Source organism: Streptomyces sp. NPDC097595, from assembly GCF_044761525.1.
GTDB lineage: Bacteria > Actinomycetota > Actinomycetes > Streptomycetales > Streptomycetaceae > Streptomyces > Streptomyces drozdowiczii_A.
In genome coordinates, this window is record NZ_JBIWCN010000002.1 from 112,785 (window position 1) to 167,990 (window position 55,206).

At 71.1% G+C, this 55,206-nt stretch carries 56 protein-coding genes (2 of these 56 running past the window's edge); 35 read left to right on the plus strand and 21 right to left on the minus strand.

All coding sequences use genetic code 11. From position 1 onward, the window contains the following. The 19 genes from rho to ACIQZN_RS03245 form a co-directional block, all read left to right on the plus strand. Positions 1 to 1,940 carry the 3' portion of a transcription termination factor Rho gene (rho, locus tag ACIQZN_RS03155; RefSeq protein ID WP_403987684.1) on the plus strand. It extends 94 nt beyond the left edge of the window, so the window shows 1,940 of its 2,034 coding nt (coding positions 95-2,034); its start codon lies beyond the left edge, outside the window; its stop codon occupies positions 1,938 to 1,940. 300 nt (positions 1,941 to 2,240) lie between these two features. Further along, on the plus strand, positions 2,241 to 3,341 hold the full coding sequence (locus tag ACIQZN_RS03160) for an LCP family protein (protein ID WP_403987687.1): 1,101 nt from the start codon (positions 2,241 to 2,243) through the stop codon (positions 3,339 to 3,341). 143 nt (positions 3,342 to 3,484) lie between these two features. Further along, complete coding sequence (gene rpmE / locus ACIQZN_RS03165) at positions 3,485 to 3,709, plus strand: 50S ribosomal protein L31 (protein ID WP_018102644.1); 225 nt, start codon at positions 3,485 to 3,487, stop codon at positions 3,707 to 3,709. A 149-nt stretch (positions 3,710 to 3,858) separates the two neighbouring features. Next, the gene (gene prfA, locus ACIQZN_RS03170) at positions 3,859 to 4,935 is read left to right on the plus strand and encodes a peptide chain release factor 1 (protein WP_403987691.1); all 1,077 of its coding nucleotides are present in this window, start codon (positions 3,859 to 3,861) and stop codon (positions 4,933 to 4,935) included. A 48-nt stretch (positions 4,936 to 4,983) separates the two neighbouring features. Beyond that, the gene (prmC, locus tag ACIQZN_RS03175; RefSeq protein ID WP_018102642.1) at positions 4,984 to 5,829 is read left to right on the plus strand and encodes a peptide chain release factor N(5)-glutamine methyltransferase; all 846 of its coding nucleotides are present in this window, start codon (positions 4,984 to 4,986) and stop codon (positions 5,827 to 5,829) included. 46 nt (positions 5,830 to 5,875) lie between these two features. Next, positions 5,876 to 6,523 carry an L-threonylcarbamoyladenylate synthase gene (locus ACIQZN_RS03180; RefSeq protein WP_403987695.1) on the plus strand — a complete coding sequence of 216 codons (648 nt, stop codon included), beginning with the start codon at positions 5,876 to 5,878 and terminating at the stop codon, positions 6,521 to 6,523. Then, a complete protein-coding gene (locus ACIQZN_RS03185; protein ID WP_403987698.1) occupies positions 6,520 to 7,161 on the plus strand; it encodes a protein-tyrosine-phosphatase in 642 nt (213 codons plus the stop codon). Before ACIQZN_RS03180 ends, ACIQZN_RS03185 begins: the two co-directional genes overlap by 4 nt. Before the next feature lie 79 nt (positions 7,162 to 7,240). Continuing rightward, positions 7,241 to 8,503: a serine hydroxymethyltransferase gene (glyA, locus tag ACIQZN_RS03190; RefSeq protein ID WP_403987701.1), complete on the plus strand. Its 1,263-nt coding sequence runs from the start codon at positions 7,241 to 7,243 to the stop codon at positions 8,501 to 8,503. A 137-nt stretch (positions 8,504 to 8,640) separates the two neighbouring features. Further along, complete coding sequence (locus ACIQZN_RS03195; protein ID WP_403987704.1) at positions 8,641 to 10,074, plus strand: MraY family glycosyltransferase; 1,434 nt, start codon at positions 8,641 to 8,643, stop codon at positions 10,072 to 10,074. Between the two features lie 260 nt (positions 10,075 to 10,334). Further along, complete coding sequence (locus tag ACIQZN_RS03200; RefSeq protein WP_403987707.1) at positions 10,335 to 10,772, plus strand: hypothetical protein; 438 nt, start codon at positions 10,335 to 10,337, stop codon at positions 10,770 to 10,772. A gap of 226 nt (positions 10,773 to 10,998) precedes the next feature. Continuing rightward, complete coding sequence (atpB, locus tag ACIQZN_RS03205) at positions 10,999 to 11,820, plus strand: F0F1 ATP synthase subunit A (RefSeq protein WP_403987710.1); 822 nt, start codon at positions 10,999 to 11,001, stop codon at positions 11,818 to 11,820. A gap of 68 nt (positions 11,821 to 11,888) precedes the next feature. Continuing rightward, positions 11,889 to 12,137, plus strand: coding sequence for an ATP synthase F0 subunit C (gene atpE, locus ACIQZN_RS03210; RefSeq protein WP_018102636.1), 249 nt, complete (start codon positions 11,889 to 11,891; stop codon positions 12,135 to 12,137). Between the two features lie 37 nt (positions 12,138 to 12,174). Next, positions 12,175 to 12,720 (plus strand): F0F1 ATP synthase subunit B, encoded by a 546-nt coding sequence (locus ACIQZN_RS03215; protein ID WP_018102635.1) that lies wholly within the window; start codon positions 12,175 to 12,177, stop codon positions 12,718 to 12,720. Continuing rightward, positions 12,717 to 13,532: a F0F1 ATP synthase subunit delta gene (locus tag ACIQZN_RS03220; RefSeq protein WP_403987715.1), complete on the plus strand. Its 816-nt coding sequence runs from the start codon at positions 12,717 to 12,719 to the stop codon at positions 13,530 to 13,532. Before ACIQZN_RS03215 ends, ACIQZN_RS03220 begins: the two co-directional genes overlap by 4 nt. 136 nt (positions 13,533 to 13,668) lie before the next feature. Continuing rightward, complete coding sequence (gene atpA / locus ACIQZN_RS03225; RefSeq protein WP_403987718.1) at positions 13,669 to 15,240, plus strand: F0F1 ATP synthase subunit alpha; 1,572 nt, start codon at positions 13,669 to 13,671, stop codon at positions 15,238 to 15,240. 3 nt (positions 15,241 to 15,243) lie between these two features. After that, positions 15,244 to 16,158: a F0F1 ATP synthase subunit gamma gene (locus tag ACIQZN_RS03230; RefSeq protein WP_018102632.1), complete on the plus strand. Its 915-nt coding sequence runs from the start codon at positions 15,244 to 15,246 to the stop codon at positions 16,156 to 16,158. Beyond that, positions 16,158 to 17,600: a F0F1 ATP synthase subunit beta gene (gene atpD / locus ACIQZN_RS03235; protein WP_329028984.1), complete on the plus strand. Its 1,443-nt coding sequence runs from the start codon at positions 16,158 to 16,160 to the stop codon at positions 17,598 to 17,600. The genes ACIQZN_RS03230 and atpD overlap by 1 nt, the downstream gene beginning before the upstream one ends. 108 nt (positions 17,601 to 17,708) lie before the next feature. Further along, positions 17,709 to 18,083 carry a F0F1 ATP synthase subunit epsilon gene (locus ACIQZN_RS03240; RefSeq protein WP_265541067.1) on the plus strand — a complete coding sequence of 125 codons (375 nt, stop codon included), beginning with the start codon at positions 17,709 to 17,711 and terminating at the stop codon, positions 18,081 to 18,083. 140 nt (positions 18,084 to 18,223) lie between these two features. Then, complete coding sequence (locus tag ACIQZN_RS03245) at positions 18,224 to 18,670, plus strand: DUF2550 domain-containing protein (RefSeq protein ID WP_403988435.1); 447 nt, start codon at positions 18,224 to 18,226, stop codon at positions 18,668 to 18,670. Between the two features lie 82 nt (positions 18,671 to 18,752). Here ACIQZN_RS03245 and ACIQZN_RS03250 read toward each other — a convergent pair whose 3' ends face one another. The 3 genes from ACIQZN_RS03250 to ACIQZN_RS03260 form a co-directional block, all read right to left on the minus strand. Next, positions 18,753 to 20,642: a glycosyl hydrolase family 18 protein gene (locus ACIQZN_RS03250; protein ID WP_403987723.1), complete on the minus strand. Its 1,890-nt coding sequence runs from the start codon at positions 20,640 to 20,642 to the stop codon at positions 18,753 to 18,755. 178 nt (positions 20,643 to 20,820) lie between these two features. Further along, the gene (locus ACIQZN_RS03255) at positions 20,821 to 21,471 is read right to left on the minus strand and encodes a response regulator (RefSeq protein WP_403987726.1); all 651 of its coding nucleotides are present in this window, start codon (positions 21,469 to 21,471) and stop codon (positions 20,821 to 20,823) included. Further along, entirely contained in the window at positions 21,468 to 22,655 is a 1,188-nt protein-coding gene (locus tag ACIQZN_RS03260; RefSeq protein WP_403987729.1) for a sensor histidine kinase, read from the minus strand. Before ACIQZN_RS03260 ends, ACIQZN_RS03255 begins: the two co-directional genes overlap by 4 nt. Positions 22,656 to 22,749: 94 nt before the next feature. Between ACIQZN_RS03260 and ACIQZN_RS03265 the strand changes: the two genes are divergently transcribed. Further along, positions 22,750 to 23,295, plus strand: coding sequence for a hypothetical protein (locus ACIQZN_RS03265; RefSeq protein WP_403987732.1), 546 nt, complete (start codon positions 22,750 to 22,752; stop codon positions 23,293 to 23,295). On the opposite strand, the gene ACIQZN_RS03270 is transcribed toward ACIQZN_RS03265, so the two are convergent. The 3 genes from ACIQZN_RS03270 to ACIQZN_RS03280 are packed head-to-tail and all read right to left on the minus strand — an operon-like array spanning position 23,292 to position 25,424. Next, a complete protein-coding gene (locus tag ACIQZN_RS03270) occupies positions 23,292 to 23,864 on the minus strand; it encodes a cob(I)yrinic acid a,c-diamide adenosyltransferase (RefSeq protein WP_403987735.1) in 573 nt (190 codons plus the stop codon). The two genes, ACIQZN_RS03265 and ACIQZN_RS03270, sit on opposite strands and share 4 nt — an antisense overlap. Before the next feature lie 13 nt (positions 23,865 to 23,877). Beyond that, positions 23,878 to 24,627, minus strand: coding sequence for an ABC transporter permease (locus ACIQZN_RS03275; RefSeq protein ID WP_403987738.1), 750 nt, complete (start codon positions 24,625 to 24,627; stop codon positions 23,878 to 23,880). Between the two features lie 17 nt (positions 24,628 to 24,644). After that, positions 24,645 to 25,424, minus strand: a complete 780-nt coding sequence (locus ACIQZN_RS03280) for an ABC transporter ATP-binding protein (protein WP_403987741.1) — start codon at positions 25,422 to 25,424, stop codon at positions 24,645 to 24,647. A gap of 80 nt (positions 25,425 to 25,504) precedes the next feature. On the opposite strand from ACIQZN_RS03280, the gene ACIQZN_RS03285 reads away from it, so the two are divergent. The 4 genes from ACIQZN_RS03285 (at position 25,505) to ACIQZN_RS03300 (ending at position 30,418) form a co-directional block, all read left to right on the plus strand. After that, the gene (locus ACIQZN_RS03285) at positions 25,505 to 26,146 is read left to right on the plus strand and encodes a TetR/AcrR family transcriptional regulator (RefSeq protein WP_403987744.1); all 642 of its coding nucleotides are present in this window, start codon (positions 25,505 to 25,507) and stop codon (positions 26,144 to 26,146) included. 132 nt (positions 26,147 to 26,278) lie between these two features. Next, on the plus strand, positions 26,279 to 27,127 hold the full coding sequence (locus ACIQZN_RS03290) for a 3-hydroxyacyl-CoA dehydrogenase family protein (RefSeq protein ID WP_403987747.1): 849 nt from the start codon (positions 26,279 to 26,281) through the stop codon (positions 27,125 to 27,127). Positions 27,128 to 27,363: 236 nt separating this feature from the next. Further along, the gene (locus ACIQZN_RS03295; RefSeq protein ID WP_403987750.1) at positions 27,364 to 27,687 is read left to right on the plus strand and encodes an STAS domain-containing protein; all 324 of its coding nucleotides are present in this window, start codon (positions 27,364 to 27,366) and stop codon (positions 27,685 to 27,687) included. Between the two features lie 256 nt (positions 27,688 to 27,943). Then, complete coding sequence (locus ACIQZN_RS03300) at positions 27,944 to 30,418, plus strand: ATP-binding protein (protein WP_403987753.1); 2,475 nt, start codon at positions 27,944 to 27,946, stop codon at positions 30,416 to 30,418. A 191-nt stretch (positions 30,419 to 30,609) separates the two neighbouring features. On the opposite strand, the gene nucS is transcribed toward ACIQZN_RS03300, so the two are convergent. Then, positions 30,610 to 31,281 (minus strand): endonuclease NucS, encoded by a 672-nt coding sequence (gene nucS / locus ACIQZN_RS03305; RefSeq protein WP_403987756.1) that lies wholly within the window; start codon positions 31,279 to 31,281, stop codon positions 30,610 to 30,612. Positions 31,282 to 31,547: 266 nt separating this feature from the next. Here nucS and ACIQZN_RS03310 point away from each other — a divergent pair, with 266 nt between their 5' ends. Then, a complete protein-coding gene (locus ACIQZN_RS03310) occupies positions 31,548 to 31,940 on the plus strand; it encodes an SCO5389 family protein (RefSeq protein WP_403987759.1) in 393 nt (130 codons plus the stop codon). 99 nt (positions 31,941 to 32,039) lie between these two features. Here the strand turns inward: ACIQZN_RS03310 and ACIQZN_RS03315 are convergent, their stop codons facing one another. Continuing rightward, a complete protein-coding gene (locus ACIQZN_RS03315) occupies positions 32,040 to 33,080 on the minus strand; it encodes an LLM class flavin-dependent oxidoreductase (protein WP_403987762.1) in 1,041 nt (346 codons plus the stop codon). 198 nt (positions 33,081 to 33,278) lie between these two features. Between ACIQZN_RS03315 and ACIQZN_RS03320 the strand changes: the two genes are divergently transcribed. Then, positions 33,279 to 33,608 (plus strand): ATP/GTP-binding protein, encoded by a 330-nt coding sequence (locus tag ACIQZN_RS03320; protein ID WP_073963897.1) that lies wholly within the window; start codon positions 33,279 to 33,281, stop codon positions 33,606 to 33,608. Between the two features lie 12 nt (positions 33,609 to 33,620). Here ACIQZN_RS03320 and ACIQZN_RS03325 read toward each other — a convergent pair whose 3' ends face one another. The 7 genes from ACIQZN_RS03325 to mce form a co-directional block, all read right to left on the minus strand. After that, entirely contained in the window at positions 33,621 to 34,490 is an 870-nt protein-coding gene (locus ACIQZN_RS03325; RefSeq protein WP_403987766.1) for an ABC transporter permease subunit, read from the minus strand. Further along, positions 34,487 to 35,671 carry an ABC transporter ATP-binding protein gene (locus ACIQZN_RS03330; RefSeq protein WP_403987769.1) on the minus strand — a complete coding sequence of 395 codons (1,185 nt, stop codon included), beginning with the start codon at positions 35,669 to 35,671 and terminating at the stop codon, positions 34,487 to 34,489. The genes ACIQZN_RS03325 and ACIQZN_RS03330 overlap by 4 nt, the downstream gene beginning before the upstream one ends. A 144-nt stretch (positions 35,672 to 35,815) precedes the next feature. Then, entirely contained in the window at positions 35,816 to 36,595 is a 780-nt protein-coding gene (locus ACIQZN_RS03335) for an ABC transporter permease subunit (protein ID WP_403987772.1), read from the minus strand. A 2-nt stretch (positions 36,596 to 36,597) separates the two neighbouring features. Beyond that, a complete protein-coding gene (locus ACIQZN_RS03340) occupies positions 36,598 to 37,590 on the minus strand; it encodes an ABC transporter ATP-binding protein (RefSeq protein WP_403987775.1) in 993 nt (330 codons plus the stop codon). Between the two features lie 76 nt (positions 37,591 to 37,666). Next, complete coding sequence (locus ACIQZN_RS03345) at positions 37,667 to 38,605, minus strand: cellulose-binding protein (protein WP_403987778.1); 939 nt, start codon at positions 38,603 to 38,605, stop codon at positions 37,667 to 37,669. Positions 38,606 to 38,790: 185 nt separating this feature from the next. Next, complete coding sequence (scy, locus tag ACIQZN_RS03350; RefSeq protein ID WP_403987781.1) at positions 38,791 to 42,585, minus strand: polarized growth protein Scy; 3,795 nt, start codon at positions 42,583 to 42,585, stop codon at positions 38,791 to 38,793. Between the two features lie 132 nt (positions 42,586 to 42,717). Further along, the gene (gene mce, locus ACIQZN_RS03355) at positions 42,718 to 43,146 is read right to left on the minus strand and encodes a methylmalonyl-CoA epimerase (RefSeq protein WP_018102605.1); all 429 of its coding nucleotides are present in this window, start codon (positions 43,144 to 43,146) and stop codon (positions 42,718 to 42,720) included. Between the two features lie 134 nt (positions 43,147 to 43,280). Here mce and ACIQZN_RS03360 point away from each other — a divergent pair, with 134 nt between their 5' ends. Further along, the gene (locus ACIQZN_RS03360) at positions 43,281 to 44,483 is read left to right on the plus strand and encodes an acetyl-CoA C-acetyltransferase (RefSeq protein ID WP_403987786.1); all 1,203 of its coding nucleotides are present in this window, start codon (positions 43,281 to 43,283) and stop codon (positions 44,481 to 44,483) included. A gap of 39 nt (positions 44,484 to 44,522) precedes the next feature. After that, positions 44,523 to 45,482: a methylmalonyl Co-A mutase-associated GTPase MeaB gene (gene meaB / locus ACIQZN_RS03365; protein ID WP_403987789.1), complete on the plus strand. Its 960-nt coding sequence runs from the start codon at positions 44,523 to 44,525 to the stop codon at positions 45,480 to 45,482. Between the two features lie 84 nt (positions 45,483 to 45,566). On the opposite strand, the gene ACIQZN_RS03370 is transcribed toward meaB, so the two are convergent. The 4 genes from ACIQZN_RS03370 to ACIQZN_RS03385 form a co-directional block, all read right to left on the minus strand. Then, entirely contained in the window at positions 45,567 to 46,034 is a 468-nt protein-coding gene (locus tag ACIQZN_RS03370; protein WP_403987792.1) for a MarR family winged helix-turn-helix transcriptional regulator, read from the minus strand. Positions 46,035 to 46,160: 126 nt separating this feature from the next. Then, entirely contained in the window at positions 46,161 to 46,886 is a 726-nt protein-coding gene (locus ACIQZN_RS03375; protein ID WP_403987795.1) for an AIM24 family protein, read from the minus strand. Beyond that, positions 46,883 to 47,533 (minus strand): AIM24 family protein, encoded by a 651-nt coding sequence (locus ACIQZN_RS03380; RefSeq protein ID WP_403987799.1) that lies wholly within the window; start codon positions 47,531 to 47,533, stop codon positions 46,883 to 46,885. The genes ACIQZN_RS03375 and ACIQZN_RS03380 overlap by 4 nt, the downstream gene beginning before the upstream one ends. Beyond that, complete coding sequence (locus tag ACIQZN_RS03385) at positions 47,533 to 48,165, minus strand: AIM24 family protein (RefSeq protein ID WP_403988437.1); 633 nt, start codon at positions 48,163 to 48,165, stop codon at positions 47,533 to 47,535. Before ACIQZN_RS03385 ends, ACIQZN_RS03380 begins: the two co-directional genes overlap by 1 nt. Positions 48,166 to 48,313: 148 nt before the next feature. On the opposite strand from ACIQZN_RS03385, the gene ACIQZN_RS03390 reads away from it, so the two are divergent. Together ACIQZN_RS03390 and ACIQZN_RS03395 are read left to right on the plus strand one after the other, a co-directional pair. Further along, positions 48,314 to 48,664, plus strand: coding sequence for a DUF3817 domain-containing protein (locus tag ACIQZN_RS03390; RefSeq protein WP_403987802.1), 351 nt, complete (start codon positions 48,314 to 48,316; stop codon positions 48,662 to 48,664). Next, a complete protein-coding gene (locus ACIQZN_RS03395; RefSeq protein ID WP_161212855.1) occupies positions 48,661 to 48,954 on the plus strand; it encodes an MTH1187 family thiamine-binding protein in 294 nt (97 codons plus the stop codon). Before ACIQZN_RS03390 ends, ACIQZN_RS03395 begins: the two co-directional genes overlap by 4 nt. Before the next feature lie 45 nt (positions 48,955 to 48,999). On the opposite strand, the gene ACIQZN_RS03400 is transcribed toward ACIQZN_RS03395, so the two are convergent. Further along, the gene (locus tag ACIQZN_RS03400) at positions 49,000 to 49,983 is read right to left on the minus strand and encodes a DUF5937 family protein (protein WP_403987806.1); all 984 of its coding nucleotides are present in this window, start codon (positions 49,981 to 49,983) and stop codon (positions 49,000 to 49,002) included. 73 nt (positions 49,984 to 50,056) lie between these two features. Here ACIQZN_RS03400 and ACIQZN_RS03405 point away from each other — a divergent pair, with 73 nt between their 5' ends. The 4 genes from ACIQZN_RS03405 (at position 50,057) to ACIQZN_RS03420 (ending at position 54,145) form a co-directional block, all read left to right on the plus strand. Beyond that, a complete protein-coding gene (locus ACIQZN_RS03405; protein WP_403987809.1) occupies positions 50,057 to 51,445 on the plus strand; it encodes an MFS transporter in 1,389 nt (462 codons plus the stop codon). A gap of 10 nt (positions 51,446 to 51,455) precedes the next feature. Beyond that, on the plus strand, positions 51,456 to 51,965 hold the full coding sequence (locus ACIQZN_RS03410) for a MarR family winged helix-turn-helix transcriptional regulator (RefSeq protein WP_073964851.1): 510 nt from the start codon (positions 51,456 to 51,458) through the stop codon (positions 51,963 to 51,965). A 65-nt stretch (positions 51,966 to 52,030) separates the two neighbouring features. Then, positions 52,031 to 52,366, plus strand: a complete 336-nt coding sequence (locus tag ACIQZN_RS03415) for a DUF3817 domain-containing protein (protein WP_403987811.1) — start codon at positions 52,031 to 52,033, stop codon at positions 52,364 to 52,366. A gap of 78 nt (positions 52,367 to 52,444) precedes the next feature. After that, the gene (locus ACIQZN_RS03420; protein WP_403987814.1) at positions 52,445 to 54,145 is read left to right on the plus strand and encodes a methylmalonyl-CoA mutase; all 1,701 of its coding nucleotides are present in this window, start codon (positions 52,445 to 52,447) and stop codon (positions 54,143 to 54,145) included. On the opposite strand, the gene ACIQZN_RS03425 is transcribed toward ACIQZN_RS03420, so the two are convergent. Then, positions 54,121 to 54,780 carry a TetR/AcrR family transcriptional regulator gene (locus tag ACIQZN_RS03425; protein ID WP_073963883.1) on the minus strand — a complete coding sequence of 220 codons (660 nt, stop codon included), beginning with the start codon at positions 54,778 to 54,780 and terminating at the stop codon, positions 54,121 to 54,123. The two genes, ACIQZN_RS03420 and ACIQZN_RS03425, sit on opposite strands and share 25 nt — an antisense overlap. A 318-nt stretch (positions 54,781 to 55,098) precedes the next feature. Here ACIQZN_RS03425 and ACIQZN_RS03430 point away from each other — a divergent pair, with 318 nt between their 5' ends. Further along, positions 55,099 to 55,206, plus strand: the 5' portion of a protein-coding gene (locus ACIQZN_RS03430) for a tetratricopeptide repeat protein (protein ID WP_403987818.1). The gene runs 867 nt beyond the window's last position; the window shows 108 of its 975 coding nt (coding positions 1-108); the start codon lies at positions 55,099 to 55,101; the stop codon falls past the right edge of the window.

Genomic DNA, 55,206 nt, shown 5'->3' on the forward strand with positions numbered 1-55,206 from the left:
GGCGCCGCCGCTCCGGCACCGGCCTTGACGGCATGGTCCTGGCCGAGCTGCAGCAGGTCGCGTCCGGCCTCGGCATCAAGGGCACCGCGCGGATGCGCAAGAGCCAGCTGATCGAGGTCATCAAGGAGGCCCAGGCCGGCGGCGGCTCCTCCGCCCCCAAGGCCAAGGCAGCCGCGGCCCCCGCCGAGGGCGCCGAGACCAAGCCGAAGCGCCGCGCCACCTCCAAGGCGCGCACCGGCGCCGACGAGGCCCCGGCCGCCGCGCCCGCCGACAAGGCCACGGCCCAGCAGCAGATCGACATCCCGGGCCAGCCGGCCAGCGACGACCAGCCCGCGGGCGAGCGCCGTCGCCGCCGTGCCACCGCGCAGGCGGGCAGCCCGGAGAGCAAGCCGGACGCCAAGGCGCAGACCAAGGACCGCGCCCAGGACGAGCCGAAGCAGGAGCAGAAGCACGAGGCGCCCGCCGAGGACCGCTCCGCCGACGCCAAGGCCGAGGCCGGCGCCGACAACGCCGAGGGGCGTCGCGGCGACCGCCAGGACCGCGGCCAGCGCGGTGAGCGGGGCGAGCAGCGCCGCGACCGCCAGCGCGACCGCCAGCGCGGCAAGGGCGACGACCAGCAGGGCGGCAACCGCCGCCAGGGCGGCGGCGGCCAGAGCCAGGGCGGCAACAACGGCCCGCAGGACGACGGCTACGACGACGAGGGCGGCCGGCGCGGCCGTCGCGGGCGCTACCGCGACCGCCGGGGCCGTCGCGGGCGCGACGACTTCGCCGCCGACGCCCCGCCCGTCACCGACGACGACGTCCTGATCCCCGTCGCGGGCATCCTGGACATCCTCGACAACTACGCGTTCATCCGGACCTCCGGCTACCTGCCCGGCCCGAACGACGTGTACGTCTCGCTCGCCCAGGTCCGCAAGAACGGCCTGCGCAAGGGGGACCACGTCACCGGTGCGGTGCGCCAGCCCAAGGACGGCGAGCGCCGCGAGAAGTTCAACGCGCTGGTCCGCCTCGACTCGGTCAACGCCGGAGCGCCCGAATCGGGCCGCGGCCGCCCCGAGTTCCAGAAGCTGACCCCGCTCTACCCGCAGGACCGGCTCCGCCTGGAGACCGACTCCAACGTCCTGACGACGCGGATCATCGACCTGGTCGCCCCCATCGGCAAGGGCCAGCGCGGTCTGATCGTGGCCCCGCCGAAGACCGGTAAGACCATGATCCTCCAGGCCATCGCCAACGCGATCACGGTCAACAGCCCCGAGTGCCACCTGATGGTCGTCCTCGTGGACGAGCGTCCGGAAGAGGTCACCGACATGCAGCGGTCGGTGAAGGGCGAGGTCATCTCCTCGACCTTCGACCGCCCCGCCGAGGACCACACCACGGTCGCCGAGCTGGCCATCGAGCGCGCCAAGCGCCTCGTGGAGCTGGGCCACGACGTGGTCGTCCTGCTGGACTCGATCACCCGCCTGGGACGCGCGTACAACCTCGCCGCCCCGGCCTCCGGGCGCATCCTGTCCGGTGGTGTCGACTCGACCGCGCTCTACCCGCCGAAGCGCTTCTTCGGTGCCGCGCGCAACATCGAGGACGGCGGCTCGCTGACCATCCTGGCCACCGCGCTGGTCGAGACCGGCTCGCGCATGGACGAGGTGATCTTCGAGGAGTTCAAGGGCACCGGCAACATGGAGCTCAAGCTCGACCGCAAGCTCTCCGACAAGCGGATCTTCCCGGCGGTGGACGTCGACGCGTCCTCCACCCGCAAGGAGGAAATCCTGCTCGGCAGCGAGGAGTTGGGGATCGTCTGGAAGCTGCGCCGGGTGCTGCACGCACTCGACCAGCAGCAGGCCATCGAGCTTCTGCTCGACCGGATGAAGAAGACCCAGTCGAACGCGGAGTTCCTGCTCCAGATCCAGAAGACGACGCCGGCCCCGGGCAACAACAACGACTAGTTGTCGCCCCCCCGGCAGCACACAGGGCCGCCCCCGCACTTCCGGTGCGGGGGCGGCCCTGTGCCGTACACCGTTGCCGTTCCGAGACCTTCACCACACGGGCACGGCCGCGCGGCACCCTCGTACGGCCGTTGTACGGGCCACGAAACCGCAGGTGAGCGCCGGAATACCGGTCGTTCCGGCGGTCGCGCGAGCCGTTCCGTGCCCATCCGGGGGCCACAGCGGCCTGTGCCACGCTTTTTGTCGCCACCACTCCAAGAGGGGGTACCCGGACAGCAACCGACGGAACGAGGGAGAGCCATGAGCGAGCGAAGCGGGAGCAACGGCCGAATACGGGCCACCGGCAAACGCCGGAGGAAGCCGTCCCGCGGCCGCCGGGCGAAGCGCATAGCCGTCTGGAGCCTGGCCGGCGCGGTCGTCGTGGGCGGTGCGGGGCTCGGCTACGCGTACGTCCACCTCAACGGCAATCTCCAGGCCGTCGACATCGACACCGCGCTCGGCAAGGACCGCCCGGAGAACGTCGACAACGGCTCCGAGGACATCCTCGTGCTCGGCTCCGACTCCCGCTCCGGCGCGAACGGCAAGTACGGCGCCGACGGCGGCGGGGCCCGCTCCGACACGGCGATGGTCGTCCACGTCAACAAGGGGCACAAGACCGCGAGTGTGGTCTCCATCCCGCGCGACACCCTGGTCACCCGGCCCGACTGCACCGGCGACGTCAGCGGCGACCCGGTGGCCGGGCAGCAGCGCGCCATGTTCAACACGGCGTACGAGGTCGGCGGGCCGGCCTGCGCGGTCAAAACCGTCGAATCGATGTCCGGCATCCGCATGGACCACTACATCGAGGTCGACTTCACCGGCTTCAAGAAGCTGATCGACAAGCTCGGCGGCGTCGACATCACCACCACCAAGGCGATCGACGACCCCGACAGCCACCTGGACCTCGAACCCGGCACCCACACCCTGGACGGCGAGCAGTCCCTCGGCCTGGTCCGCACCCGGCACAGCGTCGGCGACGGCAGCGACCTCGGCCGCATCCAGCTCCAGCAGGCGTTCATCAAGGCGCTGATGCAGCAGGTCAAGAGCGTGGGCGTGTTCGACGGCACCAAGCTGTACGGCATCGCGGACACCGCCACCAAGGCCGTCACCACCGACTCCGACCTCGGCTCGGTCACCAAGCTCGCCGGCTTCGCCAAGGGGCTCAAGGGCCTCGGCTCCGACAACGTGAACATGGTGACCCTGCCCGTCGAGTACGACCCCGCCGACCCCAACCGCGTCATCCCGCTGGAGAAGGCGGACCGGCAGGTCTGGGACGCGCTCCGCGCCGACCAGCCGGTCCCCGCCTCCGCGACGAAGCAGTCGGCCGGCGACAAGGGCGACGCCGGCAAGATCGTCCGCTGAGCCGGGAGCCGGGGGAATACCCGGCCGTCCACCCTGGTTTTGGGAGATACGGCCGGTCCTGGCAGACTGGTACGTCGGCCCCGGTTCACGGGCGCGCAATCCGCGCGTACGACCCGGAGCCCTCCCGAACCTAGGAGACACCCTTGAAGCGCGACATCCACCCCCAGTACGTCGAGACGCAGGTCAGCTGCACCTGTGGCGCGTCGTTCACCACCCGCTCCACGCTGGACAGCGGCACCATCCGTGCCGAGGTCTGCTCCGAGTGCCACCCGTTCTACACGGGCAAGCAGAAGATCCTCGACACCGGTGGCCGTGTGGCCCGCTTCGAGGCCCGCTTCGGCAAGGGCGCCAAGGCCGCCGGCAAGTAGCGAGCCGTCCGCGCCGGTCCGCGGTGCCCTTTTCCGGGGCGCCGTGGCCGGCGTTTTTTTCCGGTCCGGGCACGGGGTCTCCGTACCCCGGCCCCGGCAGGCACCCACCGGCCGGCAGGCACGACGAGCGAAGGAACCAGGAGCCCGAGATGTTCGAGGCGGTCGAGGAACTGATCGGCGAGCACGCCGATCTCGAGAAGCAGCTCGCCGACCCCGCGGTCCACGCCGACCAGGGCAACGCGCGCAAGCTCAACAAGCGCTACGCGGAGCTGAGCCCGATCGTCGCGACGTACCGCTCCTGGAAGCAGTCCGGTGACGACATCGAGACCGCCCGCGAGTTCGCCGCCGACGACCCCGACTTCGCCGCCGAGGTCAAGGAGCTGGAGCAGCAGCGCGAGGAGCTCACCGAGAAGCTGCGCCTCCTGCTCGTCCCCCGGGACCCCAGCGACGACAAGGACGTGCTCCTGGAGATCAAGGCCGGGGCGGGCGGCGACGAGTCCGCGCTGTTCGCCGGCGATCTGCTGCGCATGTACCTGCGCTACGCCGAGCGCGTCGGCTGGAAGACCGAGATCATCGACTCCACCGAGTCCGAGCTCGGCGGCTACAAGGACGTCCAGGTCGCCGTGAAGACCAAGGGCGGCAACGGGGCCACCGAGCCCGGCCAGGGCGTCTGGGCCCGGATGAAGTACGAGGGAGGGGTGCACCGCGTGCAGCGCGTGCCCTCCACCGAGTCCCAGGGCCGCATCCACACCTCCGCCGCCGGTGTCCTCGTGACGCCCGAGGCCGAGGAGGTCGACGTCGAGATCCTCGCCAACGACCTCCGCATCGACGTCTACCGCTCGTCGGGACCCGGCGGCCAGTCCGTCAACACGACCGACTCCGCCGTCCGCATCACGCACCTGCCGACCGGCGTCGTCGCCTCCTGCCAGAACGAGAAGAGCCAGCTCCAGAACAAGGAGCAGGCGATGCGCATCCTGCGCTCCCGGCTCCTCGCCGCCGCCCAGGAGGCCGCCGAGCAGGAGGCTTCGGACGTACGTCGCAGCCAGGTGCGCACGGTCGACCGTTCCGAGAAGATCCGGACGTACAACTTCCCGGAAAACCGGATCTCGGACCACCGCGTCGGCTTCAAGGCGTACAACTTGGACCAGGTGCTCGACGGTGACCTGGACGCGGTGATCCAGGCGTGCGTCGACGCCGACTCCGCCGCCAAGCTGGCCGCCGCCTGAGCCCACCGCCCGCCCCGCCCCGCTCGTGAACCCGTACGGAGAACCGCGATGAACCTGCTGCTCGCCGAGGTGGCCCAGGCCACCCAGCGGCTGGCCGACGCCGGTGTTCCCTCGCCGAGATTCGATGCCGAGGAACTCGCCGCGTTCGTGCACGGAGTCAAGCGGGGCGAGCTGCACAACGTGCCGGACGCCGACTTCGACGCCCGCTACTGGGAGACCATCGCCCGCCGCGAGGCCCGCGAACCCCTCCAGCACATCACCGGCCGCGCCTTCTTCCGCTACCTGGAGCTCCAGGTCGGCCCCGGCGTCTTCGTGCCCCGCCCCGAGACCGAGTCGGTCGTCGGCTGGGCCATAGACGCCGTCCGCGCGATGGACGTCGTCGAGCCGCTGATCGTGGACCTGTGCACCGGCTCCGGCGCCATCGCCCTCGCCATGGCCCAGGAGGTCCCGCGCTCCCGTGTGCACGCCGTGGAGCTCTCCGAGGACGCCCTGAAGTGGACCCGGAAGAACGCCGAGAACTCCCGCGTCACCGTCCACCGCGGCGACGCGCTCACCGCCCTGCCCGAGCTGGACGGCCAGGTCGACCTGGTCATCTCCAACCCGCCGTACATCCCGCTCACCGAGTGGGAGTACGTGGCGCCCGAGGCGCGCGACCACGACCCCGAGATGGCGCTGTTCTCCGGCGAGGACGGCCTCGACACCATCCGGGGCATCGAGCGCACCGCGCACCGCCTGCTCCGCCCCGGCGGCCTCGTCGTCATCGAGCACGCCGACACCCAGGGCGGCCAGGTGCCCTGGATCTTCACCGAGGAGCGGGGCTGGGCCGACGCGGCCGACCACCCCGACCTCAACCGGCGACCCCGGTTCGCCACCGCCCGCAAGGCGATGCCGTGACCCGCGCCCCGCACCCCTACCCGTACATGCTTGAGGAGGCCGGCTGATGGCACGGCGATACGACTGCAACGACGCGACCGACCGCACGACGGGGCTGCGCGAAGCCGCGTCGGCCGTCCGCCGCGGCGAGCTCGTCGTGCTGCCCACCGACACCGTGTACGGGATCGGCGCGGACGCCTTCGCCACCGAGGCGGTCGGCGACCTCCTGGAGGCCAAGGGCCGGGGCCGCAACATGCCCTCGCCGGTCCTCATCGGCTCCCCGAACACCCTGCACGGCCTGGTCACCGACTTCTCCGAGCAGGCGTGGGAGCTGGTCGACGCCTTCTGGCCGGGCGCCCTGACCCTGGTCGCCAAGCACCAGCCCTCGCTCCAGTGGGACCTCGGCGACACCCGGGGCACCGTCGCCGTCCGGATGCCGCTGCACCCGGTCGCCATCGAGCTCCTCACCGAGGTCGGCCCGATGGCCGTGTCCAGCGCCAACCTGACCGGCCACCCCTCGCCGGAGGACTGCGACGCGGCCCAGGAGATGCTCGGCGACTCCGTCTCCGTCTACCTCGACGGCGGCCCGACCCCCGGCATCGTGCCCTCCTCCATCGTCGACGTCACCGGCAAGGTGCCCGTCCTGCTGCGCGCCGGAGCCATCTCGGCGGAGGAGCTGCGCAAGGTGGTCCCCGACCTCGAGGTGGCCAATTGACCGCCCCCGAGGGGCGTGGCATAGCGGGGCGGCCCGACACTTTCCGCATCCTCCACGTCAGCACCGGCAACGTCTGCCGCTCGCCGATCACCGAGCGGCTGACCCGGCATGCCCTGGTGCACCGGCTCGGGGACCCGCTCCAGGGCGGGCTGATCGTGGAGAGCGCCGGGACCTGGGGCCACGAGGGCGCCCCGATGGAGGCCAACGCCGAGGTGGTCCTCGCCGACTTCGGCGCCGACGCCACCGGCTTCACCGGCCGTGAGCTGCTGGACGAGCACGTGATCCGTGCCGACCTCGTGCTCACGGCCACCCGCGACCACCGCGCCCAGGTCATCTCCATGGGCCACTCGGCCGGGCTGCGCACCTTCACGCTGAAGGAGTTCACCAGGCTGGTGCGGGCCATAGACCCGGCCACCCTGCCCGACGCCCGCGAGGAGGGCGTGGTCGAGCGTGCCCGCGCCCTGGTCCGGGCCGCCGCGGCGCTGCGCGGCTGGCTGCTCGCCCCGACCGTGGACGCCGACGAGGTCCACGACCCGTACGGCGCCCCGATCACCTTCTTCCGGTCCATCGGCGACGAGATCAGCCAGGCCCTGGACCCCGTCGTCACCGCGCTGACCGGCGTCTCCGCGCCCCACTGACCCCGCGGCAGCGGGCAGCGGGCCCGTGACGGGCCTACATTGGTCTTACGCCACAGCCCCCGGGCGCCCGGAGCCTCCGATGCCGGTCAACCGATCCGCCGCACCCCCGTCCGACGACGGCCGCCTGCCGCAGGACTTCGGCGCCCTGCTCCGCGAGGACCCCGAGATCGCCGGCGTACTCCTGGGGGAGCTGCACCGCCAGTCCGGCACCCTCCAGCTCACCGCCGCCGAGAACTTCACCTCGCCCGCCGTCCTCGCCGCCCTGGGCTCACCCCTCGCCAACAAGTACGCCGAGGGCTACCCCGGCCGCCGCCACCACGGCGGCTGCGCACAGGCGGACGCCGCCGAACGCATCGCCGTCCGCCGCGCCACCGCCCTGTTCGGCGCCGACCACGCCAACGTCCAGCCGCACTCCGGCTCCTCCGCCGTCCTCGCTGCCTACGCCGCGCTGCTGAGCCCCGGCGACACGGTCCTCGCCATGGGTCTCCCGTACGGCGGCCATCTCACGCACGGATCGCCCGCCAACATCTCCGGCCGCTGGTTCGACTTCATCGGCTACGGCACGGACCCGGAGACCGGGCTCATCGACTACGCGCAGGTCCGCGCGCTGGCCCGGGCGCACCGCCCGAAGGCGATCGTCAGCGGCTCCATCGCCTACCCGCGCCACCCGGACCACGCGCTGTTCCGGGACATCTGCGACGAGACCGGCGCTCTCCTGATCGCCGACGCCGCGCATCCGATGGGGCTGATCGCCGGGGGAGCGGCGCCCAGCCCGGTGCCGTACGCGGACGTGGTGTGCGCGACCACGCACAAGGTGCTGCGCGGCCCGAGAGGCGGGCTGCTGCTGTGCCGCGCGGAGTACGCCGAGCGCGTCGACCGGGCGGTCTTCCCGTTCACGCAGGGCGGCGCCCAGATGCACACGATCGCCGCGAAGGCCGTCGCCCTCGGTGAGGCGGCGACGCCGGACTTCGCCGCGTACGCGCACCGCGTGGTCGCCCGCGCCCGGGAGCTGGCGGCGGGGCTCGCGGCGGAGGGCTTCGCGCTCGCCACCGGCGGGACGGACACCCACCTGATCGTCGCGGACCCGGCCCCGCTCGGCGTCGACGGCCCCACCGCCCGGGACCGGCTGGCCGGGGCGGGCATCGTGCTGGACACCTGCGCCCTGCCGTACGGGGACGCCCGCGGCATCCGGCTCGGCACCGCGGCCGTCACCACGCAGGGGCTGGACGAGCGGGACATGACCCGCCTCGCGGTGCTGATGGGCCGGGCGGTGCGCGGCGAGGACGGCGTCCTGGACCGGGTCCGCGAACTGGCCGCTTCCCACCCGCCGTATCCGGGGTGAGAGGGGCCCGTTGATCTGGCCGGGCAGGGCCCGTTGATCTTGCCGAGAGGGCCCGTGCAACCATCGCGGACAGCTTCGTGTCCTCAACCATGGGACCTGTCTAGTTAAGGTGTGGGCTGAGATGGCCGGCGATATCTGTGGGGCAGCCCGTGCGTGATTACCTGCTGACACTCTGTGTCACGGCCGCTGTGACCTACTTGCTCACCGGTCCGGTGCGCAAGTTCGCCATCGCGGTCGGGGCGATGCCCGCGATCCGCGCGCGCGACGTCCACCGCGAACCGACCCCGAGGCTCGGCGGCATCGCCATGTTCGGCGGGCTGTGCGCGGGGCTCATCGTGGCCAACCACCTGGCCAACCTCGACGGCGTCTTCGAGCTCTCCAGCGAGCCCAGGGCGCTGCTCTCCGGGGCGGCGCTGATCTGGCTGATCGGGGTCCTGGACGACAAGTTCGAGATCGACGCCCTGATCAAGCTCGGCGGGCAGATGCTCGCCGCCGCCGTCATGGTCCTCCAGGGCCTCACGATCCTGTGGCTGCCGATCCCGGGCGTCGGGACCGTGGCCCTCACCCCGTGGCAGGGCACGCTGCTCACCGTGGCGCTGGTCGTCATCACGATCAACGCGGTCAACTTCGTGGACGGCCTGGACGGGCTCGCGGCGGGCATGGTGCTCATCGCCGCCGCCGCGTTCTTCCTGTACACCTACCGGCTCTGGTACGGGCACACCATCGAGGCCGCCGCCCCGGCGACGCTGTTCGCGGCGATCCTGATGGGCATGTGCCTCGGCTTCCTGCCGCACAACATGCACCCCGCGCGGATCTTCATGGGCGACTCGGGGTCGATGCTGATCGGTCTGGTGCTCGCGGCCGGCGCGATCTCGGTGACCGGGCAGGTCGACCCGGACACCATGAAGATCTTCGAGGGCAGCGAGCGCCAGGCGACCCACGCGATGCTCCCGGTGTTCATCCCGCTGCTGCTGCCGCTGACCATCATCGCGATCCCGGCGGCGGACCTGGTGCTGGCGATCGTGCGGCGCACCTGGAACGGCCAGTCGCCGTTCGCGGCGGACCGGGGCCACCTGCACCACCGGCTGCTCAACATCGGCCACTCGCACAGCCGGTCGGTGCTGATCATGTACTTCTGGTCGGCGCTGATCGCCTTCGGCGCGGTGGGGTACTCGGTGCACTCGACGTCCCTGTGGATCGTGATCGTGATCGTGGGGCTGAGCGCGCTCGGGCTGATCCTGCTCCTGATGCCCCGGTTCACCCCGCGCGCCCCGCGCTGGGCGGAACGCTTCGTGCCGCCGCGCTACCGCCGCAGACGGCGTCGCCCGGAGGGGCCGGGTGCCGCCGCGTCGGAGGAGGCCGCGGAGGGCCAACAGGAGGCCGTGGACGGCCAGATGAAGACGGGTGCGACGGCCGGGGCGGAGGGGGCCGAGGAGGCCGCCGAGGAGGAGCGTGAGGCGGCTGCCGGGGCTCCCGTCGCCGCCGGGGCCCGGAGCGTCAACGGGGCGACCGCCATCGGCCACCGTTCGCGTACGGCTGACCGGCGGGCGGCCGGTTCCACCCGCCGCTGAACCGGTCACCAACGCCCATTAGCAGACAAAGCGACGTCGCGCACCGCTCACGCGTGCTCGTTAGCCCTCACGTGTGACAGCAAGCACACTTTCTAGGTAAAGACCTCATCAAATAGTTTGTGATACCGTTCACGAAGCCCGGTGACAGAGCCGAAGGACCTGATGTAGCACGGTCCATCGGCCCGAGGCATCGACTCGGACCGGGCCTACGCTCGTCCATGACGACACACTGCCCACCCCCTGCAAGCGGAGCTGCCGCCATGCCGTCCAACGACGTCCGGACTCTCCTCCAGACCGCCGTACCCACCGCTGTCGCCGGCGCCGTAGCCGCCGCGATCAGCGCTGGCGTCGCCGGCGGCAAGGGAGCCCTGGGCGCGATCGTGGGGACGATCGTGGTCATCCTCTTCATGGGGATCGGACTCCTGGTCCTGCAACGGACCGCGAGGTCCATGCCCCACCTCTTCCAGGCGATGGGACTCGCGCTCTACACGGCGCAGCTCCTGCTCCTGTTCATCTTCGTCGCCGTATTCAAGAACACCTCGCTGTTCAACCCGAAGGCGTTCGCGATCACCCTGGTCGCGACGACCCTCGTGTGGATCGGCGCACAGGCGCGTGCGCACATGAAGGCCAAGATCCTTTACGTGGAACCCGAATCCGAGAAGGCCGACAAGGCCGGGAAACCGGGGTCCGACGCGTGAAGGGTAGGGGCGGAATAAGTGCGGGGTCAGGACCCTGCTATCGTCCGGTTCCAACTGCGGCACTGCGGGCGCGTGCATGTGAGCTGACGCCTGCTCGATCGCGAGGCTCACATGCCTGACTGCCGCTCACACATCCGAAACACCAGTCCAGTGCCGAACCGCGGCTGCGCGCCGCGCCGACACAACGAGGTTGCCGTACCTATGCGCCACGCTGAAGGAGCCCGCGGTGAGTGCTGACCCGACACAGGTGCTCGCCTTCGAGACCGATTGCCACCTCTTCGACGGTTGTGGCTTTCCGGCACCCGGCCTGCACTCGTTCCTGTTCGAGCCCCTCTGGGGCGACGCGGACAGCAACTTGTACTTCAACAAGACGATGCTGCTGGCCCTGCTCGGCTCGGTGATCATCGTTGGCTTCTTCTGGGCCGCCTTCCGCAAGCCGAAGTTGGTGCCCGGCAAGCTCCAGATGACGGCCGAGGCGGGTTACGACTTCATCCGCCGCGGCATCGTCTACGAGACGATCGGCAAGAAGGACGGCGAGAAGTACGTCCCGCTGATGGTCTCGCTGTTCTTCGTCATCTGGATGATGAACCTCTGGTCCATCATCCCGGTTGCCCAGTTCCCCGTGACGGCGATCATTTCGTATCCGGCCGCACTGGCCGCGATCGTCTACGTGATCTGGGTCGGACTGACCTTCAAGAAGCACGGCTTCGTCGGCGCCCTCAAGAACTTCACGGGCTACGACAAGAGCCTCGGCGGGGTCCTGCCGCTCTCGATGACCATCGAGTTCTTCTCGAATCTGTTCGTCCGGCCCTTCACGCACGCGGTCCGGCTCTTCGCCAACATGTTCGCGGGCCACACGCTCCTGCTGCTCTTCACGATCGCCAGCTGGTACATGCTCAACGGCATCGGCATCGCCTACGCAGGTGTGTCGTTCGTGATGGTCATCGTGATGACCGCCTTCGAACTCTTCATCCAGGCTGTTCAGGCTTACGTGTTCGTACTGCTGGCCTGCAGCTACATCCAGGGCGCTCTCGCCAAGGGCCACTGAGCACCCCACCTCCTGAAGCACCCGGTGGCCAACCCCCACCGGACATTGAAAGAGAAGGAAGAACCGGCATGTCCGCTCTCCAGACCCTCGCCGCCGGCGTCGAAATCAAGGGCAACCTCGGCTCGATCGGTTACGGCCTCGCCGCGATCGGCCCCGGCGTCGGCATCGGCATCATCTTCGGTAACGGCACCCAGGCGCTCGCCCGTCAGCCCGAGGCTGCCGGTCTCATCCGCGCCAACCAGATCCTCGGCTTCGCCTTCTGTGAGGCGCTCGCCCTGATCGGTCTGGTCATGCCGTTCGTCTACCCGACCTCCTGACCGGTCGCGAACAGCCCATTCGACGGAAGGCACTGACGTGAACCCCCTGGTTCAGCTCGCGGCGGAGGAAGCGGAAAACCCGCTCATTCCGCCGATCCCTGAGCTCGTCATTGGCCTCATCGCTTTCGTCATCGTCTTCGGCTTCCTCGCCAAGAAGCTCCTCCCGAACATCAACAAGGTTCTGGAAGAGCGCCGCGAGGCCATCGAAGGCGGTATCGAGAAGGCCGATGCGGCCCAGACCGAGGCCCAGAGCGTTCTTGAGCAGTACAAGGCTCAGCTCGCCGAGGCCCGCCACGAAGCCGCTCGTATGCGCCAGGAGGCGCAGGAGCAGGGCGCCGTGATCCTGCAGGAAATGCGTGCCGAGGGCCAGCGCCAGCGCGACGAGATCGTCGCCGCCGGCCACGCCCAGATCGAGGCCGACCGCAAGGCCGCCGCGGCCGCGCTGCGCCAGGACGTGGGCAAGCTCGCCACCGACCTGGCCGGCAAGCTCGTCGGTGAGTCCCTGGAGGACCACGCCCGGCAGAGTGGCACCGTCGACCGCTTCCTCGACGAGCTCGAAGCGAAGGCCGAGGCCGTCCGATGAACAGCGCGAGCCGCGAGGCACTGGCTGCCGCACGCGAGCGTCTCGACGCGCTGACCGACTCCACGTCGGTCGACGCGGCGAAGCTCGCCGAGGACCTGGCCGGCGTCACGGCGCTGCTGCACCGCGAGGTGTCGCTGCGCCGGGTCCTGACCGACCCGGCGCAGCCGGGCGAGGCCAGGGCCGAGCTGGCAGGCCGCCTGCTCGGCGGCCAGGTGGGCGGCGAAGCCGTCGACCTGGTCTCCGGCATGGTCCGCTCGCGCTGGTCGCAGTCGCGTGACCTGGTCGACGCGGTCGAGGAGCTGGCGAACACCGCCGACCTCACCGCCGCCCAGCGCAACGGCGACCTGGACGACGTCGAGGACGAACTCTTCCGGTTCGGCCGCATCGTCGCCTCGGACACCGGCCTGCGTGCCGCGCTCACGAGTCGGACCGCGACCCCCGCCGCCAAGGGCGAGCTGCTCCGCAGCCTGCTCGGCGGCAAGGCGCGGCCCACCACCGAGCGCGTCATCGTGCGGCTTGTCACCCAGCCGCGTGGACGTAGCCTGGAAGCGGGACTCGACTCCCTGTCCAAGCTGGCCGCGGAGCGCCGGGAGCGCATGGTCGCGATCGTCACCTCCGCGGTGCCGCTCAGCGACCGGCAGAAGCAGCGCCTGGGTGCCGCCCTGGCGAAGATCTACGGCCGCCAGATGCACCTGAACCTGGACGTGGACCCCTCGGTCCTCGGCGGGATCGCGGTGCAGGTCGGCGACGAGGTCATCAACGGCACCATCGCGGACCGCCTCGACGAGGCGACCCGCCGTATGGCCGGCTGACGCAGGCACAGCGCAACAGAACAGAGCAAGACCAGCGGCCCGGTTGGGCCGTGCAGAAATTGCAGAAGATTCCTGGGGGTCGCCCCCAGACCCCCTTAAGAAACTTCGGGCCCAACAAGGAGAGCAGGGAACCCAGATGGCGGAGCTCACGATCCGGCCGGAGGAGATCCGGGACGCGCTGGAGAACTTTGTCCAGTCGTACAAGCCGGACGCGGCCTCGCGCGAGGAGGTCGGTACGGTCAGCGTTGCCGGCGACGGCATCGCGAAGGTGGAGGGCCTGCCCTCCGCCATGGCGAACGAGCTGCTGAAGTTCGAGGACGGCACCCTCGGTCTCGCCCTCAACCTTGAGGAGCGCGAGATCGGTGCGATCGTCCTCGGCGAGTTCAGCGGCATCGAGGAGGGCCAGCCGGTGCAGCGCACCGGTGAGGTGCTCTCCGTCGGCGTCGGCGAGGGCTACCTCGGCCGTGTCGTCGACCCGCTCGGCAACCCGATCGACGGTCTCGGCGAGATCGCGACCGACGGCCGACGCGCCCTCGAGCTGCAGGCCCCTGGCGTCATGGTCCGCAAGTCGGTGCACGAGCCGATGCAGACCGGCTACAAGGCCGTCGACGCCATGGTGCCGATCGGCCGCGGCCAGCGTCAGCTGATCATCGGCGACCGTCAGACGGGTAAGACCGCTCTGGCCGTCGACACGATCATCAACCAGCGCGACAACTGGCGCTCGGGCGACGTGAACAAGCAGGTGCGCTGCATCTACGTCGCCATCGGTCAGAAGGGCTCCACCATCGCCTCCGTGCGCGGTGCCCTCGAAGAGGCCGGCGCCCTGGAGTACACGACCATCGTCGCCGCCCCGGCGTCCGACCCGGCCGGCTTCAAGTACCTCGCGCCGTACACCGGTTCGGCCATCGGCCAGCACTGGATGTACGCGGGCAAGCACGTCCTCATCATCTTCGACGACCTCTCGAAGCAGGCCGACGCCTACCGCGCCGTGTCGCTTCTGCTGCGCCGTCCGCCGGGCCGTGAGGCCTACCCGGGCGACGTCTTCTACCTCCACTCGCGTCTGCTGGAGCGCTGCGCCAAGCTCTCCGACGACATGGGTGCCGGTTCGATGACGGGCCTCCCGATCGTCGAGACCAAGGCGAACGACGTGTCGGCGTTCATCCCGACCAACGTCATCTCCATCACCGACGGTCAGTGCTTCCTGGAGTCCGACCTGTTCAACGCCGGCCAGCGTCCGGCCCTGAACGTCGGTATCTCGGTCTCCCGCGTCGGTGGCTCCGCCCAGCACAAGGCCATGCGCCAGGTGTCCGGCCGGCTCCGCGTGGACCTCGCCCAGTACCGCGAGCTGGAGGCGTTCGCCGCCTTCGGTTCCGACCTGGACGCGGCCTCCAAGGCGTCGCTGGAGCGCGGTAAGCGCATGGTCGAGCTGCTGAAGCAGCCGCAGTACGCCCCGTTCCCCGTCGAGGAGCAGGTCGTCTCCGTCTGGGCCGGCACCAACGGCAAGATGGACGACGTCCCGGTCGAGGACATCCGCCGCTTCGAGACGGAGCTGCTGGAGTACCTGCGCCGCGAGCGCAAGGACCTCCTCACCAGCATCCGCGAGGGCGCCAAGATGTCCAACGACACGCTGGAAGCGATCGCCGACGCCGTGGCCGCCTTCAAGCAGCAGTTCGAGACCTCGGACGGCAAGCTCCTGGGCGAGGGCTGATAGATGGGCGCTCAGCTTCGCGTTTACAAGCGCCGCATCCGCTCCGTCACCGCCACGAAGAAGATCACCAAGGCGATGGAGATGATCGCCGCCTCGCGCATCGTCAAGGCGCAGCGCCAGGTGGCGGCGTCGACGCCGTACGCGACCGAGCTCACCCGCGCGGTGACCGCGGTGGCGACCGGCTCCACCACCAAGCACCCGCTGACCACCGAAGCCGAGTCCCCGGCCCGGGCCGCGATCCTGCTCATCACGAGCGACCGCGGTCTGGCCGGCGGTTACTCCTCCAACGCCATCAAGGCCGCGGAGAAGCTGACCGAGCGGCTGCGCGGTGAGGGCAAGGAGGTCGACACGTACGTGATCGGCCGCAAGGGTGTCGCCTACTACGGGTTCCGCGAGCGCAAGATCGCGGACTCGTGGACCGGCTTCACCGACAGCCCGACGTACGCGGATGCCAAGCGGGCGGCTGCGCCCCTGATCGAGGCGGTCTCCCAGGAGACCGCCGAGGGCGGCGTCGACGAGCTGCACATCGTCTTCACGGAGTTCGTGTCGATGATGACGCAGAACCCGGTCGACGACCGGATGCTGCCGCTCAGTCTCGGTGCCACGGAGCAGGAGACCGGCAAGGGCGAGATCCTGCCGCTCTTCGACTTCGAGCCGTCGGCGGAGGACGTCCTCGACGCCCTGCTTCCGCGGTACGTCGAGAGCCGCATCTACAACGCGCTGCTGCAGGCCGCTGCTTCCGAGCACGCCGCCCGCCGCCGCGCGATGAAGTCGGCCACCGACAACGCCGGTGAGCTCATCAAGACGCTCTCCCGGCTTGCCAACGCGGCCCGCCAGGCCGAAATCACCCAGGAAATCAGCGAGATCGTCGGCGGTGCCAGTGCGCTGGCCGACGCGACCGCGGGGAGTGACAAGTAATGACGACCACAGTTGAGACGGCCGTTGCCACGGGCCGCGTCGCCCGGGTCATCGGCCCGGTCGTCGACGTGGAGTTCCCCGTCGACGCGATGCCGGACATCTACAACGCGCTGACCGTCGAGGTGGCCGACCCGGCCGAGGACGGCAAGCTCAAGACGCTGACGCTCGAGGTCGCCCAGCACCTCGGCGACGGTGTGATCCGCGCGATCTCGATGCAGCCGACCGACGGTCTGGTCCGCCAGGCCCCGGTCACCGACACGGGCACCGGCATCACGGTCCCCGTCGGCGACATCACCAAGGGCAAGGTGTTCAACACCCTTGGCCAGATCCTGAACAAGCCCGAGGCCGAGGCCGAGGTCACCGAGCGCTGGCCGATCCACCGCAAGGCGCCCAACTTCGACCAGCTCGAGTCCAAGACCGAGATGTTCGAGACCGGCGTCAAGGTCATCGACCTCCTCACCCCGTACGTCAAGGGTGGAAAGATCGGTCTGTTCGGTGGTGCCGGTGTCGGCAAGACCGTGCTGATCCAGGAGATGATCTACCGCGTCGCCAACAACCACGACGGTGTGTCGGTGTTCGCGGGCGTCGGTGAGCGCACCCGTGAGGGCAACGACCTCATCGAGGAGATGGCCGACTCCGGCGTCATCGACAAGACGGCGCTCGTCTTCGGCCAGATGGACGAGCCGCCGGGGACCCGTCTCCGCGTCGCCCTGGCCGGTCTGACCATGGCGGAGTACTTCCGCGATGTGCAGAAGCAGGACGTGCTCTTCTTCATCGACAACATCTTCCGGTACACCCAGGCCGGTTCCGAGGTGTCCACCCTGCTCGGCCGTATGCCGTCCGCGGTGGGTTACCAGCCGAACCTGGCCGACGAGATGGGTCTGCTCCAGGAGCGCATCACGTCGACCCGCGGTCACTCGATCACCTCGATGCAGGCGATCTACGTTCCCGCGGACGACCTGACCGACCCGGCGCCGGCCACCACCTTCGCCCACCTCGACGCGACGACGGTGCTCTCCCGTCCGATCTCGGAGAAGGGCATCTACCCGGCCGTGGACCCGCTGGACTCGACGTCCCGCATCCTCGACCCGCGGTACATCGCGGCGGACCACTACGCGGCCGCCATGCGTGTCAAGGGGATCCTCCAGAAGTACAAGGACCTCCAGGACATCATCGCGATCCTCGGTATCGACGAGCTGGGCGAGGAGGACAAGCTCGTTGTCCACCGTGCCCGTCGCGTCGAGCGCTTCCTGTCGCAGAACACCCACGTCGCCAAGCAGTTCACCGGCGTGGACGGTTCGGACGTTCCGCTCGACGAGTCGATCGCCGCGTTCAACTCGATCTGCGACGGTGAGTACGACCACTTCCCCGAGCAGGCGTTCTTCATGTGCGGTGGCATCGAGGACCTGAAGGCCAACGCCAAGGAGCTCGGCGTCTCCTGAGCCCCGGCTCACCGAGGGGGGCGGGTGCGTCCCGTCCCCCTCACCACGCCCCGTAGAATTGACCCAACACCCGGCACGACCGCCGGGTGGTGACCCGAGGAGCCACCCTTGGCTGCTGAGCTGCACGTCGAGCTGGTCGCCGCGGACCGCAGTGTCTGGTCCGGCGAGGCCACCCTGGTCGTCGCGCGCACCACGTCCGGCGACATCGGCGTCATGCCCGGTCACCAGCCGCTTCTGGGTGTGCTGGAATCGGGCCCGGTGACGATCCGTACGAGCGAGGGCGCGACCGTCGTCGCCGCCGTCCACGGCGGTTTCATCTCGTTCGCCGACGACAAGCTGTCGCTTCTCGCGGAGATCGCGGAGCTTGCCGACGAGATCGACGTCGAGCGCGCCGAGCGTGCGCTGGAGCGTGCGAAGTCGGACACGGACGGCGCTTCCGAGCGGCGCGCCGAAGTGCGACTGCGTGCGGTGGCGGCACACTAGCCACCTCACGACATGGTTTTACCCTCAGCCGCGGCCCGTGCCGGAGACCCCTCCGGACCGTGTCGCGGCTGAGGCGATGCAGATGCAGGTGACGTACGGACGGTATCCGTTTACTCGATGATGCGAGGAGGTCGGTGGAGATGTACCTCGCGCTGTGGGTGGGCGGAGTGGTCGTCGCACTGGTCGCGCTGGGACTCTTCGTCTTCGGTCTGCGCCGGCGGCTGATTCAGCGCTCCGGCGGGACCTTCGACTGCAGTCTCCGGTGGAACGTACCCGAGGAACCCGACCTGTCCGGCAAGGGCTGGGTGTACGGCGTCGCCCGGTACAGCGGCGACAAGGTGAACTGGTTCCGGGTCTTCAGCTACTCGCCGCGTCCGCGCCGGGTCCTGGAGCGGTCCGCGATCGAGGTCGTGGCCCGCCGGATGCCGGAGGGCGAGGAGGAGCTGGCGCTGCTCTCCGACGCGATCGTGCTCGGCTGCCTCCACCGGGAGACCCGCCTGGAGCTGGCGATGAGCGAGGACGCGCTGACCGGTTTCCTCGCCTGGCTGGAGGCGGCCCCGCCCGGCCAGCGGGTCAACGTCGCCTGAGTCGCGTACCGCACACGAAAACCGGGGAGACAGGGGGCGGACCTGTCTCCCCGGCGTTTTTCGGGGGGTTGAGCCTCGGGGGTTACTTGAGGCCGGTGTTCATCGCGCTCACGAGTTCACCGTTGCTGGTGTCCCCGCTGAACTCCCAGAAGAACGCGCCTCCCAGGCCCTGCGTCTTCGCCCAGGCCATCTTCGACTTGATGGTGGCCGGGGTGTCGTAGCTCCACCAGTTGGTGCCGCAGTGGGCGTACGCGGTGCCGGCGATCGTGCCGGTGGCCGGGCAGGTGTTCTTGAGGACCTTGTAGTCCTCGATGCCCGCCTCGTACGTGCCGGGGGCGGCGCCGGTGGCGGTGCCGCCGGGCGCGTCCTGGGTGACGCCGGTCCAGCCGCGGCCGTAGAAGCCGATGCCGAGCAGCAGCTTGGAGGCGGGGACGCCCTGGGCCTTCAGCTTGGCGATGGCGTCGGCGGAGTTGAAGCCGGCGATCGGGATGCCGGAGTACGAGTTCAGCGGGGAGTGCGGGGCGGTCGGGCCCTTCGCGTCCCAGGCGCCGAAGAAGTCGTACGTCATCACGTTGTACCAGTTGAGCGACTGCGCGGCGCCGGCGTAGTCCGCCAGGTCGATCTTGCCGCCCTGGGAGCCGTCGGCCGTGATGGCGGCGGTGACCAGGTTGCTGCTGCCGAACTTGGTACGCAGCGCCGAGGTGAGCTTCTTCAGCGCGTCCGGGCCGCTGCTGTCACAGGTCAGGCCGCAGGCGTTGGGGTACTCCCAGTCGATGTCGATGCCGTCGAAGACATCGGCCCAGCGCGGGTCCTCGACCAGCTTGTAGCAGGAGTCGGCGAACGCGGCCGGGTTCTTCGCGGCCTCACCGAAGCCGCCGGACCAGGTCCAGCCGCCGAAGGACCACAGCACCTTGATGTGGGGGTACTTCGCCTTCAGCTTGCGCAGCTGGTTGAAGCTGCCGCGCAGCGGCTGGTCCCAGGTATCGGCGACGCCGTCCACGGACTTGTCCGCGGTGTACGCCATGTCGTAATCGGCGTACGAGTCGCCGATGGTGCACTTGCCGCCCTGGACGTTGCCGAAGGCGTAGTTGATGTGCGTGATCTTCGCGGCCGAACCGGAGGTGTCCATGTTCTTGACGTGGTAGTTCCGGCCGTAGACGCCCCAGTCGGTGAAGTAACCGAGGTTGACCTTGTCGCCGGTGCCCGGCTCGCCGGGGTCGGTGCCGCCACCGCCGGTGGTGTGGACCTTGACCGCGCCGCTGACCGGGCCGGTCTGGTCGGCGGTGTCCCGCGCCTGCACGCTGTACGAGTAGTCCGTGCCCGCGGTGAGGCCGGTGCTCGTGTACGTGGTGCCGGTGACCGTGGCGACGACCGAGCCGTCCCGCAGGACGTCGTAGTTCTTGACGCCCTTGTCGTCGGTGGCCGCGGTCCAGCTGATCTTCGCCGAGGTGTCGGTGACGGCGCTCGCGGTGGGGGTGCCCGGCGCCGACGGGGGATTGTCACCCGGGACGGTGGGGCCGCCGTCGCAGGAGGCGCCGTTCAGCGTGCAGTTGGTGGCGGCGCCGCTGCCGGAGCCGGTGCCGTTGAAGCCGAAGGAGACGCTGGCGCCGGGGGCGACGGTGCCGTTCCAGCCGACGTTCTTGGCGGTCCAGTGGTTGCCCGTGTGGGTGACGGTGGCGTCCCAGGCGGAGCCGACGCCGGTGCCGCTGGGGAAGTCCCACTCGATGGTCCAGGAGCTGAGGGACGTGGTGCCGGTGTTCTTCACCGTCCACTGGCCCTCGAAGCCCGTGCCCCAGTCGGACTTCTTGACGTACGTGGCCGTGGCGGAGGTCGCCGCCTCGGCGGGGGAGGCCATGCCGACCATGGCGGCGAGGGGAAGGAGCAGTGCGGTGAGGCCCGCGACGGCTCTGGTTCTGGTGGCTTGACCGGACCCGAGTCTGAATCGGGTACGGCGGGGGGTCTCAGTGCTCAACGGTGCTCCTCGGGTGAGGTCCGGACATACGGGGTGGTCCGTGAACTGCAACCCTGCGCCGCCCTGAGCCCGCGTTTGTCATGGCAGGCTCACCGCAGTGTGTTCGGTGAGATTAGGAAGGTCTGGACCAATCGTCAAGAGGTCCAGACCAAAGATCGTGGCCTGCCGGAATAAACCTTCAGACGCCCAACTCCTGTGCCAGCACGGCCGCCTGGACCCGGCTGCGCAGCTCCAGCTTCCCCAGCAACCGGCTGACGTGCGTCTTCGCCGTCGCCTCCGCCATGGACAGCCGCTCGGCGATCTCCGCGTTCGAAAGCCCCTCGCCGAGGCACCCCAGTACCTCGCGCTCCCGCCGCGTCAGCGCCTCCAGCACCGACGCGTCCGGAGCCTCCGCCGCCCGTACGGGCCCGGCCCCCGCGAACTCCGCGATGAGCCGCCGCGTCACGGCCGGGGCGATCAGCCCCTCGCCGCGCGCCACCGTGCGCACCGCGTCGAGCAGCCCGGCCGCCTCGGTGTCCTTCAGCAGGAAGCCCGACGCCCCCGCCCGCAGCGCCCCGAACACATAGGAGTCCAGGTCGAACGTCGTGAGCACCAGCACGTCCGCCAGCCCCTCACCGGTCACCTGCCGGGTGGCCGAAACCCCGTCCAGGCGCGGCATCTGCACGTCCATCAGCACCAGGTCCGGCCGCAGCTCCCGGGCCAGCCGCACCGCCTCCTCACCGTCCCCGGCCTCGCCGACGACCTCGATGTCCGGCGCGCTGCCCAGGATGAGCACCAGCCCCGCCCGTACCGCCGTCTGGTCCTCCGCGACCACCACCCGGACCGTCATGAACCCACCGCTTCCTCGTCCGCGGGCAGCTCCGCCCGCACCCGCCACATCCCGTCCACCGGGCCCGCCCCGAACTCCCCGCCGAGCAGTGCCACCCGTTCCCGCATCCCCACCAGACCGGCCCCCGACCCGGGCGCGCGCGGCCCCGCCCGGTCCCCGAGCACGCTGCTCACCTCCACCGTCAGCCGCCGCCCCGCCTGCCCGAGCCGCACCGCGACCGGGCCCGGCGCCGCGTGCTTGAGCGCGTTGGTCAGGGACTCCTGCACGATCCTGTACGCGGCCAGCTCGACCGGCGTTGGCAGGATGGCGCCGCCGTCCCTGGTGTCCTCCAGTACGCAGGTCAGCCCGGCGTCCGCGGCGGCCGCGCGGTGCTGCTCGACCAGCGCGTCCAGTGAACCCAGGGACGGCGAGCTGCTGGGCTCCGCGTCGGCTCCACCGGTGCGCAGCAGCCCGATCAGACGGCGCATTTCGGCCAGACCCTCGACGCTGTTCTCGCGGATGACCCCGAGGGCGTCGCGCGAGGTCTCCGGGTCGTCGATGGAGAGCGCGGCGGTGGAGTGGATCGCGATCGCGGACAGGTGGTTGGCGACCAGGTCGTGCAGCTCGCGCGCCATCCGGGCCCGCTCGGCGGTCACCGCCTGGGCGCGGTCCATCTCGGCGAGCAGGGCGGTCTGGTCGGCGCGCAGCCGGGCCGTGTCGGCGGCGTCCCGGTGGTTGCGCACGCTGACCCCGGTGAGCGCGGGCACGAAGACGACGAGGGCGGTGACGATGCCGAGGAGCAGGGCCTCGGGGCTGCGGGTCCAGGCGAGCGAGCCGATGGTGACGAGGAGGGAGATCAGGAACGTGGCCACCGGGATGCGGCGGGCGGCCGCCGGGGTGCCGTACAGCACGGCCGCGTACATGACGTCGGTGTACATCGCCACGGTGGCCAGATTGCCGTGGGTGCACTGGTCCGCGACGAGCGCGACGGAGCCGACGGCCAGGGCGGTGCGCGGCGAGGCCCTGCGCAGCAGCTCCGCCGCCGACATCACGGCGAGCGGGATCAACGGCAGCCGGGTGTCCCCGAGGACGCCACCGGTGCGCATGGAGAGGTCGAGCGCCCACAGCACCACTCCGCCGAGCAGCCCGAGGACCGCGATGAGCACGTCGTCGCGGTGCGGGCGGGGCAGGGAGAGCGTCGGCACTACATCGAAGTATGCAGTCGGGATTCGTCATCGGGGCCGATGATCGGGCCCGGGGCAGCGGCCAGGCTGGAAGGGAGCGAAAAGGAGCGGACCCGTGATCGTCACACTGATCGTCGCCTGCGAGATCGCCTTCTGGGTGCTGCTGGCCGCCGGCCTGGCACTGCGGTACGGGGCGCGCAAGCCGCGCCTGGGCGCCGCCGTGCTGCTGTGCGAACCGGTGCTGGAGCTCGTCCTGCTCGCGGTGACCGCCGTCGACCTGAGGAACGGCGCCGAGCCGGACTGGAAGCACGGACTCGCCGCCGTCTACATCGGCTTCACGGTCGGCCTCGGGCACTCCACCATCAAGTGGGCCGACGCCCGCGTCGCCCACCGCTTCGCCGGTGGCCCGCCGCCGGTGAAGCCGCCGAAGTACGGGAAGGCGCGGGCGGTCCACGAGTGGAAGGTGGCCGGCCGCTGGACCGTGGCCGCCGCGACCGCGCTGGCGCTGCTCCAGGCGGCCGTCTGGTACGTGGGCGGCGACGGGGACGTGAGCTCGCTGCGGTCCTGGCAGCGGACGATGCTGCTGGTGATCGGGATCAACCTGGTGATCGCGGCGAGCTACACGGTGTTCCCGAAGCGGGCGCCGGGCCCGACTTCCTAGCGTTCGCCGCCCGGCACCCACAGGACGTCGCCGACCTCCTTGTTCGCCACCCGGGCCAGGATGAACAGCAGGTCCGAGAGGCGGTTGAGGTAGGTCGCCGTCAGCGCGTTCATGATCTCGCCGTGCACCTCCATCGCCGCCCAGGTGGACCGCTCGGCGCGCCGGACCACGGTGCACGCCTGGTGCAGCAGCGCGGCGCCCGGCGTACCGCCCGGGAGGATGAAACTGCGGAGCTTCTCCACCTGTTCCAGGTAGTGGTCGCAGTCGGCCTCCAGCTTGTCGATGTACGACTGCTCCACCCGCAGCGGCGGGTATTTCGGGTCCTCGACCACCGGCGTGGACAGGTCCGCGCCCACGTCGAACAGGTCGTTCTGCACGCGGACGAGGACCTTCACGACGTCCTCGTCCAGCTGCCCGAGGGCGATCGCGGTGCCGATGACCGCGTTGGCCTCGTTGGCGTCGGCGTACGCGGAGATCCGCAGATCGGTCTTGGCGGTGCGGCTCATGTCGCCGAGGGCGGTGGTGCCCTTGTCGCCGGTACGGGTGTAGATGCGCGTCAGATTGACCATGCGGCCAGAGTAGTTACGCCCCGGCCTTCCGGAAGACACCTGTGCCCACTGTCACGGCCAGCGCCGCGAAGCCGAGGGCGACGAGGACCCCGTACAGCATGTGCGGAGTGGTGTACGTGCCCACGTACGCGTCGCGGACCGCGTCCACCAGGTAGCGGAACGGCGTGAAGTGCGAGAGGACGTCGAGCCACTTCGGGCCGAGGGTCATCGGCAGCATCAGGCCGGACAGCAGCATGGCGGGCATGGTGAGCGCGTTGATGACGGGCCCGAACTCCTGCGGCGTCGAGACCCGCATGGCCAGCGCGTACGAGAGCGAGGCCAGCGAGACCGTCAGCAGGCCGACGAAGAGGAAGCCGATCAGCACCCCGGCCAGCGGCGCCCGCAGCCCCATGAGTACGGCGACGAGCACCAGCAGCACCGCCTGGAACACGAACAGCAGTGCGTCCCGCAGCACCCGGCCCAGCAGCAGCGCCGCCCGGCTCACCGGGGTCACCCGCATCCGCTCGACCACTCCGGTCGACTTGTCGATGATGAGGCCGAATCCGGCGAACGAGGCGCCGAACAGGCCGAGCTGGAGCAGCAGTCCGGGCACCAGGATCTGCCAGGAGTCGGTGCCCCCGCCGAGCGGCAGCCCGGTGAGCAGCGGGCCGAAGAAGAGCAGGTAGAGCAGGGGCATCAGGATGCCGAAGAGGATCTGGAACTTGGAGCGCAGGGTCTGGCGGGCGTAACGCCCGAAGATCAGCGCGGTGTCGTGCAGCAGCATGGGTGTCCCGGGAGGTGTCAGACCGCGAGGGGAGCGGTGTCGGCGGCGGGGGCGCGTCCGGTCATGGCCAGGAATGCGTCCTGGAGCGTGGCGTCGGGCGAGCCCGCGTACCGGGTCTTGAGCGCGGCCGGGGTGCCCTCCGCCGCGACCAGGCCGCCGTCGATGACGACGAGCCGGTCGGCGAGCGCGTCCGCCTCGTCCAGGTAGTGCGTGGTGAGCACGACGGTGGTGCCGTGCGCGTCGCGCAGCCGGCGCACCAGGTCCCAGAGGTCGGCGCGGCTGCCCGGGTCGAGCCCGGTGGTCGGCTCGTCCAGGAAGAGCACGGCGGGGCGGTGGGTGAGCCCCATGGCGATGTCCAGGCGCCGGCGCTGGCCGCCGGAGAGGGTGACGGTTCGCCGGTCGAGCAGGTCCGACAGGCCCAGTTCCCCGGCGAGTTCGGCGGCCCGGGCGACCGCCGCCGCCTTGCCGAGCCGGTACATCCGGCCCTGGGTGACCAGCTCCTCCCGCACGGTGGTGTGCGGGTCGACCCCGCCCGACTGGGCGACGTAACCGCACTGCTCGCGTACGCCCGCCGGGTCGGCGACCAGGTCGCGGCCGGCGACGGTGGCCGCGCCGCCGGTGGGGGAGAGCAGCGTGGTGAGCATGCGCAGGGTGGTCGTCTTGCCCGCGCCGTTCGGGCCGAGCAGGCCGACGATCTCACCGGCCGCGACGGTCAGGTCCAGGCAGCGGACGGCCTCGACGGGGCCGGACTTGCCCATGAAGGTCCGGGCGAGCCCGGACGTACTGATGACGGTCATGCGCCCTACGAAAACAGAGTCACTGCAAAAATGCAATGACCCCAACTTTTAAGGAACCCCAGGCGATCTACGATGGACCCATGGCTGAGGGACTCAGGGAGCGCAAGAAGCGGCAGACCAGGCAGCACCTCTCGGACGTGGCCACCGGCCTCTTCCTGGAGCGGGGCTTCGACGCGGTGACGATCGCCGAGATCGCCCACGCCGCCGATGTCTCCGTCAACACCGTGTACAACTACTTCCCCGCCAAGGAGGACCTGTTCCTCGACCGGAGCACGGGCATCGTGGAACGCCTCTCGCGGTACGTCAGGGGCCGCGACAAGGGCGAGTCCGCGGCCGACGCCGTGCTGCGGGAGCTGCGCGTCCAGGTCGAGAGCGTCTCGCCCACCGTCGGCCTGATGGAGGGGTACGCCCGCTTCGTGCGGGTCATCGAGGAGGCCGACAGCCTCAAGGCCCGCCTCTGGCACATCCAGCAGGAGGCCGCGCGGCACCTGGAGGCCACCCTCGTGGAGGTGAGCGGCGCCGGGGCGGGGGACCGGACGCCGGTCCTGGTGGCCGGTCAGCTCTGCTGGGTCCACAGCACCCTCATGGCGTGCATCGGGCAGGAGATGGTGGCCGGCGGCAAGCCCGCCGAGGTGTCCAGGCGGGCGCTCGTCCTGCTGGACGACATCGAGGACCTGCTGGGCGAAAAGGTGCTCAACTACGCCCGGCGCACCGCCGAATGACGGCCCCCGGTGTGATGTCCGTCATTTGAGACGTGACGCGCATCTCTTCGCCGCCCCAGCGCCCGCCCCGGGTACTAACCTCCGCCGGAGGGCATGGACCAGAACCAGCGACAGATACAGAGGGGTGCCAACGTGGCCAGGAAGCTCGCCGTCATCGGAGCCGGACTCATGGGGTCCGGCATCGCGCAGGTGTCCGCCCGGGCCGGCTGGGACGTCGTCCTGCGCGATGTCACCGACGAGGCCCTGACCCGCGGCCGCGACGGCATCAAGGGCTCCTTCGACAAGTTCGTCGCCAAGGGCAAGCTGGACGCGGCGGACGCCGAGGCCGCGCTCGGCCGGATCACCACGACCACCGACCTGGACGCCGTCGCCGACGCGGACATCGTGGTCGAGGCCGTCTTCGAGAAGCTGGAGGTGAAGCACGAGATCTTCCGGTCGCTCGACAAGATCGTCCGGGACGACGCCGTGCTCGCCTCCAACACCTCCGCCATCCCGATCACCAAGATCGCGGCCGTGACGGAGCGCCCGGAGCGCGTGGTCGGCGTGCACTTCTTCTCGCCGGTCCCGATGATGCAGCTCTGCGAGCTCGTGCGCGGCTACAAGACGAGCGACGAAACCCTCGCCACCGCGCGGGAGTTCGCCGAGTCCGTCGGCAAGACCTGCATCGTCGTCAACCGCGACGTGGCCGGCTTCGTTACCACCCGGCTGATCTCGGCGCTCGTGGTCGAGGCCGCCAAGCTGTACGAGTCGGGCGTCGCCACGGCCGAGGACATCGATGTCGCGTGCAAGCTCGGTTTCGGCCACGCGATGGGCCCGCTCGCGACCGCGGACCTCACCGGCGTCGACATCCTGCTGCACGCCACGAGCAACATCTACACCGAGTCGCAGGACGAGAAGTTCGCCGCCCCGGAGCTGATGCGCCGGATGGTCGATGCAGGTGACATCGGGCGCAAGAGCGGGCAGGGCTTCTACACCTACTGATCATTTTCGGTCCGGTCCGGCTGATCCGCTGTCAGCCAGGCCGGGTGCCGTTCGGGTAACGCCGTCCGGATCCACCGGATCCACCAGCGTTCGCGACGCCCCCGCATCACTCCTCGGAGTGAATTCGGTATCGGTTCGCTTACAGACGGCAACTACCCTGTCGCTGCCGCAGTCAGTTGGGCAGAGACAGTTTCGGACAGACGGACCGGGCCACGGAGCATTCCAGGGGAGCGCATATGTACATCAGGGGCGACCACGCCGAGCTGGTCGTCGGGGGCCGCCTCGACGTCCGAAGCGCGGCGGACGCCCGTACGGTCCTGCACTCGGCCCTGGACGACGGCGTCGGCGATCTGGTGCTCGACCTGACCGAGCTGGAGTCGTGGGACGCGACCGGACTCGGCGTCATCATGGGCGCACACCGCAGGGCCGGGCGCGCCGGACGGCGCCTCGTGCTGCGCGCCGTGCCTCCGCAGATGCAACGCCTCCTGGTGGCCACCCGGCTGCACCGCATCCTCGCCATCGAGGGCGGCATCGCGGCGGAGTCCCTGCCCCGCGTCTGAAGGGCTCACGGGGACGCCCCGTGGCCCCCGGCCGACCCTCGGTGACCGTACGGCGAGAAGGCACACAATCCTCACGAGACCGTGATCTCGGGGCGGCGCGCCACCCCGGATGCTCGTGGATACTGTGCGAAGGTTTAGGGTTCGGCCGTCTGCCGATTGACGGACCCGACCCGGCGGACACCGGACCGTGGGCGGCATCTGGACGTGCGAGGCCGGGAGGGACAACCGCGCTCGACACGTCTTGGGGGCTTTGGCGATGGACCCGATACACCGGGGGCCGGAAGAGTTCGGCCACGACAGCAAGGACTTCGCTGACGAGGCCGGCCGGCGCCGCCCTTCCCGCGATCCGCTGACCCCGGATTTCGGTCAGCAAACACCGCAGCAGGTCCGCATGGTCACCCTCGTCGTCGGTGACCTGACGCTCACCGTCAACCCCGTCGACGGCAGCGAGGTCGAGCCGTGCCCGCCCGGTGAGCGGCCCGCCGCCCCCGTCCGCCGCACCCCCGCCGAGCGCACCGCCCGCGCCCGCGCCGCGGCGCCCCCCGTACCGCCCGGCCCGCCCGTCCTCCAGCTCCCGCTGCTGCGGCGCGAGGAGGAACGCGAGCGGCTGACCCGCCTCCTCGCACGCGGCCGCTCCGTCCGGCTCACCGGACCGGCGGGTTCCGGCCGTACCGCCCTGCTCGACGCCGTCGCCGCCGACTGCGCGGACTTCGCGCCCGACGGGGTCGTCCGCCTCAGCGGCCACAAGCGCACCACCACCGACCTGATGTACGCGCTCTTCGACGCCGTTCACGACGCCCCTCAGCACCGCCCGGACCGGGCGCTCCTGCTGGAGACGCTGCGCACCACCGGCGCCGTCGTCGTCCTGGACGACCTGGAGCTCGGCGGCGCCGCTCTGGACGAACTGCTCGACGCGACCCCCGAGTGCGCCTTCCTGTTCGCCGCCACGCCCGAGGTTCCCGCGCCCGGCGCCGACTCCGCCCTCGAAGAGGTCTTCCTCACCGGCCTCGACCGCGCCACCTCCCTCGACCTGCTCCGCCGGGTGGTCGAACGGCAGCTCACCGAGGAGGAGGCCAACTGGGCCGGAGACCTCTGGTTCGAGTCCGAGGGCCTGCCCCTGCGCTTCGTCCAGGCCGGTGCGCTGCTGCGCCAGCGCGACCAACTGCGCACCGACGCCACCGCGTACGACGAGTACGGCTATCTGGAGAACCGGCCCGCCGACGCGCCGCCCGCGCCCGAGGCGGCCGGGGAGCCCGATGTGCCGCTGCCCAGCCTCGGCGAGGGCGCGGCGCCCGCGGCCCTGCTGGCCTCCCGGCTGAGCGACGCCGCCCGCGACACGCTGCGGTTCGCGGTGGCCCTCGGCGGTGAGGTCCCGCACCAGGCCCATCTGCCCGCGCTCGTCGGGGACACCCACGCCGACGCGGCCCTCGGCGAGCTGGCCGGCTCCGGGCTGCTCTCCCCGTCCGGCTCCCGTTACCGGCTGGCCGCCGGGGTCCTGGCCCAGCTGGCGGCGGCCGGTTACGAGGACGGCGCCGCCGACCGCGCCCGCACCGCCGCCCAGCACTACGCCTGGTGGACCGGGCACCCCTCGGTCACTCCCGAGCGGGCGGCCGCCGAGGCCGACGCGATCATCGCCGCGATGAGCCGGCTGGTGCCGGGGGAGGGGGCCGGAGGGACGAGCGCCGCCGTGCTCCTCGCCCGCAGCGCGGCGCCCGCCTTCGCGGCCGGGCTGCACTGGGGGGCCTGGGAGCGGGCGCTCCGGATCGGCCAGGAGGCCGGGCGGCTCGCCGGGGAGGTCGCGGAAGAGGCGTACTTCCACCACGAGTTGGGCGTCCTCGCGCTCTGCACCGGTCACCCCGACCGGGCCAGGGCCGAGCTGGAGACCGCCATCAGCATGCGGGGGGCGCTCGCCGACAAGAGCGGTGCGGTGGCCGGGCGGCGCGCGCTCGCCCTGGTCGAGGACCGGTCCGGGGGTGGCCCGGCGGCGGGTGAGGCCGGGGCGTTCGAGGCGTCGCCGCCGCTGGGGGTGCCGGCCGTCGTCCCGGTCTCGATGACGAGCGCGTTCGCGGACACCGCCGTGGTGCCGCGGCAGCAGCCGGTGACCGCGCCGGTGCCGGTGCCCGCGGCGGGCGGCGGCAAGGGGGCGGCCCGGGGCGGGCCGCTGGCCCTCATCGGCGGGGCTCGGCGCAACCTGGTCGCCGCCGGGGCGGGCGTGCTGCTGGCCGGGGTCCTCGGCACGGTGGTGACGCTCGGGCTGACGTCGAGCAGTGATCCGCAGGGCGGGGCCGGTACGTCGACCGAGCAGGAAGTGCCGGACGACGACAGCATCTACGACGCGGATGTGGAGACCGGGGAGCCGGCGGACGGGCCGTCCACGACCGCGGCCCCTTCGGGGTCCGCGTCCTCGTCGGCCTCGGTGACGCCGTCCGCCACGGGGAGCGGGTCGGCGACGGCCGGTGGGGTGTCGCCTTCGGCGACCTCCTCGGCGCCGGACACGCCGTCGTCCCCCGGGTCGCCGTCGTCGCCCCGGGCGACGGAGTCGTCCCACAAGCCGCCGACGTCGACTTCGCCGACGCCCACGAAGACGGCCTCCTCGCCGACGCCTACGCCTACGCCGACGGAGACGGAGTCCCCGACGGAGGACCCGGACGAGCCGCCCACGAACCCGGATACGCCTGAGCAGGCGAGCGGGTCCACGGGTGCGGCGAGCGGTAGCCCTTCGGGGGAGTAGCCCGAGAGTGCGCCGGCCCCCGGCCCGAGGGTTCCGTCCTCAATCGCCGGACGGGCTTGAAAGGGCCGACGGGGCCGAGGGCATCATGCGAGCAAAGGGCCCACCGGCCCCAGGGTTCCGTCCTCAATCGCCGGACGGGCTTGAAAGGGCCGAAGGCGGCATGCGAGCGAAGGGCCCACCGGGCCCGACGCTCAGAACAAGCGGAGCTTGTCGTCCTCGATGCCGCGCATCGCGTCGTAGTCCAGGACCACGCAGCCGATGCCGCGGTCCGTGGCGAGGACCCGCGCCTGCGGCTTGATCTCCTGGGCGGCGAAGATGCCCTTCACCGGGGCCAGGTGCGGGTCGCGGTTCAGGAGCTCCAGGTAACGCGTCAGCTGCTCGACGCCGTCGATGTCGCCGCGCCGCTTCAGCTCGACGGCCACCGTCTGCCCGTCCGCGTCGCGGCACAGGATGTCGACCGGGCCGATGGCCGTGAAGTACTCGCGGCGGATCAGCGTGTAGCCCTCGCCCAGGATCTCGATGCGGTCCGCCAGCAGTTCCTGGAGGTGCGCTTCGACGCCGTCCTTGATCAGCCCCGGGTCGACGCCCAGTTCATGGCTTGAGTCGTGGAGGATTTCCTCCATCGTGATGATCAGTTTTTCGCCCGCCTTGTTCACCACGGTCCAGACGCCCTCGGTGTCGCCGCTGCCCTCCTTCAGGGTGCAGGGCGGCGACATCCAGTTGAGCGGTTTGTACGCCCTGTCGTCGGCGTGAATCGACACGCTCCCGTCCGCCTTCACCAGGATGAGGCGGGGAGCGGAGGGCAGGTGGGCCGTGAGCCGGCCCGCGTAATCCACGGAGCAGCGGGCGATGACGAGACGCATGGTCGGCAACGCTACTCGACGTCGGGGGGCCGACGCGATTCACCCATCCGTCACTCCCGTCCCTTCCGGAGTTGACGCTTTCTGTCTTGCCCCTCTTTGAACCCCTTCGTTATTGGCCGGTTGTGTTCCCAATCTCCTGGTGCGGCCCGGACTGCGCCCTTACCGTGGAAGCGGGAGGTCGCCGTGCGTGCACGCTGCGTCGTCGTCGGCCTTCTTCCCTGCCCGTAAGGCTCCGGTAATCCGCCGGGGCCGCGAGAGGAGAACCCATGTCGCTCGACGTCTCACCGGCTCTGTTGGAACAGGCCGAGCGAGGCGAGGTCGACGAAGCCGACTTCGTCGACTGCGTCCGGACCTCCCTGCCCTTCGCATGGGAGATGATCAGCTCGTTGGTGGCTCAGCTGAAGGTCGACGGCGGGGAGTTCGCCGACAACCAGACGCCGCCGCCCACCGAGCAGGCACGTGGTCAGCTGCTGCGCGCGCTCGCGAGTGATGCGATACGCGGAGCGCTGCAGCGGCACTTCGGGGTGCGTCTCGCATTCCAGAACTGCCACCGCGTCGCGGTGTTCCCGCTGGACGCCTCGGTCGACGACCGACTGGCCAAGTTCACCTCGGTGAGGGGCCAGTTGCTCAACCAGTCGCCCGAACTACGGGACTGCTGAACGCTTTTGTCGCCGTTCCGGGCCGCGGGAGGTGCAACTGGTCCGGGGCGGCGGCTCCGTAAGCACACCGCCGTACACCCTTCCGTCCGTGCGCGGGGGTCATTCGAGGAGTGGCCGTACCTCCGTGCCCAGCCGCGCTACGTTCTCCTCCGTGGCGACGAGATCTCCGGAACCCTCCACCAGGAGCGCGAAGCGGGTGATGCCCGTGCGCTCGGCGGTGACCGCGAGGCGCTCGGCCGCCAGCTCCGGCGTGCCCACCGGATGAAGGCCGCACAGCAGCTCCGCGTACCCCACGGGGTCCCGCATCACCCGGTGCCGGCCGTCGACGGTGACATGCGCGCCGAGCCCCTGGCGCAGCCAGCCCGGCATCGCCTTCACCAGCGTCTCGACGGCGTCCTCGGTGCGGTCGGCGATCTGGGCCACCCCGGCCGAGACATGCCCCGCCCCGCGCACCTTCTCCGGCGCATGGCCGACCGCCAGCGCGCGGGACCGCCAGAGCGCCACCATCTCCGCCTTCTCCGCGTCCCCGCAGTGCATGCCGAGCAGCATCGGCAGACCCCGGTCGGCGGCGAGCTCCACGGTCTTGCGCGAGGTGCACGCGACGATCACCTCGGGCCCGGCCCCCTCCGCCCCGTCCGCGCCGATCAGCTCGTCGGCCCGGGGGACGACCGCGACCTCGCGGAACCCGTACCGCTCGCCCCGGCCCGCCACGCGCGGCTTCCGCAGCCAGTCGAGCAGCAGGTCCAGGGACTCCGGGAATCCCTTCTCGTACGCCTCCAGGCCGCCGCCGAACACCTCCAGGTCCACCCAGGGACCGCCCCGGCCGACTCCGAGGCTGAACCGGCCCCCGCTGGTCAGATGGAGCAGCGCGGCCTGCTCGCCGAGCGCCACCGGGTGCTGGGTGGGCAGCACGCTCACCGCCGTACCGACGCGGATGCGGCGGGTCCGGCCGAGCAGCTGCGCGGCCAGGGTGACGGCGGACGGGCACACCCCGTACGGCACGAAGTGATGTTCGGCCAGCCAGACCGAGTCGAGCCCGGACTCCTCGGCGACCTCGGCGGACCGGATCGCGCGGTGCAGCGCTTCCCCCGGTCCCTGGCCCGGAAACTGGGCCGCCAGTACGAACGTTCCGACACGCATCGCCAATTGCCTCCTTGCGGCCGACGCGGCTCTCCCCTACTGGCAACAACGTCTGACACGTGCCAAAGGCACGGTCCGGCGCGGAGTTGTTGCGATTTTCCGGTAACCCCTCGCGCCACGAAGCCCGAGAGGCGGGTACCCCGCCCGAATGGCCCTACGCTGGACGAGTCCCGCCCAGCCCGTTCCGTGAGGTGAAACGTGTCCCCGCGCCGCAACCGCCCCCGAGGCGGCGAGAGCCGCAACGACAGCGCGAGCGAGTCGGCGGACCGGTACGGCGGGGGCGGGCGTACGGAGGAGTGGCAGGGCGAGGAGTGGTCGGTGCGCCCGGTCAGCGGCGCGAGCGCGGCCGGCAAGCGCTACCGCTGCCCCGGCTGCGACCAGGAGATCCCGTCCGGCGTCCCGCATCTGGTGGCGTGGTCCGAGTACGGCGGTGTCGACGACCGCAGGCACTGGCACAAAGCCTGCTGGAACGCGAAGGACCGCCGCACCACGAAGGTGCAGCGGTCCCGGAACGCGCCCCGCTACTGAGGGGGCGCGGCCTCAGACGTCGCGCTGGTTCATCGACAGGTACGCCCCGCCCATGGCGAGCGCCGTCACGACGAGCAGGATCCACAGCGGGTCCCAGCCGGACGGCCCGCCGGACGACGTGACCGAGTTGTCGTAGAAGACGCTGAGCTGGTTCGGGATCGAGTACTCCAACAGCTTCTCCTGGACCGTCGCCAGCGACGACGCGAACATGAAGATGGCCAGCACGAGCGGCAGCAGCACCACGCCGATCATGAGGGTGATCGCCCCGGCCGAGTGCCGGATCAGCGCGCCGACCGCGAGCGCCAGCAGCCCCAGCGTCGCCACGTAGAGCCCGACGCCGACCGTGGCGCGCAGCCACTCCTCGCCGGTCGGCGACACCGCGTCCAGCATGGACGACTGGATCAGGGCGACCACCGAGGTCATCACCGTGGTGATGACGAAGGTGAGCAGGAAGAAGACGAGCGCCTTGGCGCCGAGCACCCGGCCCCGGCTCGGGCAGGCCGTCAGCGTCGTACGGATCATGCCGGTGCCGTACTCCGAGGCGATCGTCATCACGCCGAGCGTGATCACACAGATCGTGCCGAGCAGCACCCCGAAGAAGCCGAGGCTCAGCACCGGCGTCTCGCCCATGTCCGCGTCGGACGCGGAGACGGCGACGGCCGCGAGCACGCCGATGACCAGCAGCAGCGCGGTCATGACACCGAGCGTCCACATGGTCGAGCGCACGGACCGGATCTTGGTCCACTCCGAGGCGATCGCGTCCCCGAACGTCGCGGGGCGCATCGGGATCGGCGAGACGTAGAAGCCCTGCGGCTGCTGCTGGTACCCCTGCTGCGGCGCGGGCTGCTGGTACGGCGCCTGCGGCGTCGGCGGCGTGGTCATCGGGCGTCCTCGCTGGTCTCGCGCTTGGTCAGGTCTGCGGGGGCGGGGGCCTCGGCGGGCGCCGCCGGGGCGGGAGGGGCGGCGGCCGGCGCGGGCGCCTGGGCCGGCGCGGCGGCCGCGTACGGGTTCTGTCCGGGCGGCGGCGGGGCGTACCAGCCCTGCTGCGGCACGTCCGGCACGGGCTGCTGGGGCGGCGGGGCGTACCCCGGCTGCGGCCCGTAGCCGGGATGCGGCGGCTGCTGCTGGAGGTGGGCCCGCTGGTCGGCCGTCGAGCGGTAGTCCACGGCGCCCTGCGTCATCCGCATGTACGCCTCCTCCAGCGACGCCTGGTGCGGCGAGAGCTCCCACAGCCGGACGTCCGACTCGTGGGCCAGGTCGCTGATCCGGGGGAGCGCCAGGCCGGTGACCCGCAGGGCGCCGTCCGGCTCGGACAGGACCTGGCCGCCCGCCTCGGTCAGCGTGGTGGTCAGCTTCTCGCGCTGCTCCGGCGTCTCGTCCGGGACGCGGACCCGGGCGAAGTCGGCCGAGTTGGTCGAGATGAAGTCCTTGACGCTCATGTCGGCCATCAGCTGGCCGCGCCCGATCACGATCAGATGGTCGGCGGTGAGGGCCATCTCGCTCATCAGGTGCGAGGAGACGAAGACCGTGCGGCCCTCGGAGGCCAGCATCTTCATCAGATTGCGGACCCAGAGGATGCCCTCCGGGTCGAGGCCGTTGACCGGCTCGTCGAACAGCAGCACCTGCGGGTCGCCGAGGAGCGCCGCCGCGATGCCGAGCCGCTGGCCCATGCCCAGCGAGAACCCCTTGGAGCGCTTACGGGCCACGCCCTGGAGGCCGACGACGCCCAGCACCTCGTCGACCCGGGCCTCCGGGATGCCGGCCAGCTGGGCGAGCGAGAGCAGGTGGTTGCGGGCGCTGCGCCCGCCGTGCACCGCCTTGGCGTCGAGCAGGGCGCCCACCTGGCGGGGCGCGTTCGGCAGATTCCGGAACTCGTGTCCACCGATGGTGACCCGGCCGGCCGTCGGCCGGTCCAGGCCGAGGATCATGCGCATGGTGGTCGACTTGCCCGACCCGTTGGGACCGAGGAACCCGGTGACGGCACCCGGCCGCACCTGGAAGGAAAGGTTGTACACGGCTGTCTTCGCGCCATAGCGCTTGGTCAGGCCGACTGCCTCGATCATGCTCCAGCCCCATCGACTATCTGTCGTCGGGGCACACGCCGTCCGGCCGTACGCCCCCGTAAGAGTTAGGAGGATATCCGCGCCTTGACGGTTCCGCCCAAGCCGTTACGGGGGTGAGTCCCGGTCCGCCTGCCGTACGGGCTCTCAGGCGTCCCGCTTCTTCAGTACGAGGAAGCCGCCGAGCACCGCGGCCGCCACCCAGCCCACCATGATCAACAGCCCGGCCCAAGGCCCGTACGGCGCCGGATCGCTGTTCATCGCGTCCGGCACCACCTGCATGATCTTGGAGCCCGCCTGGTCCGGGAAGTACTGGGCGACCTTCTTGGCGCCCGGCACCGCCGACAGGATCTGCGAGACCAGGAAGAAGAACGGCACCAGGATGCCCAGCGACAGCATCGAGCTGCGCAGCATCGCCGTGACCCCCATGGAGAACAGCGCGATCAGCCCCATGTAGAGCCCGCCGCCGACCACCGCGCGCAGCACGTTCTCCGCGCCGATGTCCGTACCGTGGTCGCCCAGCAGCGCCTGGCCGAGGAAGAACGTGACGAAGCTGGTGAGCAGCCCCACCACCAGCGCCAGGACCCCGGCCACCAGCATCTTGCTGAACAGGAAGGTCGCCCGCCGCGGCACGGCCGCCAGCGAGGTGCGGATCATGCCGGAGCTGTACTCCGTACCGACGACGAGCACTCCGAACACCACCATCGCCAGCTGGCCGAGGATCATCCCGGAGAAGCTGATGAACGTCGGGTCGAAGGTGGCCTGCTCGGCCGGCTTGAGATCGTCGAACTGGGCGTTCATCACCGCGCACAGGGCCGCGCCCATCGCCACGGTGACCAGGAACGCCGAGATCAGCGTCCAGGTGGTGGAGGAGACCGTGCGGATCTTGGTCCATTCGGAGGTCAGGACCGCGGGGACCGAAGCCATCGTCACGCCCCCTCTCCGTCGCCGGGCCGCTGGACCCAGCCCTCGCCCCACTGCGGGCCCTCGGGCGCGGGTGGTGCGCCGCCGCCCGGCGACGAGTGCGCGTGGTACTCGACCGAGCCCGCCGTCATCTGCATGAACGCCTCCTCCAGCGACGCCCGCTGGGCGCTCAGCTCGTGCAGCGTGATCCCGTGCCGGGCGGCCAGCTCGCCCAGGTCCTCGGTGGTGCCACCGTCCACCTCCAGCGTGCCGCCGTCCGCCTCGACGGCGACGACGCCCTCCTGGTGCAGCACATCGCGCAGCCGCTCCTGCTGCGGGGAGCGCAGCCGGACGTAACTGCGCGAGTTCTCGTGGATGAAGTCGGCCATCGACGTGTCCGCGAGCAGCCTGCCCTGGCCGATCACGATCAGATGGTCGGCGGTCAGCGCCATCTCGCTCATCAGGTGCGAGGAGACGAAGATCGTCCGGCCCTGCTCGGCGAGCGTCTTCATCAGATTCCGGATCCAGTGGATGCCCTCGGGGTCGAGGCCGTTGACCGGCTCGTCGAACATCAGGATCCGGGGATCACCGAGCAGCGCCGAGGCGATGCCCAGGCGCTGGCCCATGCCGAGCGAGAAACCCTTGGACTTCTTCCGCGCCACCGCGGTCAGGCCCACGGTGTCCAGCACCTCCGCCACCCGCTGTTCGGGAATGCGGTTGCTCTGCGCCAGACAGAGCAGGTTGTTGTACGCGCTGCGCCCGCCGTGCATCGCCTTCGCGTCCAGCAGCGCGCCGATGTACTTCAAAGGTTCTTCGAGTTCGCGGTAGTGCTTGCCGTCGATCCGCACGGAACCGCTCGTCGGGTTGTCGAGATCGAGCATCATCCGCATCGTGGTGGACTTGCCCGCCCCGTTGGGTCCCAGAAAACCCGTCACCATTCCCGGTTTGATCACGCACGACAACTGGTCGACGGCGACCTTGTTCCCGTACCTCTTCGTGAGGCCATCGAGCTCGATCATGCGTTCACGCTAGAACGCCCGCGTGCCCGGCGCCACCACAAGGGCGGAACCGGGCACGCGGGTACGGCAACCGGAGTCAGCGGGTCTGCTGGGCCGGGACGCCGCGGGAGGCGGGCTCCTCGTCGGCGGGGGTGCCGGCGGCCGCCACCGCGGCACCGGTCAGCGTCGCCAGCATCTCGCGGACGTTGGTCAGCTGCGCGTTGATCGAGTCGCGGCGGTTGGTGAGGGCCGCGAGCTCGCGCTCCGATTCGCTGCGGATGCGGTCGGCCTTCGCGTTGGCGTCCGCCACGATGTCCTCGGACTGGCGCTGCGCGGTCTCCACCGTCTGACGGGCCCGGCGCTCGGCGTCGGTGCGGAGCTTCTCCGCCTCCAGGCGGAGCTGCTCGGCGCGGTGCTCGATCTCGGCGAGGCGCTTCTCGGCCTTGGCCTGGCGGGACGCGAGGTCGCGCTCCGACTGGTCGCGGCGCTTGGCGAGGTTGGTCTCGAAGTCCGCGGCGGCCTGGGCGGCCTTGGCGCGGGTCTCCTCGAAGAGGGCGTCGGCCTCCTCGCGCTTCTGCGCCGCGTCCTTCTGCGCGTCGGCACGCAGCGCGGTGGCCTCACCCTGGGCCTTGTCGACGATGCGGACGCCGTCGTCCTCGGCCTTGGCCTTGCGCTCGGCGGCGAAGGTCTCGGCGTCGTTGCGCACCTGCTGGGCGGCGGACTCGGCGAGCTCGCGGTGCTGCTCGGCGGCGCGACGGGCCTCCTCGCGCAGGTCCTTCGCCTCCTCCTCGGCCAGCCGGAGGATCTTCTCCACACGCGCGCCGAGACCCGCGTACGACGGCTCCGCGTCGTTCACCTGGGCCTGGGCGTTCTGCGTTTCGAGGTGCAGTTCCTCGATGCGCTTTTCCAGCGATGTGATGCGGGCGAGAGCACTATCACGGTCGGCGACGAGCTTGGTAATGCGGTCATCCACCTGACCGCGGTCGTAACCACGCCGCACGAGTTCGAAGCCGAAGGGGGAGGAAGGGTCACTCATGGGGTTCCTGTCGAAGTGAGACCGGTGAGGTGATAGAGGGAATCCTAGGGGCCGGGGCGGCGTGTCATCGAGCAGATGCCGGTTTGATCTGGAGAATGACACCCCTTTTGAGTGGCTGACCCCCGTAACCCTTGCCACTCGGACGAATGACGGTCCATGTGCGACCACGGACGACGGCCGGTGGGCTACCCATCGGACTGCTTGCCACTCGATCGAGTGCCTGCTGCCGCCCCGGCCTTGACGCCGGCGGCCGGTGCCGCGCCGCCCTTACCGCCCGCCGCAGGGGTCTCGAAAGACTCCAACGCCTCCAGCACGTCCTGGACACGGGAGATCTCCGTGTTGATGTCCTCGCGCCGGCGCACCAGGACCTCCAGCTCGTGCCGGCCCTCGTCCACCATCCGCTTGGCCTCCGCCTCGGCGTCCGCCCGCAGCTTCTCGGCCTCGCGCACCAGGCTGGCCTTCTTCTGCTCGGCCTCCTTCAGTAGCGACTCGGCCCGCTTCACGGCGGCGATCCTGACCTTGCTCGCCTCCGAATTGGCGTCCGCCAGCAGCTCCTTGGACTTCGCCGCGGCCTCCTCGCGCTGCTCGGTGGCGGCCTTGATCAGCTTGTCGACGCGCTCGCCGACCGTCTTGACCTGCTCGGCCGTCTCCCGGCGCGCCCGGTCGTGCAGCTCCTGGACCTCGGTCTCCGCCCGGGTCTTCAGCTCCTCGGCCCGCTCCCGGATCTGCGTGGCGTCCCGGCGCGCGCCGACCAGCAGCTCGTCCGCGTCCGTCCGGGCCCGCTCCACCAGCCCATTGCCCTCGACCGTCGCCTCGGAGGTGATCCGCACGGCCTCCTGGCGCGCCGCGCCGACCATCGCGTCGGCCTGCTCCTCGGCCTCCGTGGCGGCGCGCAGCGCCTCCTCCTGAGCCTTGTTGATGAGCTGGTCCGCCTGCTCCGCCGCGTCCGCCCGCCGCTTCGCCGCCGCCTCGCGCGCCTCGTCGAGCAGCCGGTCCGCCTCCTGGCGCGCCTCGGCCCGCATCTGCTCGGCCGCCGCCTCCGCGTCCGCCCGAAGCCGCTCCGACTCCTCCCGGGTGCGCGCCGCGTGCTCCTGGGCGGAGCCCACCGTGGCCGAGGCCTCCGCGCGCATCCGCTCCGCGTCGCCCGCCGCCTCGTCCACGGTCCGGGCCGCCTGGCGCTCCGCGTCCGTGCGCAGCCGCTCGGCCTCGGCGGTCGCCTCCGACATCAGCAGGTCGGCCTGGGCCGCCGCCTCGGTCCGCATCCGGTTGGCGTCCTCGCGGGCCTCCGCCCGGCTGCGCGCCGCGTCCTGCTCGGCGGACGCCAGCGCGTCCGACGCCTCGGTGCGCATCCGCTGGCTGTACTCGGCGGTGTCCGCCCGCAGCCGCTCGGACTCCGCGATCGCGTCGGAGACCGTACGCTCCGCCATCGCCTTCGCGGCGTCCGTCTCCTCCTTGGCCACCTGGCGGATGCGCGAGGCGTCCTCGCCCGCCCGCTCCCGCTCGGCGTGCGCGTCGGCCCGCAGCCGGTCGGCCTCCTCCTGCGCCTCCGACTTGGTCCGCTCGGCGACATGCTCCGCCGTCGAGCGCAGCCCGGCGATCTCCGCCTCGGCCTGCTCCTGGAGCCCGCTGACCGAGTCCCGCACCTGCTGGGCGGTCTGCTCGGCCGCCGCGACCAGCTCGGCCGCCCGGGTCTCCGCCTCGCCGGTCAGGCGCTGCGCCTCGGCCTGCGCCTCCTCGACCCGCTTGCGCGCGGAGGCCAGCAGCTCCTCGCTCTGCTCGCGGGCGCGCTCACGCTCCTGGTTCGCCTCGGAGCGGGCCGCGTCCAGCGTCTCCTCGGCCTCGCGCCGGCGCCGGTTCGCCTCCTCCTGGGCGGCGGCCAGCGCCTCGGCGGCCTCCGTGCCCACGCGCTCCGCGGCCGCTGCGGCCTCCGACCGCAGCCGGTCGGCGGTCTCCTGCGCCTCGGTCCGCAGCCGCTCCGCCTCGGTGGCCGCCTCGGTGCGCAGCCGTACGGCGACGGCCTCGCCCTCGGCACGCGACTGCGAGGCGTCCGCCGCGGCCTCGTCGCGCAGCCGCTGGGCCTCGGCCTCCACCTGCTCCTGGAGCGTCCGCAGCCGCTCGGCGGACTCCGCGCGCAGCCGCTCGGACTCCTCACCGGCCTCGCGGCGGATGCGCTCCGCCTCCGTACGCGCCTCGCCCAGCGCCTCCTCGGCGGCGGTGACCCGGGTCTCGGCCTCGTCCTTGAGCCGGGTCAGCTCACCGGCCGCCTCCGACTGCCGGGCCGCGACGGCGACCTCGGTCTCCTCGCGCAGCGCGGCCGCCGCCTCCTCGGCAGCGGTCCTCGCCGCCTCGGCCTGCTCCTCCGCCTCCGTGCGCAGCTGCTCGGCCTCGGCGCGAGCCCGGTCGAGCGCGTCCTCGGCCTGCTTGCGCAGCGCGGCGGCCCGCTCCGTGGCCTCTGTCCGTACCCGCTCGCCCTCGGCGGTCGCCGTACCGCGCAGCTCCTCCGCGTCGGCCTTGGCCTTCGCGAGCAGCTCCTCGGCGGTCTTCGCGCCCTCCTCGATCTGCTGAAGGGCCTCGCGGCGGGCCTCGCCCCGGATCCGCTCGCCCTCCGCGACGGCCTCGGACCGCAGCTGCTCGGCCTCGCCGCGCAGCCGGCGCGCCTCCTCCTGGAGCTCGACCGTCTTGGCCCGGTACTCCTTGGTGTCGTCCTTGGCCGCGCCCTTGAGCTGATCGGCCTGCTCGGCCGCCTCACCGCGCAGCCGGTCCGCCTCGGCCTCGGCCTCGCGGCGGATGCGCTCGGCCTCCTCGCCCGCCGCCCGGGTGGCCGCCTTCGCGTCATCGGACGCCTTGGTCAGGATCTCCTCGGCGGACCTGGCCGCCTTCGCGAGCTGGGCCGCCGCGTCCTCGGCGGCGGCGGTGCGCGCGGCCTCGGCCGCCTCCGAGCGCAGCCGCTCGGCCTCGCCCCGGGCGTCCGCGAGTGCCTGCTCGGCCTCCGCCTTGAGGGACTCGGACTCCTTGGTGGCCTCGCCGACCAGCCGGGCGATCTCCGTCTTGGCGGTCCGGGTGCGCTGCTCGTTCTGCGACTCGGCCGAGGCCAGCCGCTTGACCGCGGCCTCCTTGGCCTCCGAGAGGACCTTCTCGGCCTCCAGGCGCGCCTCGCGCAGCCGGGTCTCGGCCTCCTGCATACGCTGCTCGGCGGCCCGGTTCAGCTCGGTGGTCTGCTGCCGGGTCTGCTCGGTCTCCGCGGTCGTCGTCTGCCGCAGCTGCTCCGCGTGGCTGGTGGCCTCCTGCGCCTGGCCGGCGGCGGCGCTGAGCATCCGCTCCGCGTCCTTGCGGGCCCGCATCAGGATCGACTCCGCCTCGGCCCGGGCGGACTCCGCCTCGGAACCGACGCGCTGCCGGGTCTCCTCGGTCAGCCGGGCCGTCTCGGCCCGGGCGGCGGCGAGCGCCTGCTCGGCCTCGGCCCGGGACTCCTCCATCAGGCGGCGGGCCTGCGACTCCGTCCGGGCCCGCAGCTGCTCGGCCCAGGCGACGTTCTCGTTGACATGGGACTCGACGGTCTGGCGGCGCTCCGCCAGCTCCTGGTCGAGCTGCTGGCGGCGCTGCACCGCCTCGTTGTGCAGCTCGGCCTGGAGGCGGGCCTGGTGCTCGGCGTGCTCCTGGAGGATGCGCTGCGTCTGGGCGCGGGCGTCGCGCAGCTCGCGCTCGGCGTCGCTGCGCAGCTGCTCGGCCTGGATCTGGGCGTTCCGGAGCAGCTGCTCCGCCTGGTAGCCGATGTCCGCGCTGTCGTAGGCGGGACGCATCGCCAGACTGCGCCGAGCCTCGTGCAGCTTGGCGCGCAAGACCTCGACCTGGTAGCCGAGGTCCTCGGCGTGCTGGACGGCCTTCTCCCGGTCGGTCCTGAGCCGGTCCATCTCGGCCTCGAACCGCGAGAGATGGTCGTCTTCAGCTCGGTGGCTCTCCTGGCGTTCGTAGCCCCGCACTGCGCGGTCCCATCCTTCCCCGAGCTCTCAACGTTCGGGGAATGGTGACAGATCAACGGCTGGGGACGCGGCGCGCCCCCGACCCGGCCCCGGCCCGGAAGAGCCCACTCTACCGGGCGGGTATGGCTGGGGTCAGTGCTCCTTCTTCGCCGTGACCAGTTCGGTGAGGACGCCGTGGCAGTCCTTGGGGTGGAGGAAGGTGATCCTGGACCCCATCGAACCCGTCCTGGGCTCGTCGTACAGCACCCTGACCCCCTTCTCGCGGATGTCCGCGGCGTCGGCGTCGACGTCCGCCGTACCGAAGGCGATGTGGTGCACGCCCTCCCCGTTCTTGGCCAGCCATTTGCCCACGGCCGAGTCCTCCCGGGTGGGCTCCAGGAGCTGGAGGTAGGAGGCGCCGCCGTCGGACGTATCGTTGATCTTGAGCATGGCCTCGCGTACGCCCTGCTCCTCGTTGACCTCGGAGTGGAAGACCTCGAACCCGTAGGTCGAGCGGTAGAACTCGACGGTCTTGTCGAGGTCGAAACAGGCGATCCCGATGTGGTCGATTCGCGTCAGCATGGGGACAGTGCAGCGTGCTCCCGACGGTTACGCAAGGTGCGCGCGATCACACTCGCGGGCGGATGACGGGGCGGGTACCGCTCAGTACATTCAAGTAAACCCTCGTTCACATCTAATCCAAGGGGCTGTGCCTCATGTCAGGAACGACCGGTACCACCTCCGTGATCGTCGCGGGCGCGCGGACGCCCATGGGCCGGCTCCTCGGCTCCCTGAAGACCTTCTCCGGCGCCGACCTGGGCTCCATCGCCATCAAGGCGGCGCTGGACCGGGCCGGAATCGGCGGTGACCAGGTCGAGTACGTGATCATGGGCCAGGTGCTCCAGGCCGGCGCGGGCCAGATCCCCGCCCGCCAGGCCGCGGTCAAGGCCGGCATCCCGATGAACGTCCCCGCGCTCACCGTCAACAAGGTGTGCCTCTCCGGGCTCGACGCCATCGCCCTGGCCGACCAGCTCATCCGCGCCGGTGAGTTCGACGTCGTCGTCGCCGGCGGCCAGGAGTCCATGACGAACGCCCCGCACCTCCTCCCGAAGTCCCGCGAGGGCCACAAGTACGGCGCGATCGAGATGCTGGACTCGATGGCGTACGACGGTCTGACCGACGCCTACGAGAACATCCCGATGGGCGAGTCCACCGAGAAGCACAACACCCGCCTCGGCCTGGACCGCGCAGCGCAGGACGAGATCGGCGCCCTCTCCCACCAGCGCGCCGCCGCCGCCCAGAAGAACGGTCTCTTCGAGGCCGAGATCACCCCGGTCGAGATCCCGCAGCGCAAGGGCGACCCGGTCCTCTTCGCCAAGGACGAGGGCATCCGCCCCGAGACCACCGTGGAGTCCCTGGGCAAGCTGCGCCCGGCCTTCGCCAAGGACGGCACGATCACCGCGGGCACCTCCTCGCAGATCTCGGACGGCGCCGCCGCGGTCGTCGTCATGAGCAGGGCCAAGGCCGAGGAGCTGGGCCTGGAGTGGATCGCCGAGATCGGCGCCCACGGCAATGTGGCCGGCCCGGACAACTCGCTCCAGTCGCAGCCGTCCAACGCGATCCGGCACGCCCTGAAGAAGGAGGGCATCGGCGTCGAGGACCTGGACCTCATCGAGATCAACGAGGCGTTCGCGGCCGTCGCCGTCCAGTCCATGAAGGACCTCGGCGTCACCTCGGACAAGGTCAACGTCAACGGCGGCGCCATCGCGCTCGGCCACCCCATCGGCATGTCCGGCGCCCGTGTGGTGCTGCACCTGGCGCTGGAGCTGAAGCGGCGCGGCGGCGGTACCGGTGCGGCGGCGCTGTGCGGCGGCGGCGGCCAGGGCGACGCGCTGATCCTGCGCGTTCCGGGCAAGTAACGCGGTACGAGAACGAGCGGCGAGCGGAACGGAGCGGTGATGGTGGACGTCCCCACCCTGGTGGAGCAGGCCCGCGCGGGCGGACCCCGGGCGGTGGCCCGGCTCATCTCCCTGGTGGAGGGGGCCTCGCCGCAACTGCGCGAGGTGATGGCGGCCCTGGCGCCGCTGGCGGGCAGCGCGTACGTGGTCGGCCTGACCGGTTCGCCGGGCGTCGGCAAGTCCACGTCGACGTCGGCGCTCGTCTCCGCCTACCGGAAGCAGGGCAAGCGGGTCGCGGTGCTCGCCGTGGACCCGTCCTCGCCGTTCTCCGGCGGGGCGCTGCTCGGCGACCGGGTCCGGATGTCGGACCACGCGTCCGATCCGGGCGTCTACATCCGCTCCATGGCGACCCGCGGCCACCTCGGCGGCCTCGCCTGGGCGGCCCCGCAGGCGATCCGGGTGCTGGACGCGTCGGGCTTCGACGTGATCCTGGTGGAGACCGTGGGCGTCGGCCAGTCCGAGGTGGAGATCGCCTCGCAGGCCGACACCTCGGTCGTCCTCCTCGCCCCCGGCATGGGCGACGGCATCCAGGCCGCGAAGGCGGGGATCCTGGAGATCGGCGACGTGTACGTGGTGAACAAGGCGGACCGGGACGGCGCCGACGCCACCGCCCGCGAGCTCAACCACATGCTGGGCCTGGGCGAGTCCCGGAGCCCCGGCGACTGGCGCCCGCCGATCGTGAAGACGGTCGCCGCCCGGGGCGAGGGCGTCGACGAGGTGGTCGAGGCCCTGGAGAAGCACCGGGCCTGGATGGACGAGCACGGCGTCCTCGGCGAACGCCGCGCCGCCCGCGCCGCCCGCGAGGTGGAGACGATCGCGGTCACCCGCCTCCGCGAACGCATCGGCTCCCTGCACGGCGACCGCCGCCTGGACACCCTGGCCGAACGCATCGTGGCCGGCCACCTCGACCCGTACGCGGCGGCGGACGAACTGGTGGCGGGGCTGACGGGCGAGGGCTGACGGTTCGGGTGATGCGGGGGCGCTGCCCCCGTACCCCCGCTCCTCAATCGCCGGAGGGGCTTACAGGTAGCCCCGCCGGCGTCCCTACCGCTGCCCCCGCAGATGCTCCGCCACCGGCGTCAGCGCCGCGTGCAGTTCCGCCAGGGCCTCCGGCGACAGCAGGTCCATGAAGTGCTTGCGGACGGACGCGACATGGTGCGGCGCCACCTTCCGCATCGTCTCCAGGCCATCGTCCGTGAGGACCGCGTACAACCCCCGCCGGTCCGACTCGCAGTTCTCCCGCCGCACAAGACCCGCGCTCTCCATGCGCGTGATCTGGTGCGAGAGCCGGCTCTTGGACTGCAGGGTCGCCCCCGCGAGGTCGCTCATCCGCATCCGGCGGTCCTCGGACTCCGAGAGGTTGACGAGGATCTCGTAGTCGTTCATGGTCAGGCCGAACGGCTGGAGGTCCTTCTCCAGTTGATGGGTCAGCAGCCTGCCGACGTCCAGATGGGTGCGCCAGGCGCACTGCTCAGCATCGCTCAGCCAGCGAGTGGCCGTCTCGGTCTCCATGTGCGGATTCTACCTAAGAAGTTGAAAGCCGGACGAAGTATGGAAGGTGTGACGACCGGCACCGCACCGCTCGCGCGGGCCGGGCCGGGGTGCAGACGTTCGACGTCACACTCCGCAGACTATCGGTCACGAACCGGAATAGTGCTGGAGGCCCCCCAGTCGGCCCGGCACCCCCGCCTGCTGCGGCACCGTCCCCGTCGGCTGCTCGGCCATCAGCGCCTCGGAGGACTGGAGCAGCACCGTACCGGCGCCGACGAACTCGAACTGGTGCTCCTCGCCGGAGGCACCGCCGATCCCGGTCAGCCCCCGCAGCCCGCCCAGCAGGCCGGTCATGTAGCCGTGGTCGTAGTGGTGGCAGGGCGAGGGGCAGTCCGCCCAGCCGACCAGCGCCTGCGGGTCCACCCGCAGCGGGGGCTCCATGAAGACCACCGGACCGTTGGACGCGGCGACGAACTTGCCGGTGCCGATCAGCGTCAGGAACCCGGGCACGATCGACTGCTTCAGCGCCAGCGACGGCTGGTACGCGAGCAGGTTGCCGGACCGGATGGTCAGGTTGCCGTCGTCCAGGTCGTACGAGTTCACATCGAACGCCCGGTCCGCGAGCAGCATCTTGCCGCTGCCCTCGGCCACCACCCAGTCGCTCGCGTGCAGCGGCGAGTGGAAGCTGGAGCGGACCAGCCGCTCGAAGCGGCCGTGCCCGATGCCGTCGAAGTTGATCTGCCCGTAGTAGGCGATCATCTTGCCCTTCTGGAGGAACCACTGGCTTCCCTTGAGCTCCACACAGAAGGTGTACGCGTTGACGTTGTCGTCCGCCGGCAGCGTCATCGGGTCGAAGACCACGGGCCCGTTCACAGCTTCTCCTCCGACGCCTGGACGTACACCGCACCGTTGCCGCTCAGCTCCAGCTGGAAGCCCTCGCCCGAGCCGCGTCCCACCATCTCGCGCCAGCCGAGCGCGGTGGAGAGCTTGTTGCGTACGTCGCCGTGGTGGGCGACGTACGCCTGGGGATCGACGTGCACATCGCGGCCCGGCGCGATCGGCAGCTCGATCACCCCGCCGTGCGCCATCACGGCCACCGAGCCGTGCCCCTTGAGCGTCGTGGTGAACAGGCCCTGCCCGGTCACCTGGCCGCGCACCATGCCCATCACCCCGCCCTGCGAGCCCATGAACATCGTGCCCTGCTGGAGCGTGCCGTCGAAGGCGAGCAGCCGGTCCGCCTCCACATAGAGGGTGTTCCCGGAGAGGTTGATCACATGGATGTGGTGGCCGCCGTGGCCGAACATCACCGTGCCGTTGCCCTCGACCGTCATCAGCGGGGTCGCCTCGTTCGCCATCCGGCGGCCGATCATCGACATCATGCCGCCCTGGCCGCCCTGGATGTTCGGCGTGAACGCCACCTCACCCCGGTACGCGAGCATCGCCCCGCGCTGGCTGAACATCTTCTGGCCGGGGACCACCGTCGCCTCGACCATCTTCGAGTTGATCTCACGGAACGGCATCAGACGTTCCCCCCGATCGTGTTCCGCTCGCTGGGCTGCACGTAGACCAGTCCGTCGCCCTCGAACCGGATCTGGAAGGACTCGCCGGAGCCCTCGCCGATCAGCGTCCGGAAGTTCACCCCGGACTGGAGGTTCTGCTGGAGGTTGCCCTGGTGGGCGATGTACGCGCCCGGGTCGACGAACAGCGGGTACTGGGGGGAGACCCGCAGCACCACGGCCGTGCCGTCCGACATGATCGCCGCCTGGCCGGTCCCCTCCACGGTGGTGGTGAACAGGCCGTTGCCCGTCGCCCCGCCGCGCAGGCCGGTGAACGTGGTGCCGGTGCGCAGCCCCGCGTCGGTGCAGAGCAGATTGCTCGCCTCGACGTACAGCTTGTCGCCGTGCAGCGAGACGAGGTTGATCTCGCTCGCCCGGTCCGCGAAGTAGCAGGTGCCCTGGCCGGTGACCTGCATCACCGCCATCGACTCACCGGTCAGCCTGCGGGTCACCATCCCGCGCAGTCCCTCACCGCCGCCCGTCATCTTCTTGAACGTCATCTGGCCCTCGTACGCGACCATCGAGCCGTTCTTCGCCTTGACGGCATCGCCTGCCAGATCGACGGCGAGCGTCTTGTTTCCCTCAAGCCGGAACATTGCCACCCGGCGAAAATAGCGGCAGCGACCGCGACCGGAACAGGGGGCCAGTACCCGGCGCCCGGGCCACCCGCCCGCGATGTCACAATGGGTGCCGCTTGTGCGTGCGTTCACAAGCTGTCACGACCCTCCCACCGAAGGTGCCCCCGTGGACATCAAGACCGCTACCGCCCTGCACCGGCTGCGCCTCATCTCGATTCCCGAGGCGCTGTCCTTCCCGGCGCTGATCCTCTTCGGCTCGGTGCTGAGCCGGGTCTCCGACATCGACTTCCTGATGATGCCGCTCGGCATGCTGCACGGCGTGCTCTTCGTGATCTACGTCGTGCTGCTGCTCGACGTGTGGGCGAAGACCAAGTGGCCGCTGAAGCGCGTCGCGTTCTTCTTCCTGCTGTGCGTGCTGCCGTTCGGCGGTCTGTACGGGGACAAGGTGCTCAAGCGCTACGAGGCGGACAGCGTCATCGCCGCCCGGGCCCGCCGCGAAGGCACGGTCAGCGTATGATCGTCGCCTTCTCCGTCAGCCCGCTCGGGGTCGGCGAGGACGTCGGCGAGTACGTCGCCGACGCCGTCCGGGTCGTCCGCGAGTCGGGGCTGCCCAACCGCACGGACGCCATGTTCACCTCCATCGAGGGCGAGTGGGACGAGGTCATGGACGTCGTCAAGCGCGCGGTGGCCGCCGTCGAGGCGCGCGCGGGCCGGGTCTCCCTGGTCCTGAAGGCGGACATCCGCCCCGGGGTCACCGACGGGCTCACCTCCAAGGTCGAGACGGTCGAGCGCTACCTCGCGGAGTGACCCCGCACCGCCCGTGAGCCCCTGCCGGACCGGCGGGGGCTCTCCTCATTCCGGGACAGCGAGCGCGATCCCCAGCGGCGTCCGCTCGTACAGCACCTGGTGCCCGTAGCGCCGCGAGGTCAGCAGCCCCGCCGCCCGCAGCACCGACAGGTGCTCCGACACCGACGAGGGGGCGAGCCGCAGCCGGTGCGCCAGCGCGCTGGTGCCGGCCGGCTCGTCCAGCGCGCACAGGACGTCGGCCCTGGTCCGCCCGAGCAGCCGCGCCAGCGCGTCCGGCGTGGTGTCGCCCGGGTCGGTCCACAGGCTGCCGATCCCGCGCGCGGGGTAGATCACGGCGGGCGGCCAAGGCGGCTCATACCCACTGACCACGTCCGGCCAGGCGAAGACGCTGGGGATCAGCACGAGCCCCTGCCCGCCCAGCACCCGTGAGTGCCGGCCCCGCATCCCGACCAGGGTCAGAGTGGAGTCGGTCCACGTCAGCTGCGGGCTCAGCTCGCCGAGGAGGCGCGCGAATCCCACCTCGGCCAGTCGTCGCGAGTGGTAGGCGATATCGGCCTCCAGCAGGGCGCGCAGTCTCGACCAGTCCGGTTCGACCAGCGTCCGCCACGCCTCTTCGAGCAGGTCGGCCAGATCCCGCAGGGCGCGCGCCGGGTCGGCGAGCAGCGCCCGGCCGGCGGGGGAGTCCAGGCCGCCCGTCTGGTCGGCCAGGGTCAGCGCCAGGTCCTCGGCGACCAGCTCCGGGGCGGTGGCGCGGACCGCCTCGATCTCGTCCGCGAACGTGACGTTCGGCCGCGCGGGAGGCGGACAGAGGAAGTCCGGGTTGTGTCCCCCGTCCGTCATCAGCGACCAGAGCGGTCGCAGATCGAGCCCCGAGGCCGCAGCCTCGATGCGCCGCAGCCAGGGCCGGTGGTAGCCGTGCCGCTGAGGGCGCAGCAGCGTGCGCACGGCGGCCTGGGTCTCCCAGAGCGGGGAGAGCGCGAACCGGCAGCGCAGCAGGTCGTTCTCGTCGAGGTGGAGATGGAACGGCATGGGCGGCCCCGGGAAGATTCGGCTGGGGCCGAAAGTCTACGGTCCGGGCGGTCCGGTCCCGCAGGCTGCGGCCATGCCGAGAGACACCACCGGTCCCCGGGCGGGCCGCCACACCCCCGACACCCCGGACCCCGCCACCGCAGGACCGGCCGCTCTCCCGGCCCCGCCCCCGGAGCGCGCCGGCCCCCCTGACCCGAGCGGACCGGCCGCGCCCCGGGGATACGGCGCCGTCTTCGCCGTACGCGAGTTCCGCGCGGTCTTCGCCGCGCATCTGCTCTCCCTGCTCGGGGTCGTCGTCAGCGAACTCGCGCTCACCGTCCTCGTCTACGACCTCACCTCGTCGCCCCTGCTCAGCGCCCTGACCTTCGCGCTCGGCATGCTGCCGTACCTCGTCGGCGGCACCCTGCTCGCCGGCATCGCCGACCGCTACCCGGCCCGCCGGGTCCTGGTCACCTGCGATCTGGTCTGCGCGGTCTGCGTCGCCGTGATGGTGCTGCCGGGCACCCCGGTCGCCGGGCTGCTGATGCTGCGCTGCCTGGTCGCCGCCGTCTCGCCGGTCTTCACCGGAACGCGGATGGCCGCCCTCACCGACATCCTCGGCGAGGGCGAGCTGTTCGTGCTGGGGCGCTCGCTGCTGCGGATCGTCTCGCAGGGGTCGCTGCTCGCCGGTTTCGGCGTCGGCGGGGTGCTGCTGACCGTGCTCCCGCCGCGCGGCGCGATCACGATCACCGTCGCCACCTTCCTCTGCTCGGCCGCGCTGCTGCGCCTCGGCACCCGCGACCGGCCCGCCCGCGCCCGCGAGGCCGGCGGCGCCGGTCTGCTGCGGGAGTCCCTGTCCGGCGCCCGGCTGATCTTCGGTCACCGCCGCCTCCGGGCGCTGATGCTGCTGTTCTGGCTGCCCCCGCTGTTCGTCGTCGCGCCGGAGGCGGTCGCCGCGCCGTACGCCGACGAGATCGGCGTCGGCCCGGCCGCGCTCGGGCTGCTGATGTGCGCCATGCCCGTCGGCCACATCGCCGCCGAGCTGTGCGCGGGCACCGCGCTGCGCCCGCGCACCCGTGAGCGGATCGTGCTGCCGCTGGCCGCCGCCGGGCTGCTGCCCCTCACGGTGTACGCGCTGACGCCGGGGGTCGCGGTGGCGGCCGTCGCGCTGGTGGTGGTCGGCGCCTCGTCCGCGTACAACATCGGCCTCGACCAGTGGTTCGTCGCCGCCGTCCCGGAGGAACTGCGCGGGCGGGCCATGACCCTGCTCACCGCCGGGCTCATGACGCTCCAGGGCGTCGGCATGGCGCTCACCGGGCTCGCCGCCGAGTTCTTCCCCGTCCACCAGGTGGTCGCCGGGGCGGCCGTCCTCGGCACACTCTGCCTGCTCCCGCTCGTCGCCGAGGTCCGCGGCACCGCACCCGCTGCCGGGGCCCGGACCGAAGTGCGAGACGGGGAGGACCGCCAAGTTCCCCATGGGTAAGGTCGTGGCCGTGCCGAAGCCGCTCAGTCTCCCCTTCGATCCCATCGCCCGCGCCGACGAGCTCTGGCAGCAGCGCTGGGGCCCGGTCCCGTCCATGGCGGCGATCACCTCGATCATGCGGGCGCAGCAGATCCTGCTCTCCGAGGTCGACGCCGTCGTCAAGCCGTACGGACTGACCTTCGCGCGGTACGAGGCGCTGGTGCTGCTCACCTTCTCCAAGGCGGGCGAGCTGCCGATGTCCAAGATCGGCGAGCGGCTGATGGTCCACCCGACGTCCGTGACGAACACGGTGGACCGGCTGGTGCGCTCCGGCCTGGTCGACAAGCGCCCGAACCCGAACGACGGCCGGGGCACGCTGGCCTCGATCACCGACAAGGGCCGCGAGGTCGTGGAATCGGCCACCCGGGACCTGGTCGCGATGGAGTTCGGACTCGGGGCGTACGACGCCGAGGAGTGCGCCGAGATCTTCGCGCTGCTGCGGCCCCTGCGCATCGCCGCGCAGGACTTCGAGGAGATCTGAGAGGCGCGGTTCCGGTGCCCGGCCCGCTGCAAGATCGCCCCGGACGTCCGGTTACGCTCGTTGGCATGAAACGCAGTGTGCTGACCCGATACCGGGTGATGGCTTACGTCACCGCCGTCATGTTGCTGATCCTCTGCGTGTGCATGATCTTCAAATACGGCTTCGACAAGGGCGAGGGCCTGACGCTCGTCGTCTCCCAGATCCACGGCGTGCTGTACATCATCTACCTGATCTTCGCCTTCGACCTGGGCTCCAAGGCGAAGTGGCCGATGGGCAAGCTGCTCTGGGTGCTCATCGCGGGCACGATCCCGACGGCCGCGTTCTTCGTCGAGCGCAAGGTCGTCCGCGAGGTCGAGCCGCTGATCGCGGACGCGACGCCCGCGGCCCCCGCGAACGTCTGACAGCTCCGAACCGCCCCGCGCGAAGCGCCGGGCGGTTTGTCATCGACATTTACTAGGACGTCCTAGTAAATTGGTGGCATGGACGCTGACGCGATCGAGGAAGGCCGCCAACGCTGGCAGGCCCGTTACGACAAGGCCCGCAAGCGTGACGCGGACTTCACCACGCTGTCCGGGGACCCGGTGGAGCCCGTCTACGGCCCTCGCCCCGGGGACGCGTACGAGGGCTTCGAGCGGATCGGCTGGCCCGGCGAGTACCCCTTCACCCGGGGGCTCCACCCGACCGGCTACCGGGGCCGCACCTGGACCATCCGCCAGTTCGCCGGCTTCGGCAACGCCGAGCAGACCAACGAGCGCTACAAGATGATCCTGGCCGCCGGCGGCGGCGGGCTCAGCGTGGCCTTCGACATGCCGACGCTGATGGGCCGCGACTCCGACGACCCCCGCGCGCTCGGCGAGGTCGGCCACTGCGGCGTCGCCATCGACTCCGCCGCCGACATGGAGGTCCTGTTCCAGGACATCCCGCTCGGTGACGTCACGACGTCGATGACGATCAGCGGCCCGGCCGTCCCGGTCTTCTGCATGTACCTGGTCGCCGCCGAGCGCCAGGGCGTCGACCCGGCGGTCCTCAACGGCACGCTCCAGACGGACATCTTCAAGGAGTACATCGCGCAGAAGGAGTGGCTCTTCCAGCCCGAGCCCCATCTGCGCCTCATCGGGGACCTGATGGAGCACTGCGCCGCCTCCATCCCCGCGTACAAGCCGCTCTCCGTCTCCGGCTACCACATCCGCGAGGCCGGGGCGACGGCCGCGCAGGAGCTGGCGTACACCCTCGCCGACGGCTTCGGCTACGTGGAACTGGGCCTCTCCCGCGGGCTCGACGTCGACACCTTCGCGCCCGGCCTGTCCTTCTTCTTCGACGCGCACCTGGACTTCTTCGAGGAGATCGCCAAGTTCCGCGCCGCCCGCCGCATCTGGGCCCGCTGGATGAAGGAGACGTACGGCGCGAAGACCGACAAGGCGCAGTGGCTGCGCTTCCACACCCAGACCGCCGGGGTGTCCCTCACCGCGCAGCAGCCGTACAACAACGTCGTACGCACCGCCGTCGAGGCCCTGTCCGCCGTCCTCGGCGGCACCAACTCGCTGCACACCAACGCCCTCGACGAGACCCTCGCGCTCCCCTCCGAGCAGGCCGCCGAGATCGCGCTGCGCACCCAGCAGGTGCTGATGGAGGAGACCGGCGTCGCCAATGTGGCCGACCCGCTGGGCGGTTCCTGGTACGTGGAGCAGCTCACCGACCGCATCGAGGCCGACGCCGAGAAGATCTTCGAGCAGATCAAGGAGCGCGGCACCCGGGCCCACCCCGACGGGCAGCACCCGGTCGGCCCGATCACCTCCGGCATCCTGCGCGGCATCGAGGACGGCTGGTTCACCGGCGAGATCGCGGAGTCCGCGTTCCGCTACCAGCAGTCCCTGGAGAAGGGTGACAAGAAGGTCGTCGGCGTCAACACGGCGCACGGCTCGGTCACCGGCGACCTGGAGATCCTGCGTGTCAGCCACGAGGTCGAGCGCGAACAGGTCCGCGTCCTGGCCGGCCGCAAGGAGGCCCGCGACGACGCCCGGGTGAAGACCGCCCTCGACGCGATGCTGGCCGCCGCCCGCGACGGCTCCAACATGATCGCGCCGATGCTCGACGCGGTCCGCGCGGAGGCGACCCTCGGCGAGATCTGCGGCGTCCTGCGCGACGAGTGGGGCGTCTACACGGAGCCCGCGGGCTTCTGACGTACCGGCTGTCCGGCGGCCGCGCCCAGGCCCGCCAGCAGCAGCAGTGTGAAGCGCCGGGCCCAGTCGGCATCGACGGGCTCGGCGCTCACCAGGGTCCGGTGCACCACCGCACCGGCGATCACATCGAAGATCAGGTCCGCCGTCAGGTCCGCCGTGGCCTCGTCCGGCTCGACGGGCAGCTCACCGCGCTCCTGCGCCCGCCGCCGGCCCTGGAGCACGAGCCGCTTCTGCCGGTTGACGATCGAGTCGCGGATACGGGCCCGCAGCGCCTCGTCCCGCGTCGACTCGGCGACCACCGCCATCAGCGCGGTCCGGGTCTCCGGCCGGTCGAGCAGCGCGGCGAACTGCAGCACGACCGCCTCCACATCGGCGGCCAGGCTGCCCAGGTCCGGCATCTCCAGCTCGTCGAAGAGGACAGCCACCGCGTCCACGACCAGTTCGTTCTTGCCCGCCCAGCGCCGGTAGAGGGTCGTCTTGGCGACCCCGGCCCGCGTCGCCACGTCACCCATGGTCAGCTTCGACCAGCCGAGGTCCACCAGCGAGGCTCTGGTCGCCTCCAGGATCGCCTCGTCGGCCTCGGTGCTGCGAGGACGTCCCGATCGTGCGGGTTTGGGGTGGGGGCGGCTGAGCATGCCGAGACCATACCCGCCAGTAAGTAAATCCGACCGGCCCCCGAAGCCGTGAGACAGATCACCGAACACTCTTGTGCGTGAGGGGGCGTGGCCAGTTACGCTACGGGTCGTAGCGTAAGGCGACGGTCCGGACCGTCGTGGGCGCCACGAACGAACGACAGCCACAGGCGCCGGGTGGGGACCGGGCGCCGAACCGGGTCTTTCAGGGGCCCCGCAGCCGTGTCTGTCCGCTCACCCCGCACACCGGCGGGGGTCGCGGACGGGCGCGGTTCACGTATCGCTTTCCGGAACGGCGCACCGAAGGGGGAGGATGTACGCATGCAGCCCAGAAACATGTCCATGAGCGGCGTCGTCGACCTCGCCGCGGTGAAGGCGGCCGGAGAGGCCAAGGCGAAGGCGGAGCAGACGCGCGCCGAGTCCGCACGC

Bases quoted from the DNA above. Each gene is read 5' to 3' on its own strand.
- ACIQZN_RS03400 (WP_403987806.1), bottom strand. From the start codon at position 49,983: ATGCCGTTCCATCTCCACCTCGACGAGAACGACCTGCTGCGCTGCCGG.
- ACIQZN_RS03160 (WP_403987687.1), top strand. From the start codon at position 2,241: ATGAGCGAGCGAAGCGGGAGCAACGGCCGAATACGGGCCACCGGCAAA.
- ACIQZN_RS03370 (WP_403987792.1), bottom strand. From the start codon at position 46,034: ATGGAGACCGAGACGGCCACTCGCTGGCTGAGCGATGCTGAGCAGTGC.
- ACIQZN_RS03285 (WP_403987744.1), top strand. From the start codon at position 25,505: ATGGCTGAGGGACTCAGGGAGCGCAAGAAGCGGCAGACCAGGCAGCAC.
- prmC (WP_018102642.1), top strand. From the start codon at position 4,984: ATGAACCTGCTGCTCGCCGAGGTGGCCCAGGCCACCCAGCGGCTGGCC.
- atpE (WP_018102636.1), top strand. From the start codon at position 11,889: ATGTCCGCTCTCCAGACCCTCGCCGCCGGCGTCGAAATCAAGGGCAAC.
- ACIQZN_RS03310 (WP_403987759.1), top strand. From the start codon at position 31,548: ATGTCGCTCGACGTCTCACCGGCTCTGTTGGAACAGGCCGAGCGAGGC.
- ACIQZN_RS03255 (WP_403987726.1), bottom strand. From the start codon at position 21,471: ATGACGGTCCGGGTGGTGGTCGCGGAGGACCAGACGGCGGTACGGGCG.
- glyA (WP_403987701.1), top strand. From the start codon at position 7,241: ATGCCGGTCAACCGATCCGCCGCACCCCCGTCCGACGACGGCCGCCTG.
- ACIQZN_RS03330 (WP_403987769.1), bottom strand. From the start codon at position 35,671: ATGATCGAGGCAGTCGGCCTGACCAAGCGCTATGGCGCGAAGACAGCC.
- ACIQZN_RS03360 (WP_403987786.1), top strand. From the start codon at position 43,281: ATGTCAGGAACGACCGGTACCACCTCCGTGATCGTCGCGGGCGCGCGG.
- ACIQZN_RS03395 (WP_161212855.1), top strand. From the start codon at position 48,661: ATGATCGTCGCCTTCTCCGTCAGCCCGCTCGGGGTCGGCGAGGACGTC.
- ACIQZN_RS03340 (WP_403987775.1), bottom strand. From the start codon at position 37,590: ATGATCGAGCTCGATGGCCTCACGAAGAGGTACGGGAACAAGGTCGCC.
- ACIQZN_RS03180 (WP_403987695.1), top strand. From the start codon at position 5,876: ATGGCACGGCGATACGACTGCAACGACGCGACCGACCGCACGACGGGG.
- ACIQZN_RS03295 (WP_403987750.1), top strand. From the start codon at position 27,364: ATGTACATCAGGGGCGACCACGCCGAGCTGGTCGTCGGGGGCCGCCTC.
- ACIQZN_RS03380 (WP_403987799.1), bottom strand. From the start codon at position 47,533: ATGCCGTTCCGTGAGATCAACTCGAAGATGGTCGAGGCGACGGTGGTC.
- ACIQZN_RS03220 (WP_403987715.1), top strand. From the start codon at position 12,717: ATGAACAGCGCGAGCCGCGAGGCACTGGCTGCCGCACGCGAGCGTCTC.
- ACIQZN_RS03335 (WP_403987772.1), bottom strand. From the start codon at position 36,595: ATGGCTTCGGTCCCCGCGGTCCTGACCTCCGAATGGACCAAGATCCGC.
- atpA (WP_403987718.1), top strand. From the start codon at position 13,669: ATGGCGGAGCTCACGATCCGGCCGGAGGAGATCCGGGACGCGCTGGAG.
- prfA (WP_403987691.1), top strand. From the start codon at position 3,859: ATGTTCGAGGCGGTCGAGGAACTGATCGGCGAGCACGCCGATCTCGAG.
- ACIQZN_RS03230 (WP_018102632.1), top strand. From the start codon at position 15,244: ATGGGCGCTCAGCTTCGCGTTTACAAGCGCCGCATCCGCTCCGTCACC.
- mce (WP_018102605.1), bottom strand. From the start codon at position 43,146: ATGCTGACGCGAATCGACCACATCGGGATCGCCTGTTTCGACCTCGAC.
- ACIQZN_RS03425 (WP_073963883.1), bottom strand. From the start codon at position 54,780: ATGCTCAGCCGCCCCCACCCCAAACCCGCACGATCGGGACGTCCTCGC.
- ACIQZN_RS03245 (WP_403988435.1), top strand. From the start codon at position 18,224: ATGTACCTCGCGCTGTGGGTGGGCGGAGTGGTCGTCGCACTGGTCGCG.
- ACIQZN_RS03385 (WP_403988437.1), bottom strand. From the start codon at position 48,165: ATGTTCCGGCTTGAGGGAAACAAGACGCTCGCCGTCGATCTGGCAGGC.
- ACIQZN_RS03345 (WP_403987778.1), bottom strand. From the start codon at position 38,605: ATGAGTGACCCTTCCTCCCCCTTCGGCTTCGAACTCGTGCGGCGTGGT.
- ACIQZN_RS03315 (WP_403987762.1), bottom strand. From the start codon at position 33,080: ATGCGTGTCGGAACGTTCGTACTGGCGGCCCAGTTTCCGGGCCAGGGA.
- ACIQZN_RS03325 (WP_403987766.1), bottom strand. From the start codon at position 34,490: ATGACCACGCCGCCGACGCCGCAGGCGCCGTACCAGCAGCCCGCGCCG.
- ACIQZN_RS03420 (WP_403987814.1), top strand. From the start codon at position 52,445: ATGGACGCTGACGCGATCGAGGAAGGCCGCCAACGCTGGCAGGCCCGT.
- ACIQZN_RS03275 (WP_403987738.1), bottom strand. From the start codon at position 24,627: ATGCTGCTGCACGACACCGCGCTGATCTTCGGGCGTTACGCCCGCCAG.
- ACIQZN_RS03405 (WP_403987809.1), top strand. From the start codon at position 50,057: ATGCCGAGAGACACCACCGGTCCCCGGGCGGGCCGCCACACCCCCGAC.
- ACIQZN_RS03280 (WP_403987741.1), bottom strand. From the start codon at position 25,424: ATGACCGTCATCAGTACGTCCGGGCTCGCCCGGACCTTCATGGGCAAG.
- ACIQZN_RS03270 (WP_403987735.1), bottom strand. From the start codon at position 23,864: ATGGTCAATCTGACGCGCATCTACACCCGTACCGGCGACAAGGGCACC.
- nucS (WP_403987756.1), bottom strand. From the start codon at position 31,281: ATGCGTCTCGTCATCGCCCGCTGCTCCGTGGATTACGCGGGCCGGCTC.
- meaB (WP_403987789.1), top strand. From the start codon at position 44,523: ATGGTGGACGTCCCCACCCTGGTGGAGCAGGCCCGCGCGGGCGGACCC.
- atpD (WP_329028984.1), top strand. From the start codon at position 16,158: ATGACGACCACAGTTGAGACGGCCGTTGCCACGGGCCGCGTCGCCCGG.
- ACIQZN_RS03415 (WP_403987811.1), top strand. From the start codon at position 52,031: ATGAAACGCAGTGTGCTGACCCGATACCGGGTGATGGCTTACGTCACC.
- ACIQZN_RS03300 (WP_403987753.1), top strand. From the start codon at position 27,944: ATGGACCCGATACACCGGGGGCCGGAAGAGTTCGGCCACGACAGCAAG.
- ACIQZN_RS03200 (WP_403987707.1), top strand. From the start codon at position 10,335: ATGCCGTCCAACGACGTCCGGACTCTCCTCCAGACCGCCGTACCCACC.